This is a genomic window from Argonema antarcticum A004/B2 (genome assembly GCF_023333585.1).
Classification (GTDB): Bacteria; Cyanobacteriota; Cyanobacteriia; order Cyanobacteriales; family Aerosakkonemataceae; genus Argonema; species Argonema antarcticum.
Window position 1 is genome coordinate 1 of the sequence record NZ_JAIQZN010000037.1, and the last position, 57,671, is coordinate 57,671.

The window sequence follows — 57,671 nt, forward strand, 5'->3', positions numbered from 1 at the left end:
CCCCTTGTCCCCCTTGTCCTCCTTGTCCCCCTTGTCCCCCTTGTCCCCTACATCACCAACGGGTTTTGACCACACCCGCCGTGCTTCGGTTTTAGTACAAACACAGTCACGGTTTTGCCCCCTAGCCCCATATTTGGGGGCTGTAAGTCCTAGATTAGTGGAGCAGGTCAAGCTAAGATCGAAGCAAAATAGAAGCGTCCTATAACTTGTATGGCAGAAGTGAAAGACTCTCTAGCTCAGCATTACCACGAGCGAACTAAATATGACCCCCAGACTATAGCTAGCAAGAGTCAGGGGTTGGATTGGTCGCGTCAGCCGGTGCCATTCAAGGAATACAAAATTGGCACTTCCTTTGACCTCAAACCCTATCTGAAAGAAGATTCAGAAGGGTTTGCGGGAGAGGAAGCGGCGGCGTGGTGGCGGCGTCTGTCTCGGTTGCTGTTTTGCAGTTACGGTTTGACGGCGAAAATGCCGACGATGATGGGAGATGCGATGTATCTGAGGGCTGCGCCTTCTGCTGGTGGATTGTATCCGGCTGAGGTGTATTTGATTTCTCGCGGCACACCGCTACTGCCGCCGGGATTGTATAATTACCAGCCCAAGACTCATTCGCTGATTCATTTTTGGGAAAATGAGGTTTGGAAGGGTCTGCAAGATGCTTGTTTCTGGCACCCAGTTTTAGATAGCACTCAGATGGCGATCGTGACTACAGCGATTTTCTATCGATCGTACTGGCGCTATCAAGACCGAGCTTATCGGCGGATTTATCTCGATACGGGTCATCTACTGGGTAATATTGAGTTAGCCTGCGCTATGAATGACTATCGCTCTCATTTGATGGGGGGATTTGCGGATGAGGCTGTCGATCGCTTGCTTTACTTGGATTCTGAGCAAGAAGGGACTATTGCAGTGATTCCCTTGGCAGACTTGCTGGATCTGAAGCAAAATTTACCCCTAGCTTCAACGGTGTTGCCTTCTGAGACTCAGACAAATTATCCTTTCTTACGGGATGGGGAACTGCTGGGATATTTCCATCGCGCTACGCAGATCGAGTTGTCGAAGCCGCCAAAGAAGATCGACATTGCTGCGGAAACATCGCTGGAGGATAAGTACAATTTTCCCTTCTGTCTGAAAGTTTCTACTGCTACGGCGCCGATCCATTGGGGAGAAAACCTGGAAGGACTTGAGGACACGATTCTCAGGCGTCGTTCCACTCGTGCTTATAGCGGTGCAAATCTGAGTTTGGATGAACTGAAAGCTTTACTTGATTTTACATACCAACCTTTGCACTATATCGACCAGGATTTGGATGGTTCTCCAGATTATTTCGATTTGAGTTTAATCGAGACATTTATCGCTGTGTCTGGGGTGGATGGGTTGGAGGATGGCTGCTATTATTACGCACCAGTAGCCCAAGAATTACGACAGATTCGCTTTAAAAACTTCCGGCAGGAGTTGCATTACCTGTGCTTGGGACAGGAACTGGGGCGCGATGCGGGGGCGGTGCTGTTCCACACGGCTGATTTGAAAACGTCTGTGGCGAAGTATGGCGATCGCGTCTATCGTTATCTTCACATGGATGCCGGTCATTTGGGCCAAAGGCTGAATTTAGCTGCGATCGGCCTCAATTTGGGCGTTAGCGGCATTGGTGGTTTTTTTGATGAGCAAGTGAATGAAGTTTTGGGCATCCCCGCTGATGAAGCCGTTCTGTATATCACTACTTTGGGGCGTCCGCGATCGCAAAACTGATTTTCCCGCTCAAAGAATATGTATGAAGCAGCAGAGGGGAGGGGGTAAGAGGGGAAAAATAATCATAGATAATCTTCTGGCCCGAAAGGAGTAACTATAGCTAGCTAGCCAAGCCATCTGAGTATGTCAACAGCAATTTTGCGTAAATTTTGGAAAATGCGATAATAAAACCAGGGGAAGTGGGTAAGTTCTATTTAACCAAAGAGTTATTAGACTCTCGATAGACTACGCCTTGCTCTTTATGATTGGAACTGAGTAACCAAGTAGCGAATTATGAGCAAAGTTCTGGTTGTGGAAGACAGTCTAACGCAACGGGAGATGATCTCAACTCTCCTGAAAAAAATTGGGCTGAAAGTTACAGTGGCTTGTGATGGTGTCGAAGCAATGGAACAAATTCAGGCGAATTGTCCCGATCTAGTCGTTCTGGACATTATTATGCCGCGTATGAACGGCTACGAAGTTTGCCGCAAGATCAAGTCTGACTCCAAAACCCAGAATCTAGCTGTGGTAATGTGTTCGGCTAAGAAGGAAGAGTTCGATCGCTATTGGGGGATGAAACAAGGTGCAGATGCCTATATCGCTAAGCCTTTTCACCCTCAAGAGTTACTTGGGACGGTGAAACAACTCTTACGCGGGTAGAGGCAAGAAATAAACTTGAATGTAGAATCATGAGCAGCAAACATGATAGTTCAATCACCACCGAAACTTATAACTGTCGATGAGTTTATTACGCATTATGGCAATAACTCTCGCTATGAGTTAATTGATGGGGAGTTAATTGACATGGAACCGACTGGACCCCACGAACAAGTAGCAGCCTTTATTGGGCGAAAGCTAAATGTGGAGATTGACCGCGAGGATATGGCTTACTTTATCCCACACCGATGTCTCATCAAACTTTTAGGGGCGGAAACTGCTTTTCGTCCTGATGTGATTGTTTTAGATAAAACTCGATTAGTAAATGAACCGTTGTGGCAACAAGAACCCGTGATTACTTTGGGGGCTTCAATCAAACTTGTGGTAGAAGTTGTCAGCACAAACTGGCAAAACGATTATGCCCGAAAGGTCGAGGACTATGCCATGTTAGGTTTGCCTGAATATTGGATTGTGGATTATCTTGGTATTGGTGGGAGAGAATATATTGGCAAACCTAAACAGCCAACCATTACAATTTGTACTTTGGTCGAGGATGAGTATCAAAAACAATTATTCCGAAGTGGCGATTTGGTTGTTTCCTCAATCTTTCCAGACCTGCGACTGGCGGCAAAACAAGTCTTCGTGGCAGGACAGTAAGAGCTATAGCTAGGGGCTAGGGGCTAGGGGCTAGGGACTAGGGAAGAGGTAAGAGGTAAGAGGTAAGCTGCTACGCATTTAATTTGTATGTTTAGCGGGAGTGGGAGAGTGGGGGAGTGGGGGAGTGGGAGAGGAATTGAAGGTTTGATTGCCGGATTAGAAATATCCGAATTAGATGCGTGTTAGCTTAAGAGGGTTGCGGAGTAAGGGATGGAAGAACCAAAGGTAAGAGTTGGAGTTGTCCTAACCAACTTTCGTCGGTTGCTATATCCTTATTAGTACTGCTCTATTTCCCAATACAAAAACGGCTGAAAATTCGGTCAAGTACTGATTCTGTAACTTCTTCGCCAGTGATTTCTCCTAGTGCTTGAATAGCACCGCGAAGGTCAATTGTCCAGAAATCTAAGGGGAATTGGTCATCAATTGTTTTTTGCACTTGTTGTAATGATATTTTTGCTTGTGTCAGTGCTGCTGATTGACGTTGATTAATTGCTAAATCTAAATCTGCTGCTTGGAGGTTGCCTGCATGAACGGCTTCTAGGATAGCAGTTTCTAAATCTTCAATCCCCTGATTGCGGGCGGCTACTGTGAGGATTTGGGATTTGGGATTTGGGATTTGGGATTGAAGAAGTTTCAATTTATCTTGTTCTAATAAATCGATTTTGTTGATGACTAAAATAACAGGACGATGTTTGACTTGTGTATAGATTTCCTCATCATCTGGCGTCCAACCAGCTTGGGCGTCTATGGTAAGTAATACTAGATCGGCATTATGGGCGACATTGCGCGATCGCTCTACGCCGATCTTTTCCACTACATCCACGGTTTCCCGAATCCCTGCTGTATCAAGTACTTGCACGGGGATTCCGCCCACCACCAGGGTCGATTCTACAACGTCGCGGGTGGTGCCGGGAAGGTCGGTGACGATCGCGCGATCGCTCCTACTCCAAGCATTCAGCAAACTCGATTTTCCCACGTTCGGACGCCCGACGATTGCCACTTTCAACCCGGTACGCAGCAGTTCTCCCTTGTCGGCAGTTGCTAAAATGCGAGTTACTTCTGCCAAAACTTGCTCAATTTGCGCTTTCACCACTTTCTCATCCAGTGGCGGCAAATCTTCCTCAAAGTCAATTCTGGCTTCAATTTCTGCCAATATATCCAAACAGGTGACACGCAACTGCCGAATTGGTTGGCGCAATTTCCCCTGTAATCCAGCTAAGGCTAATTGTGCCGCTTGGGGCGATTTAGCACCCACCAAATCGGCTATACTTTCTGCCTGAGTTAAATCTAGACGCCCGTTTAAGAAGGCTCGCAGGGTAAATTCTCCCGGTTGTGCCAGTCTAGCACCCTGTTCTATACACAGTTGCAATACCTGCTGCACGGCCATGATGCCGCCGTGACAGTGGAACTCTATCACATCTTCGCGGGTGTAGGAACGCGGGGCTTTCATGATCAGCAACAGCGCTTCATCGACTAGCTGTTGCGTCTGGGGATGGCGGATATAGCCATAGAGTATGCGGTGAGTTTCCCAGGGTTGACGCCCTGGCGCGTGGAAGAGGGTTTTGGCAATGTCGATCGCTTCTGAACCTGACACGCGCACAATGCCCACGCTGCCCTGTTGGGGGACAATTGCTGTGGCTAGAGCTGCGATCGTTGTGCCTGTTGCCAATGTCTGAGACATTTTATCGGATTTTAGATTTTAGATTGCAGATTTCAAATTTAAAATTTTAGATTCTCAAAACCGTTTTGGCGCTAAGATGCCATGCAAGTATAGCAACCGATGAGTCAGTTAGGACGTTCTTAATTCCTGAAACCCTTGATTTTAGCCCCTAGCCCCTAGCTATATTTGCCAATTTTTATCTTTTGCCTTTGACCGAAAAACGAGCTTTAGCCCCCGGCTTTAGACGTGGGGATGCAAGCGATTCGCGGTTTTAACCGCAGTCAAATATTACATTTTGTTACTAAACTATTAATTTTACGCTGTTCATGTCAGATTAAGGATAGGCAACAAAGGTCGAAACATGATAGTCTACGAGTTCAAACTCAAAGGAAAAGAACAGCAATATCAAGCCGTTGATGATGCGATCCGCACATCGCAATTCATCAGAAACAAATGTTTGCGTTTCTGGATGGATAATAAAGGCATAAACAAATATGACAACCGTGCTTATACGGCGGTATTAGCTAAAGAATTTCCCTTTGCGAATGAACTTAATTCGACGGCTAGACAATCTTCTGCCGAACGTTGTTGGTCAGGGATTAATAGATTCTTTGAGAACTGCAAAAAGAAGATTGCAGGTAAAAAAGGATTCCCTAGATTCAAGAAGAATCAACGTTCTGTGGAATATAAAAAGTCAGGATGGAAGCTTTCTGAGGACAGGAAGAGGATAACTTTTACTGATAAAAAAGGGATTGGTAGTGTTAAACTCGTCGGCACTTACGACCTACACTTTTACCAAGTTGAACAAATTCAACGAGTAAGACTGGTTAAAAAAGCCGATGGCTATTATTGTCAATTCTGTATCCAAGTAGAAGTTAAACAGACTTTACAACCTACGGGTAGAGCAATTGGTATAGATGTGGGATTGAACCATTTCTATACTGATAGCCAAGGTGAGAAGGTTGACAACCCACGATTTCTAAGAAAGTCGGAGAAGAAATTAAAGAAAGCACAACGTCAAGTTTCTCAAAAGGTTAAAGGCTCAAATAATAGAAAGAAAGCTATTAACCATTTAGGTAGAACGCACTTAAAAGTATCACGCCAGCGTAAAGATTTTGCTGTGAAATTAGCTTTCCGGCGTAGTGATGTCTAATGACATCGTGGCGGTGGAGGACTTAAAGGTGCGAAACATGGTGAGAAATCATTGTTTAGCTAAATCAATTAGTGATGCCGCTTGGTCACAATTTAGGGAGTGGCTGCAGTATTTTGCGCTTAAGTTTGGCAAGATTGTTGTAGCCGTTCCGACTCATTTCACGAGCCAGAATTGTTCTGGTTGTGGAGAAGTTGTGAAAAAATCCCTATCTATTCGCACCCACGTTTGTAAATGTGGGGTCGTTTTAGATAGGGATGAAAATGCCGCAATTAATATTTTAATTAAGGCATTAAGATTGCTTGGTTATGTTTCAAATACGGTAGGGCATACCGAAATTAACGCTTGTGGAGAGATGATCCTCTACTTAAATCTGGAAACAGCGTTTAAGCAAGATTGCTCATTGAAGCAAGAATCCCCGTCCCTTTAGGGCTGGGGAGTGTCAAGCAGAATATCTCCCACACGCAGGACTCCCTGTGAGTTGAATCGATACCGACCTGAACTTTGCCTCACTTGACTCTTGGCCACAGTCTCTAACTAAATCAAAGTAGGGTTATTTAACTTATTTATTCATTTTAGATCAATGAGACATTTACGTTATACAGCATACTGTATACAAGATATTTTTAACGTGGCCAAGTGCGATCGCACTTGGCCATTTACCAGACAATACCAATTTTCTATCTTTTTCCTTTGACGGCGGTGATTATTTCTTCCTTAACCAGCATTAATTCATACAATTCCCCTAGTGTATAAGTTCTACCTGTGTGGGGATTTTGGGGTTGTAGGGCTACCCGCAAGGTTTCCAGCGTATCGGCGTGAATTTTTGTTACACACCCATTTTCAATGTCACTGGATGTGCTTGGTGGAAGTCCGCAATAATTCTGCAAGTCTTGGAGACTCCAGCGCTTGGTTTCTCTGGCATCGTGAAGAATATCTCCAACACGCAGGATTCCCTCACGGTTGAATCGATAACGACCTGAACCTTGTTCCACTCTTCGCCTGCTCCCAGTTTTAACTTTAATCAATATAGGGTCATCTAAAACTTAAGTCGATCCATTACATTCTATGTCACAAGTCTTGACTATTATTACGCTATAGCGTAGAATATAAATATTCGTACTAGCAGATAAAGATAAAGGCCAGAAGGAAAAGGGAGAGCATCATGTACCGCAAGAGTCAACGCCGTCTCAAAAGCCAAAGCCTGATTGCTACCGGGAAAATCAACCCGATCGAATGGTACATATCCAAAAGTGAGGCGGCTCTAGCACTCAAAGACTTCGGTATTCCCGTAAAGGAAGTGAAAAAGGTACGCTGTCTGAAGCATCAAGTCTGCGTGTCGTACTGGAACATAAACGGAAAAGTGTGCTGTTCCTTTTTCAGCTATCGGATTTTCGAGCGTTGGCAAAAGGCAGTCGAAAGGCTAATTCACAATTGCCAAATTTTCGGGGAATGGGAGAGGCTGAGAGATATTATACAGTACGATATGTTGAAATTCCCTTATCCAGTAGAGATGGCCGATCGAATTTGGGATACATTGAAAAACCGTTGGCATCAGTTGAGGACAGCTGTGCGAGTAGCGGAAGCATTAGCAGTTTGAGGCTATCAACGCATCAAAGGACTACCGTGGTGATGGATTAAATACCACTTTCCACCTATAAACTCAAAGATATTTGTCGCCATTGATTGTGCTTGGGCTTTTCTGCGATCGCTTACTTGTAAAATATTCTCGATCAGGATAACATAAGCAATATTGTTGCGAACCTCCGTTGTCACAATATCTGTTTCAATTTCTAGGTATTGAGTATTTCTAAATATTGCCTCCCAAGAGGAGCGAATGTCTTTCCATCCTTTGAGTGCTTTGCGTCCGGGATGAATGCAAATGCTAACAGTTCCCTGCGACCAAACGGAACTCATCGCTTCCAGATCTTTTTTTTCAAAAGCTCGATAAAAAGCTGCGTTTGCAGCTAATATTTCCGTAGCCTGGTCGGTCATTTTTTTTACCTCGATCTAGTACGATCTGGATAAACGCGCAGTTGCCAAGTTTTCCCGACTTTCTAATAATGTAGCGGTGGCGTTGGCTACAATAGTTGCAGAGCCGAGGAAAAATTTGCGATCGATAGTTTCAAGTGTATCGCTCGATCGATGATAGTGAGGCGATCGAAAATTGGCAGTATCGGTAACGAACACCGCACCTATGCCCCGATACCAGAAAGGCGCGTGGTCGCTACGCAGCACATCAAGCATCCCCAAACCTTTTAAAGGTATGGGTAACATTAGTACGGGTGGCAACTCCGGTTGGTTAGACTGGCGGAAACTGTTGAGTAGGGGTAAATGTTCCGCATCGCCAAGTACCGCCAGAAAGTCTCCTTTGTCGCTGGGTGGAGTTATCGGTAAACCTTGGGGGTAACGCTGACATCCAGGTGTGTGACAAGCAAAGCCTACCATATCGAGAACGATCGCACCCTGCAAGTCAGTTAAATTTGCTGCATTGTTGGTAAATGCCAAACTGCCGATCAGTCCCTTTTCTTCCAAGTCGAAAAATGCCACCTGCAACGTCCGTGGTGTCTGACGTTTCCCCAAAACGCGGGCAACCTCTAAAACGGTAGCTACACCGCTGGCATTGTCGTCAGCCCCAGGAGAGCCTTTAACCGTATCGTAGTGAGCTGCTAGTAGAATGGTTCCAGCTTCTGGGTTGCGGCCCGATCGCTGTGCCACTACGTTAACACCACCCTGGAAAGATTGCAGCGTTGGCGACCATCCCGAAGCTTTCAAAACTTGGGTAATGTAGTTTCTGGTGCGAGTGCGATCGGCTTCAGTATAACGCTCTCTAGCTAAAGCTTTGATGTGTGCCAATAGCCGTTTGGCGCTCAAAGGTGGCGCAACAACAGTTTGCGGCGTTTGTGCTACAACCTTGTTCTCAGTCTTGTTGTTAGCTGTTTTCTGGTTTACTGAAGTTCCCAGTCCCCAGTCACCAGTCCCTTGCGTGGGGTGAGTGCGATCGCCAGTATTGCTAAACTGGTTGTGCAGCTGAATCATTACAACTGCCACAATTATAATCGGCAATGCCACCCAAATCGATTTTTTTATGGGCATATCAGTTCAGGAATGTCTTAATGCAACGTCTGACATCCTAGCTAATTTTATAAGAAACCGATTGACTGCGATGCTGCGACAGTTGTAACGCAGATCTGGCTGGCGAGTAACCATACAAAGCCGACAAAACCCTGAGTTTATAACACCGATGAAATAGGAACTTTGTGGCAAATTTTGACAAGGGCAAAGCCGATATAAAATAGAGTGAAAACCGCTACTAATATAGCTCCACAGTCATTCTAAATAACGTTAAAATAGAGATAAGTCACCAGATAATTGCTAAATAAAATGAAAGTACAATCATCGGTTTTAGTACATTTAGGATACGGTAAATATGTGCGATCGGATCAAGTAACCGCTGTAGTTCCGATCGAGTCAGAACGCGGCCCAGGACGACGCACATTCGTTCATGTGGAAGGACAAACCAACCCCCTGGTTGCCTCGCGGGCTGAAGATAGTATTGTGCGCGACTTGGTGCAAGAACCGCGTGAAGTTACCCAGTCTCGTCAGCAGCAAGAAATCCTGCAAGATTTATTAGTAGATTTGGCTAACATTAATGCGACAGTGCGCCGCATTAATCGCGACGAAGGCGGTTTAGATCTCGATCGCCTAGAGCGACGCATCCGGCAAATTTTAGAGTAGAGGGGGAGAGTGGGAGAGGAGAAAAGAAATAAAAATGTTCTTAGGTGAACAAAAGCATAGGAACTCCGAAAGAGCCGAACGATCGGCCTTTTCGCCCCCGCTTCCCGTCCCTCCTCACCATTAGTCTTAGGGTAGTTATAGCCCCGCAATATCTACCCTAAGACAGTAGAAAATTGCAGACCCAATCAGTAATACTCGCACGAATAATGCACTTTCGCTCTCTTCGGACGAAAAATACCTTCTACAGCAAGATAAAGGAATCTTATGGTATCTACCCCTCCTTCCCAAGCTTCGTCATCTCAATATGAAGTGGCTGATAGTTACAAACAAGTTGAAACCCTGGTATCGGAACCTAAACCAGAAATTGATATAGATTTAGAGTTTCTTTATACCAGAGACATAGAATTTCGTCAAGAAACGATTTATTTCATCGTTGTCGATCGCTTCCATGACGGCGATCCCGACAACAGCGAAGGGCCAAACCCAGAACTTTACGACCCAGAGGGAAAAGATTGGGGTAAATATTGGGGTGGAGACTTACAGGGAATTATTGACAAACTCGACTACTTAAAGAACTTGGGAGTCACAGCAATTTGGCTCACTCCCCTATTCGAGCAAGTGGAAGCATTGTTTATTAACAGTGCCGCAATTCATGGCTACTGGATTAAAGACTTTAAGCGCATTAATCCTCGTTTTATTAAAGAGGGTGAAAACCCTTCTCTAAACAAAACCCAAGATACCAGAGACACCGTTTTTGACAGGCTGATTGCCGAGTTACACAAACGTAAAATGAAATTTATTCTGGATATAGTGTGTAACCACAGCAATCCAGATTTCAGCGGCAACAAAGGCGTACTTTATGACGACGGTGTAAAAATTGCCGATTTCAACAATGATAAAAATGGCTGGTATCACCACTATGGTGAAGTAAGTAACTGGGAAGACGAGTGGCAGGTACAAAACTGCGAATTGTCTGGTTTGGCAACCTTCAACGAAAATAATTCAGACTACCGAGACTACATCAAATCAGCGATTAAACAATGGCTAGACCGAGGCGTTGATGCTTTGCGGGTGGATACCGTTAAGCATATGCCTATTTGGTTTTGGCAGGAGTTTAATGCTGATATCCAAACCTACAAACCCGATATTTTTATCTTTGGGGAGTGGATTTATAGCGACCCCAGAAATGAGCAATCGCTTGAATTTGCCAATTGCTCTGGGATGACAATCCTAGACTTTGGTCTTTGCGTAGCGCTTCGAGCAGCTTTGGGTCAAGGAGCAGAAGGGGGATTTCAACTGATTCAAGATGTTCTGAGCATGGATTCTCGCTACAACGGGGCAAACGAGCTAATTACGTTTATTGATAACCACGATATGCCCCGGTTCCAGTCGTTGAATCCAGACCCAGAAATGCTGCGGTTGGCGATCGATTTGATTATGACAACTCGCGGTATTCCCTGCATTTATTACGGCACAGAACAGTATCTCCACGACGATACAAATGGCGGCAACGATCCTTACAACCGCCCGAAGATGGAAAATTGGGACACCGAGACACCTGTTTATCGAGATATTCGGTTGCTATCAGGTTTGCGCCGACTCAATCCAGCAGTTTCTCTAGGAAGCCACTGGCACAAATACCTGACTCCCAATGTTTATTGTTATGTGCGGCGTTACCGCGATAACCGCTGTTTTGTGGCGATGAATCGGGGCAATGCTGTTACGATTGAGGCGGTTCATACAGATTTACCCGATGGAGAGCATACCGATGTTTTATCGCGACGCAAGTTGGAAGTTAAAGATGGATATTTGCATAACTTGGAACTAGGCTCGCGGGAAGTGGTTATTATCAGTCACGTTGGAGAGAGAGTTAAAGGGCAAACTATAGTGCGGGCGCAACTCAATGGCGTCAATACTCAGCCTGGTGAAAGGATTATCATAATCGGAGATTGCCCGGAATTAGGCAACTGGGATATCTCTAAGGGTTACGAACTGGAATACATCAATGAAAACACCTGGTTTGCCGAAATTCCCTTTGAAGAAAGCGCCGGAAGGCTGGTTACTTATAAGTACGCGATGTTGCGCGAAGGGCAATCGCCGTTGCGAGAAAATGTCGTCGGTCGTCGCTGGTTTGTAGCCAGTGAAGGCATGGTTAAATGGCGCGATGTCTGGGCTTGGTAGAAGTAGGGTGGGCAATGCCCAGCTTCCTCAACACTAGGGTGGGCAATGCCCACCTTTTTTACTTAAAATAAATTAGTAAATACTATAACCTACATTCCGCACCCTCAACTGTCACACCACGAATTTTTGGGGACTGGTGACTGGTGACTGGGTAGAAGAATTTCGGTATTTAAATGTGCTAAAAATTACAAAATACGCGCTCTAAATTCCGAAAAAACCGAATGTGACAGTACAGGGTGCGGAATGTGGGTTATAATTTGGCTTTGCATCTATCTCAACGTGGAAAAAATACTTGATAAAAGTACATAAATTTTGTGTTTTGTGGATCGTATAGGCATTATTCGCGTAATAGGTTGAAATCCTGTAGTATGGTACTTATATTCGACCATAGCAAGGAGAAAACATTGTTAAGCGAGTACCATAGAAAAAAGTTACTGCATCACTTTCGCTGTCTGGATGCCGATAATTCAGGTTTTATTGGGAAGGAAGATGCTGAGATTTTTGCTGAGAGGTTCGCCAAGCTCCGTAGCGCAGAGCCTGGTTCCGAGATTCACAAAGATGTGTTGTCTAAGTGGCTCTATATTTGGGAGAATTTTTGGTCTAAAGCAGATTTGGATGGAGATGGCAAGGTAAGCCCGGAAGAGTTTTGTCAGGGCATAGAGAAAGCGATTTCAAACCCAGATTTCAACGACCCTTTAATAGAGATTTTGTTTGACATTGTTGATTTAGACAGTGATGGTCATATATCGCAACAAGAGCATCGTCTGTTCTTCAGCGTGTTTGACATGGATGCGGAGAAATCAGCTTTTGTCTTCTCGAAGCTTGATATCAATCAAGACGGCATCCTAACTAAACAAGAGTTTGTTTCTGCTAAGAGAGAATTTTTAACTGAAAAGGAACCCGGTGCTACAGGCAACTGGTTTTGGGGTTCTGTGGATTAATGTACGCTCAAACGCAATAGAGGCGTAATATTACCGGAAAATATATAGCTTGGTAGAATTACGGTGGGCATTGCCCACCCTACCTTAATCGAACTAGATGGTGCGTTACGCTGTCGCTAACGCACCCTACTATTGACTACAAACTGAATAGAGCGAAACTCTGTGACGCCATTGTCAATTCTTCCTCCCCTGTCAATTTTTCTGGCAATTTAGAACCAGAACCCATCCACTTGTCATCGGCAGAGTCGAGAACTTTGTTCCAACTACCGCTAGGAGTAGGAGGTTTAAAAGGAATATCTTTTTCGCTGAAATTAACGATCTTAGGTACGTTGTTGCGCTATAGCGCTCTTATACCAACTTGGATAAGAGCGCTATAGCGCAACAACGTACCTAGAGTGCAAGTAACTAGCAACTTTAGTTAATCAGCAAAGCGACAGGAAAATGTCTAAATGCTTCTCCAATTAGCACTTTGCCATTAGCTTGAATCGTTTGTGCAGCGATCGCATCTTTCCAGACAGACGGCATTCCCGGCGGCAGTTCGATTCGGGTATCATTCCATACCGCCTCTCCCAACGGATCTTCCCCTGGTTGGACAACGCTGGTTAAAAAGAGGGGAGTGAGCGCGATCGCAACCTTATCCCCATATTTTCTCGCAAAAGCAACAACATTATCCTTAAACTTCCCAGTCACCTCCAGCGGCAAGTAATCTCCTGCTTGGAAAAGTTCCCGATTCTCCTTTCTCGCCTCCAGAACTCTGTTGCTCAAAAACAGCTTAATTCGGGCATCTTCCCGCGTCGAAAGTAACTCACCAATCAGATTCGGAATATCCTTCTGAGCCTTCTCTTTAATATCCCGTAAAACCGATATCCGCAAATCGAAATCAACCGGACGGCGATTATCCGGATCGACATGACTCAGATCCCAGAATTCAGTTCCCTGATAAACATCGGGTACACCAGAAGCAGTAGCTTTAAGTAAAGTTTGGGATAGAGAGTTGAAAATTCCATACTGAGCAACCATCTTTTGGAAAGGAAGCATTTCCTTGATAAATTGCTCATCTTCCAGAACAGCATCGACAAAAGCCATGTAAGCGTCTTCGTAATCAGAATCCGGTCTTAACCATGCCGTATGAACCTTAGCTTCCCGAACAGCTTTAATGACAAAGTTCTTCATCCGCTCATTAAAGTCAGTGTCCTTAATATCCTCAAAAGGATAAGTTCCCACCAGCGTTTGATAGAAAAAGTATTCATCATTAACATCGGGAACCATCCGATTTTTCAGTTTCTTTTTCTTGGATTTATTGATTTCGCTCCATGCTTTCACCTGTTTTTCCCACTCTTCGGGAATTTCGGAAATCACATTAATTCTTGCTCGGACATCTTCGCCTCGTTTAGTATCGTGAGTTGCCGTCGCATTCATTTTATGAGGCCAAATTTCTTGCTGCTTTTGATTGAACTCGTGAAAGTCAGCAATTGAGATGCCAAATTCACCGGGATTGCCACCAACTTCATTCAGAGATATAAGTCGGTTATACACATAAAAAAGCGTATCTTCAATCCCTTTTGCCATCAATGGGCTAGTCATTTGTTGCAGCTTCATCACGAAGTGACGCCGCAGTTCCTTTTGTTCTGTTGTTAAGTTTTCCTCTTCTTCAAGCAGAAGTAACTTTTCGATAAAATTAAGTTCCTTCACAAGCGGAGGTACTTGCTGTTTGGCTTTTTCCATCACTTCCTTGATATAGAAGCGATCGGATTCCCTCAAACCCTCCTGATTGATATAAGTTCGATAAACCGGGAAGAGTGCCAACACTTCAGAAAGCGCTTTTTGCAAACCAAAGCGTGTAAAGTCATTTCCATGTCGGGATTGACCCGATACTGTTTTCAGAAGTTGAGCCAGATTGTCTACATCTCCCGCTAAATTTCTCTCGACAATTAGCCTTTTCTTATCATAAAACAGTTGTTCGTATGGAGCATTCAATCTTGTGAATCTGGAGTAGATTTCACTAAATTTTTCCTCATTCTCCCGTTGGCAGAATATGCCGTTTACATAGATCAAATAGTCATAACCGCTCGTTCCTTGAATCGGCCAGTATTCGGGCAGGTTTTCTTTCTGTTCTAGGATCTTTTCAACGGAAATGTAAGTATCTCCTGTTTTCTCTCTGAGTCGTGTCAGATATTCTGTAGGATCGTAAAGTCCATCAATATGGTCGATTCTCAATCCAGTAAATTTTCCCTCTTCAACCATCTGGAATATCAGAGCGTGGTTTTTGTGAAAAACCTTGATTTCTTCTACTTTTACAGAAATGAGTTCGTTGACGGTAAAAAATCTCCTGTAGTTAATTTCTTCCGCACCCACTTTCCAGAACGAGAGGCGATAGAACTGTTCTGACAGCAAACTATCTAGGGAATTAAAACTTTCTGGATTTCCCTTTTCTCCATTGAAGAATTCGATGTTTTTATCGATGAAATCTTTGACAGCCGGATTATTTATGTAAAGTTCCCACACAAGTCCTTTAACAAAGGCGATCTGGTCATAGCGTTCCTTGCCTTTTGTTTCTGAAGGAACGTTTTTGATCAGGTAAAGAATACCCAAAAATTTGACAAAATCTGGATGCTGTTTACCCCCCAGTTCCCTTGCTAGGTGTCCCAAGTTATGAGTAATAAACTTGGCATAAGATTCTATTCTGACGGGCAATTTAGAACTGTAGTAATTAACGCTCAGCCCACTTTCGTCATAGCTAAGTTGAATTTCGCCATTTTCCAGAGCCTCTCCATAAAAGCTTCCCATTAGCGGAGCAAGCACTCGCCCTTTGAGATTTTCATAATGGTGTTCCCAGTTAATATCGAAGTAGTCAAAATAGTCTGAATCTTGCCCATTTTCTAGCACGTCCATAAGCAGAAGATTTTCGCTATCGTAAGCCATGTGGTTGGGAACAATATCTTGCACCCATCCCATGTTTTTGGCTTGGAGTTCGCTTCTGAGTGCTGCAAATTCTTCGGGCGTTCCCAGTTCGGGATTCAGCACGTTCGAGTCTACAACGTCATAACCGTGAGTGCTTCCTTTTCTAGCTTTAAAGATAGGTGAAGCGTAAAGATCGGTAATTCCTAATTCAGAAAGATAAGCAACGATTTGCTTGGCTGCTTCAAACTTAAACCCGGCATGAAATTGAATCCGGTAAGTTGCTGTAGGAATCCGCATGATAAACGATCGCTCCTAAGTAATTTTTTGTGTTTAAAGGTGGGCAATTCCCATTAGTACACAGCAAAAGGTGGGCAATGCCCACCCCACAATCATTTGACTTCGTACACCACGAAACTTTGAGGTTTCACAGTCAATTCCTGTCCCGATTCCAAATTGTCAGGCAATTGAGAACCATGTCCCATCCACTTGCTATCGGAAGAGTCCAAAACCTTTTGCCAGTTGCCGGATGGAGGTGCAGCGGTAAAATTGACCTCTTTGTTGTTGAAGTTTAGAATGGCAAATATCTGGCTGTCATCACTCCAACGACGGATAAACAAAAGTTTTTCATCTTCGACACTGGACACTTCTAAACTCTTCTTATCGAGCTTTTTGAGGGCGGGTATTGTTTGACGCATCTTAATTAGTTTCTGATGCAGTTCCCACAGAATTTTGTGTTTGCCTTCTTTTCGATTTTCCCAGTTAAGTTTACACTTATTGAATGTATCAGGACTCTGGGGATCTTGCATTTCGCCTCGTCCTGCAAATGCTTTAAATTCTTCTTGTTTGCTTTTGCGTATGGCTTCAATCAATGGTTCGTCTGAATGACTGACGAAGTAGAAGAAAGGTACTTCTTCACCGTACTCTTCACCCATAAAAATGAAGGGAACAAAGGCGGAAAGGAAGATAGCACCTGCGGCCAATTTCAAACCTTCAAAAGAGACAAGTTTCGATAGTCTTTCTGCTAGGACGCGATTGCCTATTTGGTCGTGAGTTTGGGAGAAGACAACAAATTGATATCCAGGTTCTTCGACGGAAGAACTACCGTGACGACGTTTTCTGTGGGGGGCGTATTGCCCGGAATAAACAAAGCCTTCGCGGTATGATTTTTCTAGCTGTTCTATTTTGCCGAAATCTTGGTAATATCTGTCGTTTTCACCTGTGAGTAGGGTGTGTAGGGAGTGATGGAAATCGTCGTTCCATTGGGCATCTATTCCATAACCACCTATTTCTTTTGAGCGAATGGTGCGGACATCGTTTAAATCGCTTTCGGCTATTAGATAAAGTTTGCGACCTAGTTCTTTAGAAACTGTGGCAACTGCGTCTGCAAGTTCCCGCAAGAAGGGTCTGGCACCAAATTCCAAAATAGCTTGGATGGCATCCAATCGCAGGCCATCTATATGATAATCCTCAAACCAGTAGAGGGCATTTTCAATGAAATAATTACGCACGCCATCGCTGTATTGACTGTCAAAGTTCATGGCGTCGCCCCAATCACCGCTATATTTTTTCGTGAAGTAGGGGCCAAAGTCTGCGAAGTAATTTCCTTCGGGGCCAATGTGGTTGAAGACGACATCGAGAATTACTGAGATGCCGTGTTCGTGACACGCATCAACGAGTTTTTTGAATCCTTCGGGGCCACCGTAGGAGTCCTGTACGGCAAAGGGAAAGACGCCATCGTATCCCCAGTTGCGATCGCCTGGAAATTGGGCCACTGGCATAATTTCGATCGCATTTATCCCCAACTCCCGCAGATCTTTTAGCTGCGGAATCATTGACTCAAAGGTGCCTTCTGCTGTGAAAGTACCGACGTGCAATTCATATATAATCATCTCCTCCAAAGGAACGCCAGACCAATTATTATCGGTCCAGGTAAATGTGTTGCGATCGACAATTTCAGAAGGCCCATGTACGCCTGCGGGTTGAAACTGCGAAGCTGGATCGGCCCTGTCAATATTTCCTTCCAGTTTGTAATAGTATTGCGTTCCTGGAGCAACACCATCAACTGTTAATTTCCAGTAACCCTGTTCATCTTGTTGCATGGGCAGAAGTCTTCTATCTGAAGATAGAATTTGTACTGCTACCTCTTTGAGAGTGGGTGCCCAAACGGTAAATTCGCAACGATCGTTACCGAGATAACAAGATCCTATTTTCACTCTTTGGGCAGATTGATTTGGTGTCATAAATATTGTGAAAGTTTGGGGTTAAACTTTTGAAGTTGGGGAAGCGTAATGTAAAAATTATTCTCTATTTTAAAGAAGCTTGCAAACACAATTTTGCATTTTCTTGTAACTATATCGAGTTGGCACTGGATGGCACGCTTGATTTGAGTGCGTGTGCGATCGCATAATCAGCCGACAGGTTGCATCTGATTTGTTTAGACTGCCGGGTCGCCGGAGGTCAGATCTCACTGGGTGTGGTCATAAGTAGTTGGTTGAAACGGAAAGCTTTTCTTCTGGGCCTTTTCCTCCTTGTCTCCCTTGTTCTCCTTGTCCCATACATCACCAACTGGTGAGAGACCACACCTTATTTCACTCTGCCGATCCGATCGCAGTTTACTCTGCATTTTTAAGTATTTATACTTAGTATCTTGCTAACTGATATCTACCCGCTTAGCTGCTTTTGCTGACATCGGGCTTGAATTTAAAGATGATGTGAAGAGGCCAGAGAAATTTGTGAAACCTTAGTGAAATTTGCTACTTCCCTATACCCATATCCAGTAGTTACGACTAACCTATGTATTAATGCAGAGATAAATAGCTCGCCCTAGATACAGGTACAGATAGAGTATTTACGGAATGTATCCACCTTATAGTTATGAATAAACCTGTTTTAACAATATTCTACCAGTTCAATCCTTGGCACAGCAGCATCGGCGGTATCCAAACAATTATACGAAATTTTGTCAAGTACGCACCGAGTGAATTTGAGGTGCGGTTGGTAGGGACAGGCCACGAGGAGCAGCACCTGGGTCTGGGTAAGTGGCATGAAGCCGAACTGGGGGGCAGGGCAATAAGGTTTATGCCTCTGTTCAATATCAAAGATGACAATGTTAGAAGGTTAATACCCACTACCATTAAGTACACGGCTGCCTTGTTGGGTCGTAACCTTGCTTCCGACTTCATGCACTTTCACAGGTTGGAGCCGAGTGTAGCAGCGCTGAAGTGGCGTGGAGAAAAGGCTCTTTTTATTCACAACGATATTCATAAGCAGATGAGTTCTGGGGGAGGGAAAGATGCGATCGCTTGGCGGTATCTCCCAGCAGCATATTTCGCTATAGAACGCCTCCTCATTACCCAGTTTTCCCAAATCTTCTCCTGCAATACCGAATCGGCGCAATTTTACCAACAGCGCTACCCAGAACTAGCAGACCGCGTTTCCTACGTAAAAAACACAGTTGACAACGAGGTCTGTTACCCCTTGACCTGGGAAGAAAGGGAGGGGAGGAGACGCAAAGAAGCTATTCGGATGGGTAAGCCGGAAAATACGCAGTTCGTTCTATTTGCGGGCCGCCTTCATCCCCAGAAAGATCCTATCCTGCTGCTACGCTCTCTACCCGCGCTCAACGAGCCAAAAGTTCACCTACTGATCGCAGGCGATGGAGATTTAAAGGATGAGGTAAGTTCCGAGATCGATCGCCTTGGACTATGCGATCGAGTCACAATGCTTGGGCCAATAGACCAAGCCGAACTTGCACAGTTACAGCGCATAGCGAGTGTCTTCGTACTAACCAGCGCCTACGAGGGTTTACCCGTAGTCGTTCTCGAAGCACTTGCCTGCGGGACGCCAATCGTGACGACCCGATGCGGTGAAACCCCTAAGCTACTCACTCCTAACAGTGGAGTAGTCTGCGAGGATCGAACGCCAGTTGCAGTTGCTGACGCCTTGCGTAAAGTACTGCTAAAACCAGGCGATTTCCCAGTCGAAGCGTGCGTTAAAGCCGCCAAGCCTTACTCAGCAAGCGCTGTGGTGGGTGCAATCTACAACGAAATGCTAAACCGTTGGGAACAGCGGAACTCTCAGAGCCAAATTAACCAAAAAAATTTGACAGGGGTTTCATTATGAAAGTAGCTGTAATTGGTGCTAAAGGTTTGCCTGCTAAACAAGGTGGTATCGAGCATCACTGCGAAGAAATTTACTCGCGCATGGTTGAAAAGGGTCACGAAGTCGATTTGTTCGCTCGCTCCTCCTATACTGGCTTTACCTCAGTCCATACTGATAACGTTAAGGGTGTTCGCGTCGTCTCCTTACCTTGCTTGAATCCTGGAGGAATGGACGCGCTGCTGAGTTCAGCACTGGGAGCTGTAGCCACTCTGGGAACTCGCTATGACATCATCCACTTCCACGCTTTAGGCCCATCCCTCTTCACCTGGCTACCAAGATTTGCCTCCACTGCCAAAATTGTCGCCACCTGTCACGGTCTCGACTGGCAACGTGCCAAATGGAACAGAAATACTAAAAAACTACTACAATACGGCGAGCGATCTGCCGTGCGTTTTGCAGATGAAATGATCGTCGTCTCAAAAGATCTCCAATCCTACTTTAAGAAAACCTACGGCAGAGAGACAAAGTACATTCCCAACGCTGCCTCTTCCTTAGACGAGTCCGACCCCAGTTTTTCTTTCGGCACCGAACTTGGCTTGCAGAAGGAGCGTTACATTGTATTCCTGGGCAGACTCGTACCCGAAAAATGTCCCGATTTACTCATTAAAGCCTTCCAAAAACTCCGGCCCAAGGGATGGAAACTCGCCCTTGTCGGTGCCACCAGCGATACGCCTCATTTCACCACGCAGCTAGCTGAGATGGCAGGAAACGATCGAGATATTGTCTTCACCGGCGAACTCAAAGGAGCCCGTTTGGCAGAAATCATCCGAGGTGCAGGATTATTTGTACTTCCTTCTCAGTTAGAAGGATTGCCCCTGGCGATGCTGGAAGCAATGCAGGAAGGTGTCCCCGTACTGGCGAGCGATATTCCGGTACACCAGCAACTGATATCAAGCGATCGAGGTATGCTGTTCCGAGTTGGAGATTTAGACTCCTGCGTGCGCCGCTTGGATTGGGGAGTTCATCACCCCGATGAATTGGCTCTAATGGCTAGCAATGCCCAAAAGCACGTACAGGAACACTATAATTGGGATCAAATTACTACCAAAACCTTAGATTTGTACGAAACACCCCGCAAAGTCCTACCACCAGTCCCCTCACGTGCATGGTTGAAGTTTACAAACATACTCGCCAAGGCTTAACCTTAGTTGCGTCGAAAGTGTCCGTTAAACTAGGTGCGTATGACGGCTCAGCAATAACATAGTATAGTTTTATATCCGTATAAGCTATGTATTGCTAGTTTTTCAACCCTTCTTTAGCAGCACTATAGTCCTGTAACCAAAGCCTTAAGCGGGATTTACCCTTTAACGATATTGACCCCTGTTAACAATGGCGTACTGGAAAATACCAGTACGCTTTCGTATTTTCTCTTATTAATCAGCTTGCATTGAGATCCATAAGTTACCAAAACCCACTGATGCAATCCAAAATACTGTCTAATATCCTGGAGAAGTAAAGAGACTAAAGGCAGGAGACTGGGAGTCAACAACCCACCGTGTGTTTCGGAGTACCGACTATAACGGGGGCTTGAAAGATAGCCCTAGTTGACCAGACTCAGGTGGCAACACCTACGTTAGTGGTAAGAGTTAAAGACCTACCTGCGGATGCGACGCCAGTCCGTAGCTCTAGAACCGAGTGGTTAAACAGGTATAGAGGGTTAAGCCAGTGCTGCTTGGATAGTACCGACCACTAACATTGTCGAGGCGAACATTTACCCCTACCCCAGCAATGGGAGGGGGAGTAATCCCCACAATTAAACGCCCCACCGTTAGCGAAGCGGCTCCTCTGAGGAGCGGCGGGTCACAGTATCGGTAGCCTCAATCCTGTAATGCCAGCAGGGGATGCCAGAAAGAACTACCACTTTTGGGGCGCAAAGGTTTTCTACTCTCTACGAGAAATATGTTATGCAGCATAGACCATGCCCCCCGTTTCCTCCCACCACCAAGCTCTTTACAGCTATGGTGGGGGTCTCCACGGGGGAAGAAAGATGAAAGCAGGCGCAAATAAACTAACTTCTTTACCCCTAATGTTGCTTTTCACCGCTTCTGGCTTCGTCCTTTTGGCAGTTTCGGTAGTTTTGATGGCAGCAGAATCAATAGTTTCAGCACTATTGCCACAAGCAACAGCAGCAAAAAAAGTCGTTGGAGAAGGTGTTTCCCAAGCTAAGTACCGTCTGGAAAATCCCAAAACTGTTGAGGTTTTAGAACTTCCGTAAACCAGCCAGTGCCTTGGAATTGTCGGGAGTGCCGTAGAAAATTCCCCTACCATTAGTGCCAATAAAGACCAGCCCAAATTGCTGCCAACTCGCCTCCATCGCATTTGGCTCATTACCAATCGGATTTTGCGGCGAACCGATACTTGTCCAGGTTTCTCCTCTATCGAGAGAACGAAATATTCCCTCTCCCATACCAGCAACTTTTCCATACATATAAAGAGCTGGAGTAGTACTTCCCGTCGGGGGTTTCCCAAAGGCAAATAGATGCGCCTTCTCTACAGAAGAAAGTTTAGCAAAAGTCTTACCGCCATCTATTGAGCGAAACAAACCGCTGACACCATTACCGAACCACACTTCATTTTTGGCGACTGTTTTTAGTATTTTTAAGTCCCACTTGCTGCTAGGAAGCGAGGAGTTGGCAAGGCTGAAGGATGCGCCTCCATCAGTACTGCTGTAGAGTTTGCCCTCGCTGTAATAGTAAAAAGTGTTGCCATCTACTCTGTCTGCTGCTAGCGGCTGACTCCAATACCACGGCCCTCCCGGCCCATCTGGCAGTCCCGACACTGGCTTCCAGGACGCGCCGCCATCAGTACTACGCAGGGGTTGTGCTTTGCTGGTAATCGCAATGAATAAATTTGGATTAGTTGCGGATACAGCTACGCGCAGGGGCATCGTTTTCGCTGGAAATGAGGAAAATTTTTGCCACGTCAACCCGCCGTCTGTGGAAGTTGCGCCTGTATAAGTGGAACTCCATCTAGCACCACCGACGCGGACTAGGCGCAGCGGATTGGTTTGGGAGTAGGCAATGTCAAAGGTATCCCGCCATTCGGGAGTGCCTTCTAACCTTGTGGATGGATAAGCGTTAAGTCCATTGTTGTGGTGAAACCCGACGACATCGCCTAAAGCGCTTAACAACACAGCGCCTTTTGGCGGTGCAGCTAGGGAGAAAGAAACTACTTCCTCGTGTCCTTGTTCGTAGTTAGTCCAGGCAACTCGATTGGCGTTGATGTTGTCTGTTTGCCAAATGCCAAATCCGTCTGTCAGCCAAACTTTGCCCGGAACTTTTGGGTCAAATTCGATCGCAGCAGTCCACAATGAAAACATGGCATCATCCCACCAAGGAACGGTGTGCTTTATGGATGCGTTTTTCTCTGTCCAAGTGGTGCCGCCATCTGAGGTTCTGTAGATTTTAGTACGTACTGACTGACCAAGTGCTACTATGGCGTCGTTGGGATTGGTGGGGTTAACAGCCAAGGCATTGAAGGCAGCTTGCTTGCCATTGGGCGTAATATCGCTCCAAGTTCCGTTGGTATACTTGCTAACTCCAGACAGATGGGTTACATATAAAACTTTGTTGCTGGCGACAACCATTCGCTGCGCTTGATTTGGGCTTCCCTGTATTTTGCTCCAAGTAACGCCCGTGTCAGCAGATTTATAAATTCCGTCTCCAAAGACATTGGCGTAAACTAAACCGGGCTGTTGCTTGTCAAATACGATGCCCAGGATGCCAATCTTTGGGGTAAGATTTGCAGAAAAAGAAGTAACTTTAGCCCAGGTTGCGCCTGCATCTGACGACTTCCACAGCCCATCGTGGCGCGAACCGAAGAAGATAATGTTGGAATTAGAGGGATTGACTGCCAATCTCATTCCCGCCCAGCGATGCTCGTCGTTGCTATCCATCCCTAAGTCTATGTTAAGCTTTGTCCAAGTTGTCGCGCGATCGCTAGACTTAAAAATTGACCCTTTGGGCTGCCATGCAGAGTACTTGCCCGCCGCTATGTAAACAATATTCGGGTTATTTGGATCGACTGCTAGGGCTTCTCCACCATAGTAGGTTTGTTGAGACTGGGGAAAACGGTCATTTAATGGAATCCAAGTTTTATCTTTTGGATTCCAACGATAAAAGCCACCGATGTCAGTTCTGATGTAGACAAGATCTTTTTCTAGGGGATGAGGGTATACTCCCGTGACAAAGCTACCGCCTCCGATAGATACGTTAGCCCAGCGATACCCGCTTCCCCCGGCAGCATAGTAAGTTGGGGCTGTAGAGGCGACTACTTTACCTGTATCTGAGCTAGGCTGTTGGTTGCTAGCGGCACACCCAGTTATAATGCCAATAAATATAGGAGCCACACTCCAATGGATAATTTTCGATATATTCATGATTTCTTTGAAATTCCGGTAGGCTATACTTGATATTTTTTGATTTTGCCCGTTGATTGCTGTGTTTTGATAAAAGTGCGATCGAGAGATTTTGATTGTAATAAGGCAACACAAACAGATTATATCAAATCCAGTTAAATACTGATATTATCTAGCTTGGCTGAGAATTGCTAAAGTTAATGTTGCCATAAAATTTGCTAGTAACGCAAGTTCCTAGTTATATAGTTGACGCTGGTATTAGGTACGTAGTTGCGCTTTAGCGCTCTTATCCCAGTCGTAATAAGAGCGCTAAAACGCAACTACGTACCCAGAAAGCAAGTAACTGGCAACTTGAGTTAGTAATAAAGCCCCATGCTTAATAAATTGACCGCAGCAATTCAAAAGCTTAGCCCTGAGCTTCGCAAAATTATTGGCAATATCGGCTGGCTGTTTGCCGATCGCATTCTCCGCATGGGTGTGGGGCTGATTGTCGGCGCTTGGGTAGCCCGTTATTTGATGCCAGAGCAGTTTGGTCTTTTCAACTACGCAGGAGCCTTTGTGGGGCTGTTTGGTGCTATTGCCACCTTGGGGTTGGATCAGATTGTGGTGCGCGACATAGTTCGCGATCCAGCTTGTAAAAATGAAACTCTCGGTACTACCTTTGCCATGAAAATCATTGGTGGCATAGTTACAGTATTAGTTACGGTTGGAACTGTTTTTCTGCTAAACCCTAAAGAACAAATGACTCTGTGGTTGGCAGGTATTATGGCAGGAGGAACAATTTTTAATGCCTTTAATACCATCGAATTTTGGTTCCAGTCACAGGTTAAGTCAAAGTATACTGTTGTGGCTAGAAATACCGCTTTCCTACTCACCACTTTGCTCAGAATTGCTTTGATTCAAATGCAGGCTCCTCTGATTGCCTTTGCCTGGGCAGTATTGGTAGAGAGCCTTTTGGGTGCGGTGGGTTTAGCGATCGCTTATAAAGCAAAGGGACACACTCTTCTAGAATGGGGTGTAAGTTGGCAACGCGCAAAGAGTCTGCTAAAGGAAAGTTGGTCGCTGATAATTTCTAGTTTTGCTATTATGGTTTACGTGCGTATTGACCAAATTATAGTAGGACAATTAGCTGGAAATGAAGAAGTTGGACTTTATTCAGTAGCAGCACGGATATCGGAGCTTTGGTATTTTATTGCCAGCGCAATTGTCACTTCTGTGACTCCTTCGATCGTGCAAGCTAGGGAACAAAGCGAGACACTTTATTATAGCAAATTACAAAAGCTTTTTAATCTGATGGCGCTGATAACTTTCGCGCTAGCCATTCCCATGACCTTTTTGTCCAAACCTCTGATTGTGACGTTATTTGGTGAAAACTATGTACGGGCTAGCGAGATGCTGTCAATCTACATCTGGTCGGCAGTATTTGGTTTTTTTGGCTGGGCTAAAAGCATTTGGATAATTGCAGAAGGTTTGACAACTTATGCTTTAATCACTACTTGTTGTGGTGCTGTGATGAATATTGCACTGAATTTTTGGTTGATTCCTCTTTATGGAGGAAATGGCTCGGCCATAGCAACAGTCATTTCTTATGCCTTTACCGATTATGTTATGTGTTTCATATATCCCCCGGCTCGCAAACTTGCTTGGGTAATGACTAAAGCGCTGACTTTTAACTTTTTTACTTTCAAACATTTGTGGTAGCATTGAATAGCAAGATCTAGTTATAATCCAAATTCAAGGATGTATTCTTATGGAAGATTTTGGCATTATCATAGCCTGTTGCGACCAAGATTATCACTTAGCGAAAGGTTGCTGTGGCAGCATCAGACATTTTTTGGGTGATGTTCCGATTTGCCTGATTATTGACGGCACATTTTCAGCCAGCGCCCTGGAAAAAGCTTATGATGTTCGCGTCATTAATAAATCGAACGTCAAAAATCAGGTTCTCCGTGACAGGAGTTTTGGTTGGGGGTTGACTAAGATGATTGCCTTTTGGGAAAGCCCCTGGAGCAATTTTCTTGTCCTGGATGCCGATACTATGGTTTGGGGAAATTTACTTAAGTTGGCGAACTTTAAAGACTTCGATATAATTGTCGATCGGCCTCTTTACCAAGATTCATTTGAAGATTTTTCTTTATTTTTCTTTAAACCTCAAGAGATTGAAAAGCATTTTCCCAACTTTAATTGGCAAAAGCATCTGGGCGAGTATTTTTGCACGGGAACTTTCTTCGCGAAACGAGATATTTTTAGCTTGGATGAATATATTAATATGTTGGATTTTGTTGCTAAAAATCCCAACGTATTTTGGCTGGGAGAACAAGGCTTTTTGAATTTGATGATATTTCGCGACTCTGACGAAGGCAAACTGCGTTTGGGACAGTCTAGCTGGCAAGTTATTGTCCCGAAATTTAAGTGGGAAGAACTTCAACAGCGTTTTCCGGTCGAAAAAACTGGCCCAGTCGTGCAGGGAGACGACGCTTGCGTAATTCACTGGGCTGGGCCAAAGCCAACTTTGTACAGTTCTCAGGTTTACTCCGAACCGATGAATTTCAGTCGCCGAAAGTGCATAGCGGACACCCAGGGGTTGACTGGATTGACAGCGGATGTTTTACTCAAAAGAGAAGATATTCAGCGTTCTCTAAATATTTACCAGAAAAAATTGGTTCGCAAAGCTAGGAAGTTGCTCAAACTTTCCGTAAATCAGGGAGTGAATTACTAAATATTCCTTTCAAGTAAGTATTATGATACCAAATCAGCCTCGCGCCACTGCCGTAATGCCTGTTTACAACAGGGAACAGTATTTAAAAGAAACGATTGACAGCGTTTTAACCCAGACTTTCCAAGATTTTGAGTTTATTATTATCGATGATGGTTCTACCGATAAGAGTGTTGAAATTATCGAGTCTTACCACGATCCAAGAATTAAGTTATTTCTGAACGAAAAAAACCAAGGAACAAGTTACAGTCGAAATCGGGCGATCGATCTTTCCAGCGGCGAGTATATTATCACTATAGATTCTGACGATATTAATGTACCTGACAGGTTTACAAAACAAATTGCTTATATGGATTCCCATCCCGAAGTAGGTGTCTGCGGAAGTTGGGTAAAAACTATTGGTGAAGTATCGGGAGAGTTGTGGCGTTGCGCTGTTAATCCAGAGATTATTCACTGTCGAACTTTGTTTGAAGCGGTGATGTGCCATCCTACTACTATTCTGCGGCGACAATTTTTAGATCGATACTCTCTGAGATACACTCTTGAGCTAAGACGCGCTCAAGACTGGGATTTGTACTGTAGGGGTGCCAGACATTTTGCGATCGCAAATATTCCCGAAGTCCTTGTTTACTACAGATGGCGCAATTATCCCAAAAATTTATCCGACGAGGAACTTAAGTCAGAACGATATTATTTTTTCTATGAGATTGATAAAAGAAACTTCCAAGCTTTAAATTTACAGGCGACTGAGGATGAGATGTTAATTCATCGTCGCTTGGGAAATTTAGAGCTTAAAAGAGATAGCGATTTTGTCACAAAAGCAAACAAGTGGCTGCATAAACTGCATTCAGCCAACAAAGTCGCTCATGTATATCCTCAACCAACTTTCCTTCAAGTTTTAGCAGGTTATTGGTTGGAAGTATGTAGTAATGCTTCATCCTCTCCTCTCGAAACTTGGCATCGATTCTTTGATAGTCCTTACTTGGAGATCAGCAGTTTAACTGCGATCGATCGGGCCAAGATTTTAGGCAAGCGCTTTGTTAAAGAAAGCTACTTTAACCTAAAAAAAGCCTTAAAGAGTGGCAAACTCAACTAACTCAATTCTTCTTTTTGAGGAAGTTTTTCAGAAAAGGAAAGGTTTTGCTTAAGTTATATTTAAGCCGCTTTTTAACTCCCCTTAAACTTTTATTAGTTACGCTATGATAGACCCAGGCATCTAACTCTAAGCCAAAAGTAGTTGGCGCTTTGTTAACAAGAAAAGATGACGCAGCATCGGAAACTAAGACTTCCCAAGTATGTGGCTGCTGTTCGCCCCAATTAATAATATCTGTCAAACTCACTCTTTCTAAGAGTTTTTTCTTAATCAAGCAAGCGGCGGTGCCAAAATATTTGTTGGGATGAGCAAAATCGTCATTGTAATCTTGACCGGGAAACCAGTCCTGATGAAATTCTTTAGGCATAGTTAGCAGATTTATGCCAAGGATATTTTCATCTGTATCAAGTATCTCAATACTTCGCTCTAGTAAAGTGAGACAATCTTCATACGATCCAGTGACATTTATGTCATCGTCAAGATGGAGAATGTAGTCACCCCGGCAAAGGGTCATACTGCAAACAATTCCGAAATTACTATGGGGTGGATGAATTAGGCTATTATACCTGACATCATCAAATTTATTCAGAATATTGGTTTCTTTAAGCAATCTAATTCCATTAATATCTGGGCTACCGTCATCTAAAAATATCTTTTCGGCAAAAGGCAGTTCTAGGAATTTATCCCAACTTTGGATAGCATTGCGAACTAGGGAGGTGCGGCGGTTACCTAATGACTTGAGATAAGAGCAGGTGCAGAAGGATGTTTTACTGAACAATTCACTTGTGCGAGTTTCCATGATAGGTACGCTTCCAGGTATTACTACTGAGTCAATATTTTACAAGGTATTTTGTGTAAGCGATCGCAACTTTTTTCTCTCCTCTATAAAAACGCTATCTTTGTTACCAAAACATTCTCTTACACTCGGATAATAACTGGAGTGGGCATAAATAAAAATACCTCTTTAATAAGATGTTATATTTTACAACATTTCGAGAATGGACTGCTAGGTTTTAGGTTAAAATTTTTGTTAAATCAATGGCACTTAGCGAGAAAAACATGGAAGCTTTAAAGCGCTACATAATTGAGCGAATTGACAGGCGTGTTAAATGGGAAGACAAAGACATCTTAGCGATGCAGTATTTGGCTCCGCTGAGTAAAACGTACTTGCCGTGGACGATCGCATCTATGAGACCGAGTGGCTTGGTTAAGGTGCTAAACGACATTGTTGTTAATCGGCGATCTTGTATTGTCGAGTGTGGCGGTGGTCTATCGACGTATTATATAGCTAGCTTAATTAAGGAAAGGGGTGGGCATTTATACACGATCGAACACGATCGAGCATGGGTAAGCATCTTGAAAGAATTTTTAGCTACGCAAAATTTAGATAAATTCGTCTCAATCATTTGCGCTCCCCTTGCCAAGAGCCCGCTAGCCATCAATGATGGGTATTGGTATGACCAAGAGATAATTCGGGATGCGATCGCTGGGCTCAAGATCGATTTGCTGTTAGTAGATGGCCCTCCAGCGCATGACAAAAACATCATGTACGCGAGATACCCGGCTGCTCCTTACTTTAAGCCGTTTATGTCAGAAGATTACACCATTATCTTAGATGATATTAATAGAAAGGGAGAGCAGGAAATTTTGCGGAAATGGGAAAAAGAGCTTGCTATTACCTTCTATCAGTATCAGCTTGATGGCAGTATTGCCATTGCCCAGTCTAAAAACTCTTGGCTGATTGCTTAAAGTTTTAATCAATGCAGTGCTAGCCAACCTGCAACACTTGTAAATACTGGGTCACAGCTTTTTCTAGGGAGAACTCGGCAGCTTTGCCCTGCAACGCCGCCTTGTCTGGGGACTCATCTAGGGTGGTAGCGATCGCATCTGCTAAACTCTTGATATCCCCCACAGGCACCAGCTTTCCATAGCGCCCGTTTTCCAGAATTTCTGCGGGCCCGCTCTTGCAGTCCGTAGACACCACTGGAGTTCCTCCAGCCATAGCCTCAATCAGTACAGTAGGCAACCCCTCATATAAAGACGAAAGCACAAACACCGCCGCCTTAGCCATGTAAGCATAAGGATTATCCACAAACCCAGGTAAAGCGACATCTGCACCTAAACCCAATTCTCGCACTAAAGCCTCCAGAGAAGCGCGTTCCGTCCCTTCACCCAAAATCATCAATCTGACTGGGCGTTGCTGCTTGACTAGAGCAAAAGCGCGAATCAGAGTAGGGAAATCTTTTTGCTTTTCCAGGCGTCCCACAGCTAAAATCACCGGGGTCGCACCCGGCGCAAACCAAGGATGTTCAACAGGTTCAACAGCTTTTTTGGCAAGTTCTGGGGTGACTACCGGATTGTATATCACTTTCAGGCGTTCTGAAGATATACCTAACTGCGCCAAATCTTCAGCCGATCCTTTAGATACCGTCACAACTGCATCTGCCCAAGGGTAAAATAAACGTGCCAAATAGGGTGCCAGTCGCTTTTTTATGGCGATCGAATTTTGAGACTCCTGGGAAAGCGTGTTGTGTACCGTCACTACCACTCGCGTCGATACTCCAGCGATGCGCCGCGCCCAAAGCGCCGCTACGTTAATATCTTCCATCGCTGAAAGCAGGGCTGTTGGTTTATTTTGTTGCAGGTAGCGGATCAGGGCGGGGATGCTTAGCAGCAGTCGCGAAGCGCCCAAGTCCACTACTCGCACTCCGGGCGGGATCGATGACAGGTATGGCCCTTCTTTTTTAACTAAAACTAAGTCTACGTTTAGACCTTGTTCTACAAAACCACGCGCTAGGTAGAGCATTACTCTCTCAGCTCCACCGCCGCTGAGAGAAACCAGGAAAATTGCTAAACTAGACACTTTTAATTCTCCTTTTTCTGCTTCTTCAGGACAATAATAAAATCGGTGGAGTCTGGATCGACCTGCCCAAAAGTAAGTACTTTCGTCATCCCCTCAACCAACTTCCAGATCGGGCCAAATTTTTTTCTCATTCCTTCTTGACGAAAGTTTTCATACAAATCGAAGTATGCGATCGATAAATTATGTTCCTCTGCAAATTGTTTCAGAGCTACTGGGCTGATCGAATATCTCGAAAATGTTTTAAAAGGGCCGAAATCATCTGTTCCCGCTCGCTTTTCACCAAAAATATTTCTGTACACCCAAACGTGAAACCAGTGGGGAGTGAATTTTGTGGTTAGACCCCATATAGATAAAACGTTCGGTTGTGCCAGAATAATCAGTCCATCCTCTTTGGCGGCGCGGACAAAATTTTTTATAGCTAGTTCTGGTTTGTCCAGATGTTCTAAAACATAGAAACAAATTATCGCATCATACTCGTTTGACGGTAAGTTATAAGTTTGGATGTCACCCTGGATTTTTTCACTTATATAAGTATTTCTTGCCAGTTGCTTTTCGGAAATATCGATACCTATCAGGTATGGTTCCTCTCCTAGTTTTACGTGAGTAGCAGAACCGCAACCTGCTTCTAGAACTTTTAAGTTTTTGCGGTTGTTCAATAAATTGTCGATCGCTGATTGCAATTTAATGAACTCTGGATGCGCGATTTCTTGAGTCATAGTAGTTTCCTCTCATAAAGTTTGTTCAAAATTTTCGCTGTGTGGATGTCTTCCACCATCAATGCCAGCCAGGGCAGTTGTTATTGTATGCCTTTGTAAAGTTGTAACAATTCTTGGTCAGAAAGAACGCGATCGCTCTTTTTTCCCATGAAGTAATACCCCGATGCAGCATCAAACGCTCCCGGTTTATCAATTAAGTAGTAGTCGAAGTATTTCAACCAAAACGATGTTAACCGGGCAAAACCTTTCACCAGCGCTTTTCCAGTTTTGTTATTGACAAAACTCAAAAGAAAGTATTGATACGACCAAGCTAATGCCATTCCTGGCCCACACGCAGGGCCGCTATTAAGCTCTTCAAAGTGGCGGAACAAACGGCGATGCCCCAAGTAGGTGAAGCGAGTAAAGTCATATCTGCCCATGTGTACTTGCTGCATAAATGGAGTCTCTGCATAAACTATGCCATCTTTTTTTAGCACTCGATAAACTTCTGACACGCATCGGGTTGGATCTAGAACGTGTTCGAGGACAGCTTGTATAATTACCGCATCAAATGAGTTATCTTCAAAGGGGATATCGTGGGCATCGCATATTAATGCGGTATAGGGGCCAAAAGAAACATCGCTGCTGATGATTTCAATAGATGGAACTGATAAAATAGGTTCCATCCCTTTACCCAAGATACTCCCACCAAGGATCAAAATTTTGGGATTTTTGTTTAGTTTCAGAACAACTTCTGCAAAGTTTTGGTAATTCTCTTTAGTCTTAACATTAACATCTATTCCCGGTAGTAAATTTGTAATAAACTCTTTTATTTTAGATTTGTTTTTTAGATCGAAGGTAGTATTTTCATACTTTAAGAAATCGCCTATCGAAAAAATACTGTTAGATTCATTTACCAAAATAGGTATGCCATCAACAACAGGAAAATGAGTTTCGCACTGGGGATTTGTGCATTTAAATTTCTCCTTTTCCAATGTCAATTTTGACTGACAAACCGGACAGCAGAGCAATTCTTGCGTACTGTCAGTAAATTTTACTTTGCTATTCATCAACTTATACCTCTGCTATTGATTGGGAATATCCAGTAATGGGGCATATAAATTCTTTTTCTGACTTGTAACTGGGGTTGTCAAGAATGGGCGGTTTAAGTGCGCGACTGAGGTAAGTCTTTTAAATCTGTTTGACTTATCATCTCTTTTCCATAGTTTTCGCTTTCTTCTCCAGGCTTCACAATCCGAACACTCTTAATGGATAGGGTTACTGCTACATATAATATCCAAAGTAAGGAGTTAGTTTCTATATTTGTACTCTCGGTTTGGTTATACATCAGTATAAACGTCATGTAAGTGATCGGCCACAGCCCTTCTATTGTTTTAGCCGATCGGGCCAAATTTATTGCCCTTATGTAGGCTGTCACCATACTAAGCACAAAAAACAACAGTCCTAATAAACCCAGCTCGGCTACTATATTTATATAACCGTTGTGAGCCTGAGTTACGGGAAGGTAAAGTACCTTCCAAATAGCCCTTTCTCCCACTCCTCCATCTACCCAGAATCCAGCATATCCATAACCTAACCAAGGGCGTTCCTTGACTTTATCAATTACAGCTATCCAAATGTCTGTACGACCAGTGAGACTTGGGTCTTTGCCAAGGCTATATAGAAATGGCTCCCAATTACTGATTAACCATGTAGCTGCACTTCCACTCACTAATACCGCTATGATGAGTATGGGAATAACGATAGAACCACTCCATCGCAAAGCGCTGTATAAAGGCAACAGAATCATCAGGGTTATACAAATTAGCAGGGCACTTTTTGAATTTGAGAGTTGAACAAGAGCAAGCGTAATACCAAAAACAGTCAATAGAGCGTAACGATACTTGGGATTGTCCAAGGCAACCATTAATATCGGCGGTGCAAATATAACCATAAAGCGAGCGAACATATTTTTCTGGATCAAAGGCCCCCGCCATGCGCCCGCATGAAACCCTTGCTCTTTGCCGTATCCGGGAAGAGCTAGAGTATAAAACAAGCTAAATACTGCTGCTATGCCAGCTGCCCACGCTACTATTTGCAGTTGCTCTTTTAAGGTAAAACGCGAAGCCATGTACAGCCCAAATAAGCTGGCCACTAAGGTGAGTATGCCTTCTTTTTTCGATATAGCCGGGAAATCAGACCAAAGATATGAAAAGGTAACAAGTGCCATTAAAGCCCATAAGAAAGGATCTCTTAGAGCCGGACGAATCACAGTTTTAAACCGGGCCAGAATTAGCAATATGGTAACTAGATAAATCCCATACCTGCTCAACTGCACGAGTTTATCAGCTATGCCCAATCCATAGCTTGTTAAATTCAGAAACCCTGAATAAATGAGCAGGGCAAAAACGGCAAATTTGGGTTCAGCCCACTTTAGTAGTTTGTTCATAAAGTTAGGCAGTAGTAAATAGCTCTGGCGTTAATTTCAAGTTTCTCTAGCGGTGCAAGCAAGGCTAGATATTTTTGCACAAATTCTCCGTATTCTGGTTCAATACCTCCTCTCCGCCAAAAAAGTCCCATGCCTCCAGCGACTAATTTATTGGTAAATTTAGATAAGGAAGGATATTTAACTCGCACCCAATAGCCGGTAACGATCAGGATCTTGGCTTGCACCAACTTTTGCTTGGCTTTGCTAGTGGTATAGGCGTTAGCACCATGTATTCTATAAAGGGCTAATTCCCGATCTAAAATCATACCTTTACTCATTGCTATTGAGGTATAATCCAGGTAAGCATCATTAAGACTAATAGTTTTTGCTTCAGGCATTGGGAGAATTTGTTGCAGGAGCGATCGCTTAAAGCAAAGACCGGAAGTTGAGGGGAGAGAAGGCAATTTATCTTTGAGGTTGCCTTTTTTGATGTGGTCTCTCAAATCGTATTCGCCCGGTGAACTTTCGGGAAGATCTTTTTGAATAGATGTTTTGCCATCTGCTTCCACCCATTTGAGGGAATGGAAACACCAACCCAACTCTGTGCGATCGCAAAATGCAGCTACAATTTCTGCTATTTTTTCAGGCACAAACACATCGTCCGAGTCCAAAAAGCAAATAACATCCCCTTTACTTGCGGCAAAACCAGCATTGAAAGCCGAGGCTTGCCCGCCATTTTCCTTTAGTACTGGTATAATTTTATCCCCATAACTGGCGATAATCTCTCGTGAATTGTCAGTGGAACCGTCATCCACGACGATCGCTTCAGTGTGAGGATAAGTTTGGTTGAGGGCGCTATCGATAGCCTCTTGTAGGAAACGTCCGTAGTTGTAGTTGTTAATTACTACGCTAACTTGAGGATTATCCTTCATGCTTGGGCGTGGGGAAACGGGGATTGGGGATGGGGAAGCTTGCGATCGCAAGAGTCGAGAATTCTGGCTTCGATTCTTCAGATTTTCCAGTCAAGAGTCCCCACAAGTACCGGACAGCCGATCGTGGAAACTAGCAACTTTAGCCAGAATAGCACAAGATATCGGCTCTCCGGTACTTGTGGTGGAAAACCCAGTTTTTTGGGTATGGCGCATGGGAAATGGCCTACTCACTCTGTGGATTCTACCCACTTTTTAGAGCTACAACCACCGCCAAAATCTAAAACAGGTTATGCTGGAGTGCGATCGCAGCAGGTGTGCCTGTCAAACCCTGTGCCGATGCGATCGAGCCACAGACAGATATAATACAAATAGATACAATAAAAGCATTAAAATTTGCAAGCAGTTTGTGAGATTGGATTTTTATGGAATCTACACAATACGTTGAAGATATAGACTTTAAAAAGTACTGGCTGATTCTCAAACGGCGTTGGTTACCCGGTGGTATGGTTTTTGTGATAGTTGTTACACTAGCCACCGCAGCTGCCTTATTGAAAAAGCCTACGTATGAAGCACAAGGAAGACTTCTGTTTAAAAAAAGAAATACAACTTCTGGCCTTGTGACGGAAGCGGGTGGAAAAATAGGAGAATTGCAGACTCTGTATCAAATGAATACTCCTCTGGATACAGAAGCCGAGGTAGTTCGCTCCTTTCCAATTATAGAAAAAACTGTAGCGGCACTAAACCAAAAAGATCCCAAGGGTAACTTAACATCACCTGAAAGCTTTGCAATAGGGTTGAATGTAAAAGCTATTAAAGGAACAGACGTATTGCAGGTTTCCTATAAAGGCAAGAATGCTAAGCTAGCCGCTGAAGCAGTCAACCAGATCATGGATATCTATACAGAAAACAATATACTTGACAACCGGGCTGAGGCGGCTGCCGCTCGCGAATTTATTAGCAAGGAGCTACCTAAAGTTGAGGCTACTGTTCGTCAAGCCGAAGCCACTTTGCGTAGTTTCAAAGAAAAAAACCGCACTGTGGCTCTCCCACAGGAAGCCGCCTCGGCTGTGGATAATATTGCGTACCTAGACAGACAAATAAACGCAGCTCAGGCTCAGCTTGCGGATGCAACAGCGAGAGCCTCTTCACTCCAGCAAAAGATAAATCTAACTTCCCAGCAAGCCATAGCTTTTAGCTCTTTGACACAATCTTCGTCAGTCCAGCAAGCACTTGAGCAACTCCAACAAGTGGAAGCTCAGTTAACAATAGAGCGAACTCGCTTTCAAGATACACACCCCGTAATAATTGACTTAGAGAGTAAAAAAACGTCCCTAAAAGCCCTGCTAAAACAGCGGGTAGGACAGACTCTCGGCCAAGAAATGCAGGTGTCTAATAGCAATTTGCAAATGGGGGATATCAAAGCCAAACTGACCGCAGATCTTGTCACCACAGAAGCCGCACGCTTGGGTTTAGCTAATCAAGTTAGTTCTCTTTCTAGTGCCAAGTCTACCTATCAAGAACGAGTGAATGTCATACCCAGATTGCAACAGGGGCAGCACGATCTAGAAAGGCAAGTGGAAGCAGCGCAATCTACCTATCAAATCCTTTTAAAGAATCTCCAAGAAGTACAAATTGCCGAAAATCAAAATGTAGGTAATGCCCGCGTGATTGAGTACGCCCGCATTCCAGGAAAGCCTGTTGGCAGTAGCAAAGGCTTGATCGTAGTTGCAGGAGTTATCGTGGGCAGTCTGCTTTATGTGGTCACTACTTTCCTTGTAGACTTGGCAGATCCATCGCTGAAAACTGCTAAAGAGGTGCGGCAAATCTTTAAATATACCGTGCTGGGAATGATTCCTTCTTTTAAGAAAAAAATGAGGTTTCGCTTTGGGAAACAAGAAGGGATTGTGCCGCAGCTTCCTGTTAAAGATATTCCTCATTCGATTATCAGCGAAACCTACCGGATGCTTCAGGCTAACCTGAATTTTCTCAGCCCAGACCGAGAGTTGAAAGTTATTGTAGTAACAAGTTCTGTTTCTAAGGAGGGCAAGTCTACAGTTTCTGCCAATTTGGCGGTAGCTATGGCTCAATTGGGACGCCGGGTGTTGTTGATTGATGCGGATATGCACCATCCGATGCAGCATCATATTTGGGATTTAACTAATGCGGCGGGATTGAGCGATGTAATTGTCGGTCACGCCGATGTTAATATGGCTGTAAAAGAGGTGATGGATAACCTGGATGTGCTGCCATCGGGAGTAATACCTCCCAACCCATTGGCTCTGATTGATTCCAAGCGGATGGCATCATTAATTGAGGATTTTTCTAATAACTATAATTTTGTAATTATCGATGCGACTCCGCTGGTACTTGTGCCGGACGCTCTCAGTTTGGGTAAAATGAGCGATGGTGTTTTAGTGGTGGTTCGTCCGGGGGTTCTGGATGCTGTGAGTGCTAATGCTGCTAAAAGCTTTTTGGTGCAATCTGGTCAGAATATCTTGGGTTTGGTAGTCAATGGTGTGATTATTGAAAATGAACCTGATAGTTATTTCCATCATGCCAAGGCATATTATCAGGAGTCTATCACCTCGAAAGGAATCCCGTCTAAGACTGGGGAGATTTCTTTGCGATCGTAATAGTAGAGGAGTAGAGGAGTGGGGGAGTGGGGGAGTGGGTGAAAAATTATGCCTTACTCAGTCCAGTGTTTGGCTCTTTCGACGGCTTTTTGCCACATTTTGAAATTTGCTTGTGCTTGGGTGACTCCCTCGCCGGGATGGAAAGTTCGATCGACTTGACGACTTGCCGTTATTGTTGTATAATCTGGCCAGAAACCAACCGCTAAACCAGCAGCAAAGGCGGCACCTTGGGCGGAAGCATCGAGAATCGCGGGACGTTCTACTGGGATGCCTAAAACATCTGCTTGAAATTGCATTAAAAAGTTATTTTGACATTGTTGTTTGATGCGATCGCACAAATTTGCCGTCCGTCGATCTTGCCATACAATAGCATTATACAACGGTCTGCCCGTCGTTTTATCCCACAACAAACAAGTTTCTCGCTGTACCGTTAATCCTATGGCAGAGATCTCTTTGGCGCTGATTCCCGCTTTCTGCAAAACGGTTTGCATCGCCCAACAGGTATCTTGCCAAATTTCTCTGGGGTCGTGTTCTAACCAACCCGGTTGGGGATAATATTGTGTCAGTTCTTTGTAAGCAGAATTGACAATTTCGCCTTCCTTATTAAAAAGGATAGCACGATTTCCGGTAGTGCCAAGGTCGAGGGCGAGGATATAAGATTTTTGATTGTTCATTGGGGTTAAAAACGAATTGAGTATATTAACTTATTGACATTTGCTCCACTTTGTTAACCTGTCACGAATGCCACCGACCAGATTTTTTGATTCTAAAGGTATAAAAGCGTATTTGGCAAGTTCAGACTTGCAGTGTAATAGTTTGGGTGTGGTCATAAGTAGTTGGTTAAGTTTGGGAAAAGGGGAAAGGGGCAATTATACAACCCCTTTTCCCATCATTCGATTACACCAACGGGTTTTGACCACACCCTAATAGTTTCTACTCTAACCGGATATAATCCGAAAGTAGATAAATCTTTTTTTTAATCGATGTTTGCAGACAAGGGCTTTCAAAAGTATTTCAGCAAGAGATCTAGCGTTCGTTACTTTGCTACGCTGCTGGGTAAGCTAACCATAAGTTTGATAGTGGCAGCGATATTCTCGCTGTTAAGTTGCATTCAACCTGTTTTTGCACAATCATCCGAACAGCCTCAAACTTGTGGTGTCGGTGTTTATTTACTGTCGCTGGGAGACTTTGATGTGACAGAGGGGTCGTTCCGTGCAGAGTTTTGGATATGGGTTAATTGCCCTACAAAAATGCCTGAAGCTTTGCAACTCATGGATTTTACCAACTCGAAAGAGATTAATATCAGCCTGGATAGCGCAGAGGAAAAGCAGGGTGTTTTCTGGGCAAACCACAAAGTTCAGGGAGTCTTTAAACATGATTGGAACATTGCAAATTTCCCCTTCGATCGCCATGTCCTAGAAATCAAAATCGAACACGGTCAATTGGATGTGACTAAGTTAGTCTACAAGCCGCAGATCGAAATATCGAAATATCGAAAAAATGAACGCCTTAGTGGGTGGCAGATTACTAAGTTTAGCATACAAGAAGAAACCAAGGCATATGATACCACTTATGGCGATCCTAGCCTCGCTGAATCAGAGGAGAGTAAATTTTCCCGCATAGTGGTTGCGATTGAGATCGAACGCTCCTCTTTTATTGCCTTCTTAAAGCTCACTACAGCAGTCTACATTGCTGTTGCGATTGCCATTGCAATTTACCTCGTCAGCACAACGAGTGGATTTGAACTACGGATAAGTACTTTGGTTGGCGCTCTGTTCGCAATTGTCGTCAATCAGCAAGTGGTGGACTCCACTCTGGGACTGACAGAAGATTTGAAGTTGGTTGACAAGATTCACATCACAGCAATGGTCTATGTTTTGATAGAAGTTATAGTGACAATTATCTCATTTCTGCTGTCCCAAAAAGGCCAGGAAAACACAGCAGATCGTCTCGATAAGATCGGTTTTTACCTGTCTGCCATTTCCTTTGTTGTCATCAACATCATTCTAGTTATGAATGCGGCGCGAATCGGTTAGTTTGCTGCGTGCTATAAACTTGCGGGAGTTACAGGAGGAGGAGAGAGCAACCACACAAATAAAGGTGAACCTAATAATGCAGTGACAGCACCTATCATTTTCGGGGGAATGGCACCCCTTCTATAGATGACACTTGGGTCATAAAATGGCAACTAATGCCACTTTAGTTTCTACCATCGTGATTCAGCAAATTACAGAGCAGGAAACCGTTTTCTCGCAAGCGCAACAGGGAGACCCTCAAGCGATCGCCACCCTGATCAACGAGGTTATATGGAAAAAAGGCATCACAGCCACAGTCAGTCGAGAGGGCGACTCTCTGCAACTTACCTTGATATCGGAGCAAGCCTACTCCCAAGAAGGCTGCGTCAAGTTCGTTTATGAAGGCTTGAGTCGCCTGGGAACCACACCTATCAAAACTGTGCGGGTAATAGGACAGCGACTCCACTCCCAAGTCCCTGCTTGGAGTCGGACTATTGAGTTGCAACCCGCCAATTCCACACCAGTTGCGACGCCATCCCCAATTAGCCAGACTGTCGATCGGCCCAAGCCCCAACAAAAAGCGCCGAAAAAAAGGCACGGAATGCTTTGGTTTAGCGTTATTGTCTTGGCAATGGTTGCGACGGTGGCGGGTATAGCTACCAAAGAGTTACTAGAAAATCGCACGTTAACCCCGCCCAAAAAGTCAACACCCTTACAGCGTCCAGCTTCTAAAGGGACTGGTAAAACTGCGCCAAAACCTCGCACTACTCCTAAAAATACTCCAGCTAAATCCGCTCAGCCTAAAGTTCCCACCCGGATGAAGCTTGAAAAAACCATTGCGGGCAAGATTTCGCCTAAATCGGTAGTGCATTCGGGTCAGGGTCTATTTTTTGCCCAAAACATGATGTACAGCCACACGATAACGGTGTATAACCGGGAACATAAATTAGTAAAAACTATCCCGGATAATGTGGATTTAGCCAAATACGGTTATCTCAAATTCAAAGGCAATTACAGAGGGGCTCCTGTTGAAGCCAGTTTTTCCCATAATGGTAAGTATGCCTGGGTATCTAACTATCAGATGTACGGGCGTGGATTTAATAATCCAGGGACCGATCGTTGTTCTCCCTCTCAAAAGCACGACGAGAGTTTTTTGTATCGAATCAATACAAAAAGTCTTCAGCTTGAAAAGGTGATCCAAGTCGGTGCAGTCCCCAAATTTGTAGCCACTACACCAGATAACCGCCTCGTACTGGTGAGTAACTGGTGTAGCTGGGATTTGAGCGTTGTGGATACCAACAAAAATAAGGAAATCAAACGGATTAAACTGGGGGCATATCCGCGTGGAATTGTAGTAGATAAAACTTCGCAACAAGCCTATGTCGCAATCATGGGTTCTTCTGATCTCGCTCAAGTAGACCTGAAAAAATATTCGGTCAAGTGGCTGAAAAATATCGGTCGAGCGCCCCGTCATTTGAACATAGACCCGGCAGGAAAGTTCATCTACGCTACCTTGAATAATGAAGGGAAAATAGCGAAGATTGCTTTGCCAAAAGGTAATGTTGTAGCAAAAGTCTCTACGGGTTCGGCTCCGCGCAGTATGATTATATCCGATGATGGCGATCGGCTTTACGTTGTTAATTACAACAGCAATACTGTGAGTAAAGTTCGCACTCGCGATCTGAAGGTCGTGCAAACAGTTAATGTTGGCTCTAATCCGATTGGGATTACTTACGATCCAAAAGCTAGGGAAGTCTGGGTGGCTTGCTATTCTGGGCAAATTATGGTTTTTCAGGATTAAGTTTGCCTGGTGTTGGCATTTAATTAGTTGACCCAGAGGAGAATGTTTAACAATCTATCAAGTATTGTCAAGCACATACTTGATAGACTCCTTTCCCAGGGCTACCAGTGAGTAGGAGTCATAATTGAGTATTTTCTAATTTTATGGTATACTTATCTAAGTGTAATAGTGTCTTGGTCTTATGATTAAAGAAATTTGTATAGAAAATTATAAATCAATTCAAGAGTTGAAAATTGAATTGGGAAGAGTAACAGTTTTGATTGGTGAAAATGGCTGTGGTAAAACTAATATCTTAGAAGCTATAGCTTTAAGTTCAGCCGCCGCAAGTGATAAGCTGGACAATGAGTTTTTAGCTTCCAGGGGGATTAGAGTAACAGAATCTCAATTTATGCGATCGGCTTTTAATATCGACAATTTAAACAAAGAAATTAAAATATCTTTGCAGTTTCAGACAGATAAGATTATTACCTATAATTTACAGCACGATGGTAAACCATACTCTAGTTGGTTTAGTTCAATTTTGTCTAATCAAGAGATACTTGTACAAATGCCAAGTATGTCGTCTGGATATGCTAATTTAATGTATGAAGATGCGAGGCACCTAAAAGAAATATTTTCAGAGGAAATTTATCAGGGTGTTTTAAAAGTTTTACTTGAAACTGATAAAGATATTTTGAATTTGAAAAGCTTCTTAATTTTTTCTCCTCAAAACTCAACTTTACGCATTTTTAACGAAGAAGGTCAAATTCAACCTTTAGGGATCGAGGGAGAAGGATTATTCAAACTATTAACGGTGTTGAATTTAGAAGAAAATCAAGGTAAGCTGCAAGAAATAAAAGAAAAAATGCAGCTGATAGATTGGTTTGAAGATTTAGCAATTCCCCATAATTTATCTCCTGCTGAGAGAGTAATTCAAATCAAAGATAAATATTTAGCATCTGAACTAGATTATTTCAATCAGAATAGTTCTAATGAAGGATTTTTGTTTCTCCTGTTTTACTTCTGCCTTTTTATCAGCGATGATACACCTAAGTTTTTTGCTGTAGATAATATTGATGCTTCGCTTAACCCTAGATTAGGGCGTCGATTGATTAAAGAATTAGTAGAATTAGCCAAAAAATATGATAAACAAGTTATTTTTACAACTCATAACCCAGCAATTTTAGATGGATTAAATTTAGAGGATGATGAACAAAGACTTTTTGTGATTTACCGCAACAAATTAGGTTATACTAAAGCCAGAAGAATTTTTACACCAAAACCTCTGGAAGGACAAGAACCTGTAAGATTATCAGAAGCATTTTTGCGCGGTTATATCGGCGGATTACCTAAGAATTTTTAATTATGATTAGTTTTGGATTAATTACAGAGGGACTGACAGATCAAATAGTTATTGAAGATATTTTAAGTGGGTATTTTAATACTGACGATATTATTGTCAACCCTTTGCAACCAGAAAGAGACAAGGATAATGAAAATAAATCAGATTATGGTGGTTGGACGCTGGTTTTCAAATATTGTCAGTCAAATGATTTCCGAGAAGCATTTCAATTTAATGAATATGTGATTATTCAAATTGATACTGATGTTTCAGAAGAAAAAAATTATAATATTCACAAGCGAGACGAGAATGGTGAATTAACGCCAGAACAGTTGATAGAAAAAGTCAAAGAAAAATTCCAGCTTTTAATTGGTGAAGATTTTTATATAAAATATAATCATAAAATAATTTTTGCGATTACAGTATATTCTATTGAATGTTGGTTACTTCCTCTTTATTACCAAGATAAAAGAAAAGCAAAAATCACCAATTGTTTAAATACATTGAATCAAGAACTTGGCAAACGTGAAAGCTTTACAATTGATGCTAACAATAAAAATCCTCAATATTATCGAAAAGTTTCTCGCCAATATTGTGAACAGAAAGTTTTGATGAAGCTTTACCAAGAAAATCCCAGTTTTAAAGTTTTCATACAAGAGATTGAGAAAAGAAATATTGTGATAGAAGATGATGGTTAATATAAGATGAAAAAATCAAAACAGAATGCCTCTCGACCCACAAGTCCAGAAACTCTTGCAGCAACTAGGACAGCTAGAACTCCCACCTCTCACTACCCTCTCACCATCACAGGCGCGGGAACTAGCCGCCAAGCTGCGGGGCAAACCCCTCAGACCCCTAGCCATTGCTAATGTAGAAAATTGTACTATTACCGGTGATATTGCCATCCGTATCTACACGCCACATGGCAAAAAAGCCTTGCCAGTGCTGGTTTTCTTTCACGGCGGCGGTTGGGTTTTGGGCGACTTGGATGTAGCAGATAGTACCTGTCGTTCTCTCGCTAAGGATGCTGGGTGCGTCGTAGTGTCGGTAGACTATCGGTTGGCACCGGAACACAAGTTCCCAGCTGCGGTGGAAGATGCCTATGCTGCAACCGTTTGGGTAGCAAATAATGCTGGTGCTATTAATGCGGATGTAACTCGCATTGCTGTTGCGGGAGATAGCGCCGGAGGCAATTTGGCTGCGGCGGTGGCTTTGATGGCGCGGGATAGAGAAGAACCAGTACTGGCATATCAAGTTCTCATTTATCCTGTAACTCAATATGCTTTTGATACCGAGTCTTACCGTGAATATACTGAAGGTTGCGGTTTAACAAAGGAGGAGATGATTTGGTTCTGGCATCACTATCTGGCTAATACCGCCGATGGAGAAAATCCCTATGCTTCACCGCTATTAGCCGAAAATCTAAGCCAATTGCCACCAGCGCTGATTATTACTGCTGAATGTGATGTGCTGCGGGATGAGGCGCTAGCTTATGCCACTCGGTTGCGATCGGCTGGGGTGTCGGTATACTTAAAGCAATATGATGGGATGATTCACGGATTTGTGGGGATGGCGCAGGTGCTGGATGGGGGGAAAAATGCGATCGCAGATATTGCAGCTCAATTACGTTCAGTATTTCAGCAATGAGGATATTTTGAACACCCATAAATGAACACCCATAAACCCGGTTTCTTGGAGAAACCGGGTTTATATATAAACGGCAGCTTTGTAGGTTGGGTTGAGAAACCCAACGCATTTGCCCTAGTTTCGCTCTAGTTCAACCCAACCTAAGATGAAATGGCTTTAGCGCTGAAGCGCAACAACGTACCTAAAAACAGATGTTATCTTCTACGCAGACAAAGATTTTCGCCACTCATATCACCAAGACAATCGCCTTCTTTGGTCAGGATAATAACTGATTTGACTGTGGAAAATTGCTTCAGTGTCGCTTGAATAGAACTTGTGACGCGAGCATCATCTCCTATACCAGCTGAAGGAATTATTTTACAGAATTTTATTCGCGCTACTCCAGAAGAAATCGAGAGAGTAAAATCGCTGCCACAGTTAGAACTGCCTCTGAACTGAATCGGCTTCATAAAACCCATTCTGGTTTCATTACTGGTGGGGCCAACAATCAATTGCTCGATCGCAAATCGACTTAGATCCCGCCGTTGCGTTGTCCGCCAAACTGGCTCAACATGGCCGAGGTCTGTCGTGTTTCTGGAGTAGTTAGGAAAAAATACTTTAACCCGGTTTTGAGTTACCTTCACCGCATCAGATGTTTCTTGAAAAGCTGGTTTCGTTTTAGCGCTTTCTTTTAAGATCTCTGATTGCGCTTTTATTGTTGACTGATTTGAGGTTGCTGCTCCAGCCACAAATTTTGCATCAGCGCTGACACCAAAAAGTGTCATTAGTAGGCCAAAAGATAGTAAAGTTGAGTGACGAATAATAGACATTTTTACTCTCGTTCTTTTAAAATCAAATGACTTAGACGGTTTTGCTTTGCATCGCAGATATACCAATATGCGATCGCTCACAGTCTGGATCGGGAAAACTTAGTATGAATTGAGTCATTGCGATCGCTTTTTGTTCCCAACTCCAACTTCCTCTACTTAGTTTCTTTTTTTACAATGTCGCTCAAGAAATCCTTAGCTTAGTTTTGATTTTTTGCCGTTCTCAAACAAGATATTGACAATAAACTAGAGATATGTATGAACAAAAGTGAGGCGATCGCAAATGGATGAAGTCATAAAAAAAGTAGCAGCTTTAGGATTGCCTGGAGTTGTTCTAGTGATTGCGATGGCGACTACAGGCTTGACAGGTGCAGCCGCCATCACAGCAGCTTTAGCAATACTGGGTGGCCCAGCGGGAATGTTGGGTGGAATCGCCGTTTTGGGACTGACAGCATTGATTGCAGATGCACTGGCTAAACTGAGTCTGGAAGATTTCCTAACAGCGATTTATTGCGAAAGACGACAATCTGAACCACATGGAAAGCTGCTGAGCGAGATTGACTCTTTGTCGCTGTTTGATGGTGACATCAAAGATAGACTTAAAAGCACGATCGCTGACGGGTGTGGTTGTGGAACCGTGGTAAACTCTAATACAACGGATGACACCAGAGAAGTCATCGCCATTTTAGAGAAAGTGCCTGGAATGACTCGCGCTCACCACAGAGACTTTAAGCATTCTAATCCGACGCTGAGGCTGCGGGATGGGACATCTGTGAGAACCTGGAAAAACCCAGTTGGCGTTGACCACGTTTTTTTAGGCGATCGCAATGACAGAATAGTTTATGGGGGTTTTGTCGGCTGGATTCATAGTGACGGACTCAAATCTGCCATAGATCGGATTAGAAGAGACTTTACTTAAAGTACAACTAACCAATTTTAGATGGCAGAATTGGAAATTGGGAATTGAAAATTGTTGGCAATTTCAATTTTATCCTTCCCTCCCCGCTTCCGTAATTCCTAGTTCCCAGGAATGGCAAAATGAATAGAATCGAGTTAAACTGTTAAATAACTTCAATTCAAAAATCCTATCATGGCTGAGTATCGCAAGATTGAATATCGCATTGGCACTGACGGCAAGATAACTGAAACCGTACTCAACGCCTCTGGCTCCACCTGTACCGAAACCACTTCAGGAATTGAAAAAGCTCTGGGTAAAGTAGAATCTCAAAAGCTATTTCCAGAATACTATCAGGAGGATGAAGACCTCATCAACGAAGAAACGCAATCTCAGACTGAAATGTAGAGTAATTGATGATGGTTAACGACCCCAATCTATTTTGGTTTGGTTGCGTTCTGTGGTTAGTTATCATTTGGCTTATTGTGAGCCTGCGGCACTCTAATAAAGTCGATTCCCCCACAGAAAGTAATACGGCTGGTGCAAGAGAGATAGAAGAGTTGCGGCAAGAATGTTTGCGACTGCGAGAAGAATTGCAGATGCAATCAAAGCAGCTAAAAACTGATTTTCAGAATGCTACTTTCTCTCAATTGCAAACCCTGTTAAACAACTATCCTAGCGTCCGCAAAATGACGGAAGCGAAACCAGATTTACCAGCAAAAAATTTGGTTTCGCTATTTACTTCCTTGGATAATCTTTTGGCTAGTTGGGGATACGAACAAATTGGTTCTGCTTGGGAACAAGTTCCATATAATCCCCAACTGCATCAACCGGATACCAATGATATTGCAGAAGGGGAATTGGTTTATATCCGGTTTGTCGGTTATCGAGAGGGGTCGCGCATTCTTTCTCCCGCTAAAGTCAGCCGCACTTTGCCGATTTCTTCTCCATCTAAATAAAAGTGGGGGAGTGGGAGAGTGGGGGAGAAATTTTCTTGACAACTGACAACTGACAACTGACAACTGACAACTGACAACTGACAACTGACAACTGACAACTGACCACTGACCACTGACAACTGACCACTGACAACTGACAACTGACCACTGACAACTGACCACTGACCACTGACCACTGACAACTGACCACTGACAACTGACAACTGACAACTGACAACTGACAACTGACAACTGACAACTGACCAATGACAACTGACCAATGACTATTATTGCGATCGATTTTGGAACCAGCAACACCGTCGTCTGTACTGTCGATCCAGTTACGCAGACGCCACGGACGTTGAGATTTAATGCCATTTCGCGGGGGTTTGAAACACCTGGCGGTCAGGTATTTGTGGTGCCGACCCTAGTATACGTCCAAAAGGACAACAGTCTTGTGTTTGGGGAAAAAGTGCGATCGCAACGTCTCGGCTTTTCCCAACCAGAGCGATTTTTCCAAGCCTTCAAACGCGATTTGGCAGCAGATTTTCAGCCCCCACCCCGTCAAATTGATGGCAACAGCTACTCCGCAGAATCAGTTGCAAAACTGTTTATCCAGGAAATTTGGCAACAGCTAGCCCAAGAAAAATTGCAACCAACTCAGGTAATTTTTACCGTTCCTGTGGGGGCATTTGAGCGCTATTTGGACTGGTTTCGCGACATTGCCCAAAACCTGGGTGTCCCCGAAGTTCAGATTGTGGATGAGTCTACAGCCGCAGCCCTTGGCTATGCTGTGAAAAGACCCGGTTCTGTGATATTGGTAGTAGATTTTGGCGGCGGAACTCTGGATTTAAGCTTAGTTCGCACCGTAGCAGCCAAGGGGGGACAAAAGGTATTAAAAGCCGAAGTTATAGCCAAGTCGGATGCTTATGTTGGTGGTGTTGATATCGATGTTTGGATTGTCGATAATTACTTGCGGCAAATTAATTCTTCACGGGAAGAAGTAAAAGAGATTGGCTGGCAGAATTTATTAGAAGTAGCGGAACGGCTGAAGATTCAACTTTCAACGGCACCAGAGGCAAAAGAAAGTTGGTTTGATGATGAAAATTTTATCGCCCACGATTTGAATTTGAATCGAGAGGAATTAGAGGAGATTCTGGAAAATCAGCAGTTACTAGAACAACTGCGGCAAGCTTTAGATGAAGTGGTGGCAGTCGCCTACACTAAAGGTGTGGGCAAAACTGATATCGAACTGGTGGCGCTGGTGGGAGGTAGTTGTTTAATTCCAGCAGTCCAGCAGTTAATTATATCATATTTTGGAAAGTCGCGGGTGAAATTAGGTAGGCCATTTGAAGCGATCGCACACGGTGCTTTGATGCTTCCCGATCTAGTTGAAGTCGAAGATTATCTGCAACATGGCTATGCCATTCGTCTCTGGGAACCCCAAATGAAAACCTATTCTTATTTTCCATTGTTTGAAAAGGGAAGCAAATATCCCTGCCAACGGGATGAATTATTAACATTACAAGTAGCATTAGACGGACAGCGAGAAATTCGTCTGGATATTGGAGAAGTGGCAGACATATCGCAAGCAGAAGTTACCTTTGATTCCCAAGGGAGAATGACGAGTAGCCAGTTGGAACATCAATCGCAATATCGCTCTTTGGAAAGCCATCACGAACAAGTTTGCGTGGCGCATCTCGATCCGCCGGGACACACAGGGATAGACAGAGTTGAAGTATTTTTTGAAGTGAATCGAGGGCGGGTTTTGTTGGCGACGGTGAAAGATTTGGTGACGGGGCGAGTGTTGGTGGAAAAGGGTGCGATCGCGAAACTTCAGTAAATTAGTTAAAATTCAGGATAGCAAAATTAGGACAAAAAAAATGGCAACCACTTACGATGAAATTTTTGAAATAGCTTTATCTTTGCCGCCAGGATTTCGAGCTATGCTGGCAGAACATTTACTGAAAAGTTTAGATGCTGCCGAACAAGCCGAAATCGATACACTTTGGGCAGAAGAAGCAGAGAAAAGAGTACAAGCAGTTGAACAAGGTACTGTTAGTCTAATTCCAGGAGAAGAAGTTTTTCAAAAGTTGCGATCGAGGAATAAGTAATGGCGTATGACTTTCATCCTGATGCTCAGCGTGAGTTAGAACAAGCTGTTGCTTATTATGACAATATCGACAGCGAACTAGCTGATGCCTTTATTGACGAAGTTGAGCGTACTATTGAGCGAATTGAAAACTTTCCCGAAGCTTGGCCTAAAATATCAGAAAATACAAGACGCTGCCGGACAGTGGGTTTTCCCTACGGGATTGTTTACAAAGTTAAAGAGGAAAGAATTTTGCTAGTAGCTGTAATGCACTTGCAACGCCAACCAAACTATTGGGATGATAGGATTTGAGGATAGTTTCAATAAACAGAGCGATCGCACTCCAATAAAAAGCGATCGCATTCCTCCAGTAATTAGCAAAATTGATAATAGTGTAGCGGTAGTAACGACAAGACTATCAAAATATGGAATAGGCAAAAGGGAAGAATTTTTCGTAGCTTGGAAGGGCATTCTAAAGTAGTTCGTGCTGTTGCTATTAGTCCTGATGGAAAAACGATCGTCAGTGGCAGTTGGGACAACACTATCAAAGTGTGGGGAATGCAGTAGCAGTCCTCAAAAATATCTTTTCTCAGTCAAAAGCGCGATCGCATTCGTTTTATAAATTGGTATTATATCCATATTACCACCAGGAGAATTAGTTATGGCTACTTACAAAGTTCTGGTTATCGATGACAGCCTAGACAGTCGCAAACTACTTCGATGTATGTTACCTGCGGATAACGTGGAAATCATCGAAGCCAAAAATGGTCAAGAGGGACTAAATCTAATCCACAAAGAACGCCCATCCTTGATTCTCCTGGATTTTATCTTACCTAAAGTGAGCGGTTGGGAAGTTTTTCAGCATATACAGGCTGATAATGAACTCCAGAAAATTCCCTTGGTGGTAATGTCAGGGCGTATAGACGAAGTTACTCACAAGATTCCCCAACCGTTTGAGTATTTTGAATTTATGCTAAAACCCTTTGATAAGAACCATCTATTTGCTGTCATAAAATCAGCAATTGCTAAAGCAAAATTGCGTAAAAAATTAGCCACTACAAACGAAATTATCAATAATAATCTTCATCAACCAAGAGAATACGATGCCGTGCTTGGCGGTCAAAATACACCTCCGGTGAACGCCGTAGTATTGGGAGGACTGGAGGGTGTTCAGCGCCGCTTGGCGAGTCCGGTTGTCGATCAACGTGCGATCGCCCTAAAAGAAGCGCTGAATTATGGTGAAGCAGGATTAGATTTAGTGATTAAAGCTTTAAAGGATGCTGAATATTTGGTACAACGGACAGCCTACTCGCTACTGCGGACAAGGACAGAAACGACAGTCAAACAGGCTATGCAAAATTATAATTACAGGCTTTATGAATTTCTTGATTTCATTAACACGATAGAGGGTAATTCCGAAAAAGATTACTCGACTTCCCCAAGTTTGGCTAGTCAGAGTATTGTTAAAAGCAGTGATAATTATACCATCATTCCCAAGATTTTGATGATCCATCACAGTATGTTCGTTCCGACAAACACTCGAAATATGTTATTGACAAATAACTTACAATTTATAGAAGCTAAAGATGGAAAGCAGGGAATCGAGTTACTAAATCTGGAACGCGCCAAGCTAAGCCTGATACTATTACATTTCACACTAGCAAAAATTAGCGGTTTGGATATAATTCAATATATACAAGCAGATGCGGAACTTTGCAAAATTCCCTTGGTGGTAACAGTAGGATGTAGAAAAGTAGTAAGCGCAGAAATTCCAGAACCTTTTGAGAAGTTTGAATGTCTAACAGTACCCTGGGATAGAAAGAAGCTAATTGATGCCATAAAATCAGCCATAATCAAAGTTATGTAGGGCGATTGAAAGGATGAGGATGGAAGAAGTAGGGCAGACAATTGTCAGTTGCAGTAAGGATAAAACTATCAAAGTCTGGAATTTATAGGCAAAAAAAGCTCAACGCACGCTAGAAGTGCGATCGCATTCGTCAACTTGAAATTAAATTCCTCAAACCTTCCCAATCAGCAAATCTTTCAGCTTTCTTTAATAGCGCAGTCATGGCAAGGGTAGGAATAGGCGGACTAAAATAGTAGCCTTGAATTTCATGACAACCTTGTGCTTTGACGTATTCACACTGTTCTTGTGTTTCTACACCCTCAGCGGTGATATTTAAGTCTAGACTTTTTGCCAAAGTGATAATTGCGTTGGTAACTGCTCCGTTATGGGAGTTAGAAACAACGTCGCGCACAAAAGAGCGATCGATCTTCAGAGTATGGAGCGGAAAACGTCTCAAGTAGTTTAAAGATGAATAACCAGTGCCAAAATCATCCAGTGCTAACTTAACACCCAACTCACGCAATTCTTCTAGTACGCTAATTGACTGTTCGAGATTCTCCATCATCAGACTTTCCGTAACCTCAAGTTCTAAATAAGCGGGATTGAGTTGTGTCTCTTTTAGGATCGAGGCGATGCGTTCAACCAGATTCGGTTGTGCCAACTGGCGAGCTGACAAATTAACTGCTACACGCAACGATTGCGATACCGATTCCTGCCAAAGTCGGTTTTGAGTGCAAGCGGTACGTAGAACCCATTCCCCAATGGGAACGATCGAACCATTAGCCTCTGCAATGGGGATAAATTTGGTTGGAGAGATGAGTCCAAGTTCGGGGTTTTGCCAACGCAATAGCGCTTCTACGCTAACAATTCTGCCCGTATTGGTGTCAACTCGTGGCTGATAGTAAAGTTGCAGTTCGTTTCGCTGTAAAGCATAACGCAATTTACTTTCTAAAGCTAAGCGTTCCTGCAATTGTGCATTCATGTTAGCCGAGTAAAACTGGTAGTTGTTTGGCATCTGCCGATAAGCTTCATCGACTGCTGTATTGGCACTTTGCAAAAGTCGATCGACAGTATTGCCATCAAAGGGATAGATAGCAATGCCAATACTAGCGACAGTATTTACCCGATCGCCATATAAATTGATGGGTAAGGCGAGTGAATTGAGGACCGATCGACAAAACTCTACCACATCCTCTGATGCAGTTAGCTCGGTAAGTGCGATCGCAAATTCATCACTGCCAATCCGAGAAAGCATATCGAGAGTGGATATATTGGCACTCAGCCGTTCCGCAACTACTCTGAGTAGCCGATCGGCTGCATCGCTTCCCAAAGCATTGTTAATTTCTCTAAAGTTATTCAACTTCAAAGCCATCACAGCTAACAATTGATTTCTTTCCTGATTTCGTAACAAAGCTTGTTGGAGACGATCGCCAAATAAAACTCGATTTGGAAGACTTGTGATGGCATCGTAGTTAGTTAAATGGTCGATCGCTTCATCTAGTTTGTGAATTGTTTGTACTGTATCTGCCATCAAAATACCTACTTCATCAGTATATTTAGTTGGCAGGTTAGGTAGCTTTTTTTGATTTATATACGCTCTTTGTGCTAAATAGGTGAGGATGATAGGCGCTAGCAATTTGTGCAAAGCATATAGGGTGACGCCTGTGCCAATTAAAGTCGCAACTAGCGCAATTAATAGCACGCGCAGAGTTGTCTCCAACGAAAATGAGTTGATGACTAAAAAATAAACTAAAAGAGCTAAAAGCGGTACGTGGGTTCCTAAAAATGCCACGCACATAATTTTACCCTCGTAGCTTTTCGGACGGGGCAGTTTTGAAAGTAATACGTAAAGCCACAGTTCTCGATCTGTTATTTTCATAAAAAACACCAAATAACTTTATTTGTAATTTGCTAAAGTGAAATTGTTTTGCTTGAGCAAAGCCTTTCAGAAAATTAACTGAAGTCATTTTGGCAAAATTATAAAATTTGACCTATTTACTTATAAGGCGAGTTGATTGGATTGTAAATTTGCATAATAAAGCGATTCTTTTTTACTTACAGCGGTTCCCGCTGTAATGAGGTACACTAAATATTCTGTAGCGGTTTGTAATAAATTGGTCTACTAATTACTACTGTACCTCATAAGAGCGGGAACCGCTGTATCTTTTAGCTTAGCAACAAAGTGTGAAAAACTAGAGAAGACACAAATATAAGTAATATCATTTCCGGTTGCATCGGTAGCGTAAGCGTGATGCGAGAAATTGTCTGTGGTCATCGAGAGTTAAATTTTTACCACAGATGTAGGCGCTTCGCCTTCCCGTAGGGTAGACAGATGAACACAGATGAACACAGATAAGAGAGTTATTTTTTTTAGACAACCGATGCCACCGGACATGATATAAGGGAAATGTCGATCGCACTCCAAAAAAGAGCGATCTCCTGTTGGCAAGCGATCGCACTTCTTAATTTTTCAGATCGGATCTAACGAGCTAGAGCTAACATTGGTTCCTTAACCTGGACACATTTCCTTAGCGGTTCCCTGATGTGACTGAAATCGCGGGGTTGTGTTTTGGGTTCAAACAGTCCTTCTGACTCCCATTTTTTGGGGTCTAAACCCATAGCCCAAGCATTCACCCACATCGACTTTGGAAACTTGGATAGCATTTCGGGCATTGTATCCTCGACTGCTAACAAGAAGATTGAGATAGCCAATGCCTCGCAATCGTCTAAGTTTGGCATCCGATCGTCAATCAGCTCTTGCTCAGTTGTGGTGGATTTTAAATTACGCTGACGGATTTCCATCAAAAAGGGCAGCCCTTTCCAATAATCTAAAAACCCAAAGTCCAGCCGCCGCAAGGACTTTGCTCGCCACTCCAGAAGCAACCCCTCCATCCGTTTGTCTAGCTGTATTGCTGGATGATCGACACCTACGTAAGTTTTGGGTGTTTTTCCTGGATCGAGAAAGTCAGGATTAAATACCAGCGGCGAAACGAAAGACGATCCTACCGCAATATTCCAGATGTTTTTCATTCCCATCACGACGCCGTGGTCTGTATAGGAATAGTTATTGTGAATGCTCTCGCTCAAACCATCATTTTGGCCGATGTAAAAATTACTAGCCTCTTCTACCATTTCCTCAGTTAGCTTGCCCTCACGGTCAAGTCTAATCATGTGAGTTTGTAAGGTATTTGCGTAGGAAATTAAATCGGAACCAGGCGAATATAATGGATCGGCAAAAACGGCAGCTTCCCCTACACAACCCCAGCGATTTATCGAGAATACTTTCGTACTGGAGTAGCTGTATCTTGGCATTTTCTTAAAGTCGATCACCTCTCTTCCTTTGAGGTTTTCTGCCACTACAGGTTCGTTCCTTTCTAACCACTCGAATGCTAGTTCTTGTGTATGAAATTCACTAAAAGGCTGAAATTCTTCACTTGCCACAATCCCAAGGCTGGTGTGGTTTGTAGCTAGGGGAATTAGCCAGACCCAGTAGCCACGACCGCACAAATGATTTGTGGAGTAATAGCGGTTATTATTGGGAACGCGATCGTGCCATTCTTTTTCTGTGCTTGGCACAAAATCGCTGATATCAACACGACCTTTTACGCGGAACCACGCCGCATTAAATTTGGGATCGTTGGGTTTTGCTAAACCGAGTTTCCTTTGGATATAACGGCGACGCCCCATTGCGTCAACTACCCAACGAGCGCTAATCGTTTTATATTCTTTGCTATCTTGCTGGATGTAAACAATTTGGTGCGGTTCTTCGAGATTTTCGGAAATATCAATGTCTTTAACTAAACAATTTTCTAGGACTTCTATGCCCATCTCTTTGTTGAAGAGACGCAGATCGTTCTCAAGTTTACCGCGATCTATTTGATAACTTCCGGGCTTGGGAGGAAAATCGGAAATACCAAATTCGGGTCGCTTGTGAAGTTCGCCTTTTGTGTTTCCGTAGAAATACCGAAGTCCGAGTTTAGGTAAATGCTCTCTCTCGAAGTACTCTTCTAATTGGAGAATTTGACCGAAGTAGTAAGCGCCATCGTAAACTGATGATTCTCCAACTTTAAACGCTGCTTCTGGTAGGGGATAAGCATCTTTGTCTAGTACTACAACCGAAAGCTCAGGCATAGTTAGCTTTAGTTGTCGTGCCAGAGTCGATCCTGCTAGACCTCCGCCGCAAATTACAACGTCATATATCTTTTCGTTCATTTAAAAGTTTCTCCTTCTTTTAGCTTTCATTATGGTGTCACAAATCACTTAAAATTGCCATAGATACGAAGAGTAATTAAACCTATTCCTACTTTTCCTACTTTGAGGATGCAGCATAAGGAAGTTTGCTACTACTTTTACTACTCTGAGATAGAAAAGAAGGAAGCTTAATCTTTTTTTTACTTTCACTAGGTAGCGATCGCACTCCCATCCCATACCCATTTCTCTTTCCCCACGTCATAATACAAAAGGTACTACAACACCGAAAGTACAATGGCACACAACCAGCCCAGAGCCTATGATGTCGTCTTAGGCAGTCAAACCCCTACTCCTGTCGGTGCAGCCGTTTTGGGAGGAATAGCAGGCGTGAAGCGGCGCTTAAACAGTGCGATCGCAGCCCAAAGAGTGGCAGCCCTCCAAGAGACGAGCAAATATGGGGAAACTGGTTTAGAACTGGTGTTTTCCGCCTTGAGGGATGAATCGTGGCAAGTTCGGCAAACTGCTTACTTGCTACTACAAGATTGCGAGTATGATATTTTACAACAAGTTTTACAAGAACACAACCCTTATCAATTGTTTGGGTGTTTGCACAGATATCCTACAGCCAACTTCACTACTTATGCTCTGACTATCTCTCCCAACGGACAAACGCTCATCAGTGGTGGGAGTGACAAAATTATTACGGCCCGATCGCTCTACACTGGCAGAATCATCCGCACCCTCAAAGGACATACAGAAGGAGTAAAATCCCTTGCTATCAGTCCTTCTGGGCAAACTCTTGTTAGTAGCAGTTGGGATAACACCGTCAAAGTTTGGAACTTACAAAATGCTGGTAATTATATCCCAAGTATCCCACAAAGTAAAACGCTCGACAATGGATTGCTATACACTCTCGTTCCCCATTTCGAGGCAGTTAATTGTGTTGCGATCGCACCTGATGGCAAAACTCTGCTCACTGCCAGTGAAGATTATACCATAAAATTGTGGAATTTAGCAACTAAAAAAATACTTGCCACTTTATCTGGACATACAGATGGAGTAAAATCCATTGCTATTAGCCCAGATGGAAAGATTTTAGCCAGCGCCAGTGCTGACTCAACTATCAAATTGTGGAATTTATTCACAGGTGAATTATTGCATACCCTCACCGGACATTCAGAGTCGGTTAAATCTGTAGCAATTAGTCCAGATGGAAAAATTATCGTTAGTGGCGGACAGGATAAAACAATTAAGCTGTGGAACTTGCAAACGGGAGAATTATTACGCACTCTCACCGGACATTGGGACGAGGTGAACGCTGTTGCTATCAGTCGAAATGGATACAGTTTTCTTAGTTGCAGTCGCGATGAAACAATTAGATTGTGGCATCTGCGGACGGGAACGCAAATGCACATTTTAGAAGGACATAATAATGCCGTTGCTACAGTTGCAATCAATCCCGATGGCGACAAAATTGTTAGCAGCAGTTGGGATCGAACAATTAGAGTTTGGGGAGTGCGAGGAGTATGAAAAAGCGATCGATAAATTCCAGTAATAATGCGATCGATCCTAAATCTTTACAACCAGACCAAGATGTTGCTACCATAAAACTGGTTGACTACGCTCTTAGTCTCGTTAGAAACTCTTCCCGAAAAAACAGGATTAAGCACTATCTGTTTTACGGGACATCAATCCAACGGAATTATGCAGCACTTTACTTCAAGCGGATTAAAGATACAGAAGTCTTAACCGAAGCTGTAAAACACCGTAGGAGCGATCGAGTTCAGGCATTTTCTAAGTGAAACAAGGAGACGGTAACAATGATTGTAACCCAGAAAAAAACATACAGCTTTGAAGAATATCTTGCCTATCACGACGACACTGACCTCAAGTATGAACTGTTTAATGGAGAGTTAATACCCATGCCCCCAGCCAGCGGAATACACGCTCTGATTATGGTATTTCTGTACGATATTTTTAAGGCAGAAATCCAACGCTTAGGTTTAAATTGGCTCGCCATACCGAATAGCGTAGGCGTTCGCACTGCTGAAAGAAAATCCAGAATTCCAGATTTAGTAATTCTCTCAGAAATTCAACGAGAATCAATCAGAACGATGTCTTCTGCTGTCTTAGAATCTTCTCCTATACTAGCCGTGGAAATTGTGAGTGAAGGAAACCCCCAAGATGATTACCGCTACAAACGCTCTGAATATGCGGTGCGAGGAATTCCTGAATATTGGATTGTCGATCCGATTAAGTCCAAAATTTCTATATTGTTGCTAGTTGAAGGATTTTACGAGCGAACAGAGTTTACAGGAAATCAAACAATTTTGTCGGAGACTTTCCCAGAATTAACGTTAACTGTTGAGCAAATCTTGGCAGCATAAGAGTTAGGCTTGATGTTTGGCAATTAATTCCCGTACAGCAGGAACTAGCTCTGTGGGAATCTGCATCGTTGTTTTGGTATTATTCTCCACAGTTTTGTCGTAAATTTGTCGCTCGGAGTGTAATGCTTTGGGCGGCTTCCATTTATCCAGACTTTTTACTAAGTCTTTACGGAGAGCCTCTAAAAAATAATAATCATTGCCTATTTCAGAAGCCTCATCTTCATCCACATCTTCGATAACC

At 43.5% G+C, this 57,671-nt stretch carries 51 protein-coding genes and 1 pseudogene (1 of these 52 running past the window's edge); 33 read left to right on the forward strand and 19 right to left on the reverse strand.

The annotated features are described in order from the left end of the window. The first annotated feature begins 210 nt into the window (after nucleotides 1–210). The 3 genes from LAY57_RS16895 to LAY57_RS16905 all read left to right on the forward strand — a co-directional run bounded on the left by LAY57_RS16895 (nucleotide 211) and on the right by LAY57_RS16905 (nucleotide 3,042). Nucleotides 211–1,749 carry a SagB/ThcOx family dehydrogenase gene (locus LAY57_RS16895; protein WP_249067955.1) on the forward strand — a complete coding sequence of 513 codons (1,539 nt, stop codon included), beginning with the start codon at nucleotides 211–213 and terminating at the stop codon, nucleotides 1,747–1,749. A 273-nt stretch (nucleotides 1,750–2,022) separates the two neighbouring features. Continuing rightward, nucleotides 2,023–2,388, forward strand: a complete 366-nt coding sequence (locus LAY57_RS16900; protein ID WP_249067956.1) for a response regulator transcription factor — start codon at nucleotides 2,023–2,025, stop codon at nucleotides 2,386–2,388. A gap of 45 nt (nucleotides 2,389–2,433) precedes the next feature. Further along, nucleotides 2,434–3,042: a Uma2 family endonuclease gene (locus LAY57_RS16905; RefSeq protein WP_249068016.1), complete on the forward strand. Its 609-nt coding sequence runs from the start codon at nucleotides 2,434–2,436 to the stop codon at nucleotides 3,040–3,042. A 286-nt stretch (nucleotides 3,043–3,328) separates the two neighbouring features. Here LAY57_RS16905 and mnmE read toward each other — a convergent pair whose 3' ends face one another. After that, nucleotides 3,329–4,723 (reverse strand): tRNA uridine-5-carboxymethylaminomethyl(34) synthesis GTPase MnmE, encoded by a 1,395-nt coding sequence (gene mnmE, locus LAY57_RS16910; protein WP_249067957.1) that lies wholly within the window; start codon nucleotides 4,721–4,723, stop codon nucleotides 3,329–3,331. Between the two features lie 340 nt (nucleotides 4,724–5,063). On the opposite strand from mnmE, the pseudogene LAY57_RS16915 reads away from it, so the two are divergent. Further along, a pseudogene (locus tag LAY57_RS16915) lies at nucleotides 5,064–6,282 on the forward strand (RNA-guided endonuclease InsQ/TnpB family protein). 250 nt (nucleotides 6,283–6,532) lie between these two features. Here the strand turns inward: LAY57_RS16915 and LAY57_RS16920 are convergent. Next, nucleotides 6,533–6,847 (reverse strand): helix-turn-helix domain-containing protein, encoded by a 315-nt coding sequence (locus LAY57_RS16920; RefSeq protein ID WP_249067958.1) that lies wholly within the window; start codon nucleotides 6,845–6,847, stop codon nucleotides 6,533–6,535. A gap of 170 nt (nucleotides 6,848–7,017) precedes the next feature. Here LAY57_RS16920 and LAY57_RS16925 point away from each other — a divergent pair, with 170 nt between their 5' ends. Continuing rightward, nucleotides 7,018–7,452: a hypothetical protein gene (locus LAY57_RS16925; protein ID WP_249067959.1), complete on the forward strand. Its 435-nt coding sequence runs from the start codon at nucleotides 7,018–7,020 to the stop codon at nucleotides 7,450–7,452. A gap of 5 nt (nucleotides 7,453–7,457) precedes the next feature. On the opposite strand, the gene LAY57_RS16930 is transcribed toward LAY57_RS16925, so the two are convergent. Both LAY57_RS16930 and LAY57_RS16935 read right to left on the reverse strand, forming a co-directional pair. Further along, nucleotides 7,458–7,847, reverse strand: coding sequence for a nuclear transport factor 2 family protein (locus LAY57_RS16930; RefSeq protein ID WP_249067960.1), 390 nt, complete (start codon nucleotides 7,845–7,847; stop codon nucleotides 7,458–7,460). A gap of 15 nt (nucleotides 7,848–7,862) precedes the next feature. Beyond that, the gene (locus tag LAY57_RS16935; protein WP_249067961.1) at nucleotides 7,863–8,948 is read right to left on the reverse strand and encodes a M28 family peptidase; all 1,086 of its coding nucleotides are present in this window, start codon (nucleotides 8,946–8,948) and stop codon (nucleotides 7,863–7,865) included. A gap of 288 nt (nucleotides 8,949–9,236) precedes the next feature. On the opposite strand from LAY57_RS16935, the gene LAY57_RS16940 reads away from it, so the two are divergent. From LAY57_RS16940 to LAY57_RS16950, 3 genes are all read left to right on the forward strand, one after another. Next, a complete protein-coding gene (locus LAY57_RS16940; protein ID WP_249067962.1) occupies nucleotides 9,237–9,590 on the forward strand; it encodes a hypothetical protein in 354 nt (117 codons plus the stop codon). Between the two features lie 264 nt (nucleotides 9,591–9,854). Beyond that, nucleotides 9,855–11,771: an alpha-amylase family glycosyl hydrolase gene (locus LAY57_RS16945; RefSeq protein ID WP_249067963.1), complete on the forward strand. Its 1,917-nt coding sequence runs from the start codon at nucleotides 9,855–9,857 to the stop codon at nucleotides 11,769–11,771. A 368-nt stretch (nucleotides 11,772–12,139) separates the two neighbouring features. Next, nucleotides 12,140–12,712, forward strand: coding sequence for an EF-hand domain-containing protein (locus LAY57_RS16950; RefSeq protein ID WP_249067964.1), 573 nt, complete (start codon nucleotides 12,140–12,142; stop codon nucleotides 12,710–12,712). A gap of 414 nt (nucleotides 12,713–13,126) precedes the next feature. On the opposite strand, the gene treY is transcribed toward LAY57_RS16950, so the two are convergent. Both treY and treZ read right to left on the reverse strand, forming a co-directional pair. After that, nucleotides 13,127–15,910, reverse strand: coding sequence for a malto-oligosyltrehalose synthase (gene treY, locus LAY57_RS16955; protein WP_249067965.1), 2,784 nt, complete (start codon nucleotides 15,908–15,910; stop codon nucleotides 13,127–13,129). A 92-nt stretch (nucleotides 15,911–16,002) separates the two neighbouring features. Continuing rightward, nucleotides 16,003–17,826: a malto-oligosyltrehalose trehalohydrolase gene (treZ, locus tag LAY57_RS16960; RefSeq protein WP_249068017.1), complete on the reverse strand. Its 1,824-nt coding sequence runs from the start codon at nucleotides 17,824–17,826 to the stop codon at nucleotides 16,003–16,005. A 661-nt stretch (nucleotides 17,827–18,487) separates the two neighbouring features. Between treZ and LAY57_RS16965 the strand changes: the two genes are divergently transcribed. The 3 genes from LAY57_RS16965 (at nucleotide 18,488) to LAY57_RS16975 (ending at nucleotide 21,989) form a co-directional block, all read left to right on the forward strand. Further along, nucleotides 18,488–19,735 (forward strand): glycosyltransferase family 4 protein, encoded by a 1,248-nt coding sequence (locus LAY57_RS16965; protein WP_249067966.1) that lies wholly within the window; start codon nucleotides 18,488–18,490, stop codon nucleotides 19,733–19,735. After that, nucleotides 19,732–20,916: a glycosyltransferase family 4 protein gene (locus tag LAY57_RS16970; RefSeq protein WP_249067967.1), complete on the forward strand. Its 1,185-nt coding sequence runs from the start codon at nucleotides 19,732–19,734 to the stop codon at nucleotides 20,914–20,916. The genes LAY57_RS16965 and LAY57_RS16970 overlap by 4 nt, the downstream gene beginning before the upstream one ends. A gap of 845 nt (nucleotides 20,917–21,761) precedes the next feature. Next, complete coding sequence (locus LAY57_RS16975) at nucleotides 21,762–21,989, forward strand: hypothetical protein (RefSeq protein ID WP_249067968.1); 228 nt, start codon at nucleotides 21,762–21,764, stop codon at nucleotides 21,987–21,989. Here LAY57_RS16975 and LAY57_RS16980 read toward each other — a convergent pair. After that, complete coding sequence (locus LAY57_RS16980; RefSeq protein ID WP_249067969.1) at nucleotides 21,975–24,152, reverse strand: hypothetical protein; 2,178 nt, start codon at nucleotides 24,150–24,152, stop codon at nucleotides 21,975–21,977. The genes LAY57_RS16975 and LAY57_RS16980 overlap by 15 nt on opposite strands. A 351-nt stretch (nucleotides 24,153–24,503) precedes the next feature. Between LAY57_RS16980 and LAY57_RS16985 the strand changes: the two genes are divergently transcribed. Genes LAY57_RS16985 through LAY57_RS16995 form a run of 3 tightly spaced genes read left to right on the forward strand, consistent with a single transcriptional unit; the run spans nucleotide 24,504 to nucleotide 27,943 of the window. Beyond that, nucleotides 24,504–25,832 carry a flippase gene (locus LAY57_RS16985; RefSeq protein WP_249067970.1) on the forward strand — a complete coding sequence of 443 codons (1,329 nt, stop codon included), beginning with the start codon at nucleotides 24,504–24,506 and terminating at the stop codon, nucleotides 25,830–25,832. Nucleotides 25,833–25,881: 49 nt separating this feature from the next. After that, nucleotides 25,882–26,850, forward strand: a complete 969-nt coding sequence (locus tag LAY57_RS16990; RefSeq protein WP_249067971.1) for a glycosyltransferase family protein — start codon at nucleotides 25,882–25,884, stop codon at nucleotides 26,848–26,850. Nucleotides 26,851–26,872: 22 nt separating this feature from the next. Further along, nucleotides 26,873–27,943, forward strand: coding sequence for a glycosyltransferase family 2 protein (locus LAY57_RS16995; RefSeq protein WP_249067972.1), 1,071 nt, complete (start codon nucleotides 26,873–26,875; stop codon nucleotides 27,941–27,943). 1 nt (nucleotide 27,944) lies between these two features. Here LAY57_RS16995 and LAY57_RS17000 read toward each other — a convergent pair whose 3' ends face one another. After that, nucleotides 27,945–28,739 carry a glycosyltransferase family protein gene (locus LAY57_RS17000; RefSeq protein WP_249067973.1) on the reverse strand — a complete coding sequence of 265 codons (795 nt, stop codon included), beginning with the start codon at nucleotides 28,737–28,739 and terminating at the stop codon, nucleotides 27,945–27,947. A gap of 260 nt (nucleotides 28,740–28,999) precedes the next feature. On the opposite strand from LAY57_RS17000, the gene LAY57_RS17005 reads away from it, so the two are divergent. Further along, a complete protein-coding gene (locus LAY57_RS17005; protein ID WP_249067974.1) occupies nucleotides 29,000–29,689 on the forward strand; it encodes a class I SAM-dependent methyltransferase in 690 nt (229 codons plus the stop codon). A gap of 19 nt (nucleotides 29,690–29,708) precedes the next feature. On the opposite strand, the gene LAY57_RS17010 is transcribed toward LAY57_RS17005, so the two are convergent. The 5 genes from LAY57_RS17010 to LAY57_RS17030 form a co-directional block, all read right to left on the reverse strand. After that, nucleotides 29,709–30,803 (reverse strand): glycosyltransferase, encoded by a 1,095-nt coding sequence (locus tag LAY57_RS17010; RefSeq protein ID WP_249067975.1) that lies wholly within the window; start codon nucleotides 30,801–30,803, stop codon nucleotides 29,709–29,711. 2 nt (nucleotides 30,804–30,805) lie between these two features. Then, nucleotides 30,806–31,519, reverse strand: coding sequence for a class I SAM-dependent methyltransferase (locus LAY57_RS17015; protein ID WP_249067976.1), 714 nt, complete (start codon nucleotides 31,517–31,519; stop codon nucleotides 30,806–30,808). An 80-nt stretch (nucleotides 31,520–31,599) separates the two neighbouring features. Next, nucleotides 31,600–32,568, reverse strand: a complete 969-nt coding sequence (locus LAY57_RS17020; protein WP_249067977.1) for a methyltransferase domain-containing protein — start codon at nucleotides 32,566–32,568, stop codon at nucleotides 31,600–31,602. A gap of 95 nt (nucleotides 32,569–32,663) precedes the next feature. Further along, entirely contained in the window at nucleotides 32,664–33,947 is a 1,284-nt protein-coding gene (locus tag LAY57_RS17025; protein WP_249067978.1) for an O-antigen ligase family protein, read from the reverse strand. Beyond that, nucleotides 33,944–34,858 carry a glycosyltransferase family 2 protein gene (locus tag LAY57_RS17030; protein WP_249067979.1) on the reverse strand — a complete coding sequence of 305 codons (915 nt, stop codon included), beginning with the start codon at nucleotides 34,856–34,858 and terminating at the stop codon, nucleotides 33,944–33,946. The genes LAY57_RS17025 and LAY57_RS17030 overlap by 4 nt, the downstream gene beginning before the upstream one ends. Before the next feature lie 39 nt (nucleotides 34,859–34,897). Here LAY57_RS17030 and LAY57_RS17035 point away from each other — a divergent pair, with 39 nt between their 5' ends. Together LAY57_RS17035 and LAY57_RS17040 are read left to right on the forward strand one after the other, a co-directional pair. Continuing rightward, complete coding sequence (locus LAY57_RS17035; RefSeq protein ID WP_249067980.1) at nucleotides 34,898–35,221, forward strand: hypothetical protein; 324 nt, start codon at nucleotides 34,898–34,900, stop codon at nucleotides 35,219–35,221. Between the two features lie 59 nt (nucleotides 35,222–35,280). Next, a complete protein-coding gene (locus LAY57_RS17040) occupies nucleotides 35,281–37,491 on the forward strand; it encodes a GumC family protein (protein ID WP_249067981.1) in 2,211 nt (736 codons plus the stop codon). Nucleotides 37,492–37,544: 53 nt separating this feature from the next. Here the strand turns inward: LAY57_RS17040 and LAY57_RS17045 are convergent, their stop codons facing one another. Continuing rightward, nucleotides 37,545–38,165, reverse strand: coding sequence for an FGGY family carbohydrate kinase (locus LAY57_RS17045; RefSeq protein ID WP_249067982.1), 621 nt, complete (start codon nucleotides 38,163–38,165; stop codon nucleotides 37,545–37,547). Nucleotides 38,166–38,474: 309 nt separating this feature from the next. Between LAY57_RS17045 and LAY57_RS17050 the strand changes: the two genes are divergently transcribed. The 5 genes from LAY57_RS17050 (at nucleotide 38,475) to lipP1 (ending at nucleotide 44,275) form a co-directional block, all read left to right on the forward strand. Next, nucleotides 38,475–39,527 (forward strand): ligand-gated ion channel, encoded by a 1,053-nt coding sequence (locus LAY57_RS17050; RefSeq protein WP_249067983.1) that lies wholly within the window; start codon nucleotides 38,475–38,477, stop codon nucleotides 39,525–39,527. Between the two features lie 145 nt (nucleotides 39,528–39,672). Then, the gene (locus LAY57_RS17055) at nucleotides 39,673–41,307 is read left to right on the forward strand and encodes a YncE family protein (RefSeq protein WP_249067984.1); all 1,635 of its coding nucleotides are present in this window, start codon (nucleotides 39,673–39,675) and stop codon (nucleotides 41,305–41,307) included. A 181-nt stretch (nucleotides 41,308–41,488) separates the two neighbouring features. Next, a complete protein-coding gene (locus LAY57_RS17060) occupies nucleotides 41,489–42,649 on the forward strand; it encodes an AAA family ATPase (RefSeq protein ID WP_249067985.1) in 1,161 nt (386 codons plus the stop codon). Between the two features lie 2 nt (nucleotides 42,650–42,651). Further along, nucleotides 42,652–43,326: a phage tail protein gene (locus LAY57_RS17065; RefSeq protein WP_249067986.1), complete on the forward strand. Its 675-nt coding sequence runs from the start codon at nucleotides 42,652–42,654 to the stop codon at nucleotides 43,324–43,326. Nucleotides 43,327–43,351: 25 nt separating this feature from the next. Beyond that, the gene (gene lipP1 / locus LAY57_RS17070) at nucleotides 43,352–44,275 is read left to right on the forward strand and encodes a LipP1 family hormone-sensitive lipase (RefSeq protein ID WP_249067987.1); all 924 of its coding nucleotides are present in this window, start codon (nucleotides 43,352–43,354) and stop codon (nucleotides 44,273–44,275) included. A gap of 194 nt (nucleotides 44,276–44,469) precedes the next feature. Here lipP1 and LAY57_RS17075 read toward each other — a convergent pair whose 3' ends face one another. Beyond that, on the reverse strand, nucleotides 44,470–45,084 hold the full coding sequence (locus LAY57_RS17075) for a GerMN domain-containing protein (RefSeq protein ID WP_249067988.1): 615 nt from the start codon (nucleotides 45,082–45,084) through the stop codon (nucleotides 44,470–44,472). Nucleotides 45,085–45,364: 280 nt separating this feature from the next. On the opposite strand from LAY57_RS17075, the gene LAY57_RS17080 reads away from it, so the two are divergent. The 3 genes from LAY57_RS17080 to LAY57_RS17090 all read left to right on the forward strand — a co-directional run bounded on the left by LAY57_RS17080 (nucleotide 45,365) and on the right by LAY57_RS17090 (nucleotide 46,935). Beyond that, complete coding sequence (locus LAY57_RS17080) at nucleotides 45,365–46,000, forward strand: hypothetical protein (protein WP_249067989.1); 636 nt, start codon at nucleotides 45,365–45,367, stop codon at nucleotides 45,998–46,000. Nucleotides 46,001–46,171: 171 nt separating this feature from the next. Further along, nucleotides 46,172–46,384 (forward strand): DUF2997 domain-containing protein, encoded by a 213-nt coding sequence (locus LAY57_RS17085; protein WP_249067990.1) that lies wholly within the window; start codon nucleotides 46,172–46,174, stop codon nucleotides 46,382–46,384. A gap of 8 nt (nucleotides 46,385–46,392) precedes the next feature. Next, complete coding sequence (locus LAY57_RS17090) at nucleotides 46,393–46,935, forward strand: nucleotide exchange factor GrpE (RefSeq protein WP_249067991.1); 543 nt, start codon at nucleotides 46,393–46,395, stop codon at nucleotides 46,933–46,935. Here the strand turns inward: LAY57_RS17090 and LAY57_RS17095 are convergent. After that, on the reverse strand, nucleotides 46,860–47,111 hold the full coding sequence (locus tag LAY57_RS17095) for a hypothetical protein (RefSeq protein WP_420839094.1): 252 nt from the start codon (nucleotides 47,109–47,111) through the stop codon (nucleotides 46,860–46,862). The genes LAY57_RS17090 and LAY57_RS17095 overlap by 76 nt on opposite strands. A gap of 83 nt (nucleotides 47,112–47,194) precedes the next feature. On the opposite strand from LAY57_RS17095, the gene LAY57_RS17100 reads away from it, so the two are divergent. From LAY57_RS17100 to LAY57_RS36265, 5 genes are all read left to right on the forward strand, one after another. Continuing rightward, nucleotides 47,195–48,757 (forward strand): Hsp70 family protein, encoded by a 1,563-nt coding sequence (locus LAY57_RS17100; protein WP_249067993.1) that lies wholly within the window; start codon nucleotides 47,195–47,197, stop codon nucleotides 48,755–48,757. A 40-nt stretch (nucleotides 48,758–48,797) separates the two neighbouring features. Beyond that, complete coding sequence (locus LAY57_RS17105) at nucleotides 48,798–49,028, forward strand: addiction module protein (RefSeq protein ID WP_249067994.1); 231 nt, start codon at nucleotides 48,798–48,800, stop codon at nucleotides 49,026–49,028. After that, on the forward strand, nucleotides 49,028–49,318 hold the full coding sequence (locus LAY57_RS17110; protein ID WP_249067995.1) for a type II toxin-antitoxin system RelE/ParE family toxin: 291 nt from the start codon (nucleotides 49,028–49,030) through the stop codon (nucleotides 49,316–49,318). The genes LAY57_RS17105 and LAY57_RS17110 overlap by 1 nt, the downstream gene beginning before the upstream one ends. 147 nt (nucleotides 49,319–49,465) lie before the next feature. Further along, nucleotides 49,466–49,573 carry a WD40 repeat domain-containing protein gene (locus LAY57_RS17115; RefSeq protein WP_249067996.1) on the forward strand — a complete coding sequence of 36 codons (108 nt, stop codon included), beginning with the start codon at nucleotides 49,466–49,468 and terminating at the stop codon, nucleotides 49,571–49,573. Nucleotides 49,574–49,667: 94 nt separating this feature from the next. After that, nucleotides 49,668–50,873, forward strand: a complete 1,206-nt coding sequence (locus LAY57_RS36265; protein WP_338022428.1) for a response regulator — start codon at nucleotides 49,668–49,670, stop codon at nucleotides 50,871–50,873. 130 nt (nucleotides 50,874–51,003) lie between these two features. On the opposite strand, the gene LAY57_RS17125 is transcribed toward LAY57_RS36265, so the two are convergent. Then, a complete protein-coding gene (locus tag LAY57_RS17125) occupies nucleotides 51,004–52,731 on the reverse strand; it encodes a putative bifunctional diguanylate cyclase/phosphodiesterase (protein WP_249067997.1) in 1,728 nt (575 codons plus the stop codon). Between the two features lie 602 nt (nucleotides 52,732–53,333). Beyond that, nucleotides 53,334–55,064 carry an NAD(P)/FAD-dependent oxidoreductase gene (locus tag LAY57_RS17130; RefSeq protein ID WP_249067998.1) on the reverse strand — a complete coding sequence of 577 codons (1,731 nt, stop codon included), beginning with the start codon at nucleotides 55,062–55,064 and terminating at the stop codon, nucleotides 53,334–53,336. A 273-nt stretch (nucleotides 55,065–55,337) separates the two neighbouring features. On the opposite strand from LAY57_RS17130, the gene LAY57_RS17135 reads away from it, so the two are divergent. Genes LAY57_RS17135 through LAY57_RS17145 form a run of 3 tightly spaced genes read left to right on the forward strand, consistent with a single transcriptional unit; the run spans nucleotide 55,338 to nucleotide 57,430 of the window. After that, on the forward strand, nucleotides 55,338–56,573 hold the full coding sequence (locus LAY57_RS17135) for a WD40 repeat domain-containing protein (RefSeq protein WP_249067999.1): 1,236 nt from the start codon (nucleotides 55,338–55,340) through the stop codon (nucleotides 56,571–56,573). After that, nucleotides 56,570–56,845, forward strand: coding sequence for a hypothetical protein (locus LAY57_RS17140; protein WP_249068000.1), 276 nt, complete (start codon nucleotides 56,570–56,572; stop codon nucleotides 56,843–56,845). Before LAY57_RS17135 ends, LAY57_RS17140 begins: the two co-directional genes overlap by 4 nt. A gap of 18 nt (nucleotides 56,846–56,863) precedes the next feature. Then, nucleotides 56,864–57,430 carry a Uma2 family endonuclease gene (locus LAY57_RS17145; RefSeq protein ID WP_249068001.1) on the forward strand — a complete coding sequence of 189 codons (567 nt, stop codon included), beginning with the start codon at nucleotides 56,864–56,866 and terminating at the stop codon, nucleotides 57,428–57,430. Nucleotides 57,431–57,433: 3 nt separating this feature from the next. On the opposite strand, the gene LAY57_RS17150 is transcribed toward LAY57_RS17145, so the two are convergent. Further along, a protein-coding gene (locus tag LAY57_RS17150; protein WP_249068002.1) for a hypothetical protein crosses the window boundary here: on the reverse strand, nucleotides 57,434–57,671 show its 3' portion. It continues 56 nt past the right edge of the window; 238 of the gene's 294 nt are visible here — the last part of the coding sequence; its start codon lies off the right edge, out of view; its stop codon occupies nucleotides 57,434–57,436.

Coding starts and splice junctions, on each gene's coding strand:
- LAY57_RS16895 (WP_249067955.1), top strand. CDS start 211: ATGGCAGAAGTGAAAGACTCTCTAGCTCAGCATTACCACGAGCGAACT.
- LAY57_RS16900 (WP_249067956.1), top strand. CDS start 2,023: ATGAGCAAAGTTCTGGTTGTGGAAGACAGTCTAACGCAACGGGAGATG.
- mnmE (WP_249067957.1), bottom strand. CDS start 4,723: ATGTCTCAGACATTGGCAACAGGCACAACGATCGCAGCTCTAGCCACA.
- LAY57_RS16925 (WP_249067959.1), top strand. CDS start 7,018: ATGTACCGCAAGAGTCAACGCCGTCTCAAAAGCCAAAGCCTGATTGCT.
- LAY57_RS16930 (WP_249067960.1), bottom strand. CDS start 7,847: ATGACCGACCAGGCTACGGAAATATTAGCTGCAAACGCAGCTTTTTAT.
- LAY57_RS16935 (WP_249067961.1), bottom strand. CDS start 8,948: ATGCCCATAAAAAAATCGATTTGGGTGGCATTGCCGATTATAATTGTG.
- LAY57_RS16940 (WP_249067962.1), top strand. CDS start 9,237: ATGAAAGTACAATCATCGGTTTTAGTACATTTAGGATACGGTAAATAT.
- LAY57_RS16945 (WP_249067963.1), top strand. CDS start 9,855: ATGGTATCTACCCCTCCTTCCCAAGCTTCGTCATCTCAATATGAAGTG.
- LAY57_RS16950 (WP_249067964.1), top strand. CDS start 12,140: ATGGTACTTATATTCGACCATAGCAAGGAGAAAACATTGTTAAGCGAG.
- treY (WP_249067965.1), bottom strand. CDS start 15,910: ATGCGGATTCCTACAGCAACTTACCGGATTCAATTTCATGCCGGGTTT.
- LAY57_RS16965 (WP_249067966.1), top strand. CDS start 18,488: ATGAATAAACCTGTTTTAACAATATTCTACCAGTTCAATCCTTGGCAC.
- LAY57_RS16970 (WP_249067967.1), top strand. CDS start 19,732: ATGAAAGTAGCTGTAATTGGTGCTAAAGGTTTGCCTGCTAAACAAGGT.
- LAY57_RS16975 (WP_249067968.1), top strand. CDS start 21,762: ATGAAAGCAGGCGCAAATAAACTAACTTCTTTACCCCTAATGTTGCTT.
- LAY57_RS16980 (WP_249067969.1), bottom strand. CDS start 24,152: ATGAATATATCGAAAATTATCCATTGGAGTGTGGCTCCTATATTTATT.
- LAY57_RS16985 (WP_249067970.1), top strand. CDS start 24,504: ATGCTTAATAAATTGACCGCAGCAATTCAAAAGCTTAGCCCTGAGCTT.
- LAY57_RS16990 (WP_249067971.1), top strand. CDS start 25,882: ATGGAAGATTTTGGCATTATCATAGCCTGTTGCGACCAAGATTATCAC.
- LAY57_RS16995 (WP_249067972.1), top strand. CDS start 26,873: ATGATACCAAATCAGCCTCGCGCCACTGCCGTAATGCCTGTTTACAAC.
- LAY57_RS17000 (WP_249067973.1), bottom strand. CDS start 28,739: ATGGAAACTCGCACAAGTGAATTGTTCAGTAAAACATCCTTCTGCACC.
- LAY57_RS17005 (WP_249067974.1), top strand. CDS start 29,000: ATGGAAGCTTTAAAGCGCTACATAATTGAGCGAATTGACAGGCGTGTT.
- LAY57_RS17015 (WP_249067976.1), bottom strand. CDS start 31,519: ATGACTCAAGAAATCGCGCATCCAGAGTTCATTAAATTGCAATCAGCG.
- LAY57_RS17020 (WP_249067977.1), bottom strand. CDS start 32,568: ATGAATAGCAAAGTAAAATTTACTGACAGTACGCAAGAATTGCTCTGC.
- LAY57_RS17025 (WP_249067978.1), bottom strand. CDS start 33,947: ATGAACAAACTACTAAAGTGGGCTGAACCCAAATTTGCCGTTTTTGCC.
- LAY57_RS17030 (WP_249067979.1), bottom strand. CDS start 34,858: ATGAAGGATAATCCTCAAGTTAGCGTAGTAATTAACAACTACAACTAC.
- LAY57_RS17040 (WP_249067981.1), top strand. CDS start 35,281: ATGGAATCTACACAATACGTTGAAGATATAGACTTTAAAAAGTACTGG.
- LAY57_RS17045 (WP_249067982.1), bottom strand. CDS start 38,165: ATGAACAATCAAAAATCTTATATCCTCGCCCTCGACCTTGGCACTACC.
- LAY57_RS17050 (WP_249067983.1), top strand. CDS start 38,475: ATGTTTGCAGACAAGGGCTTTCAAAAGTATTTCAGCAAGAGATCTAGC.
- LAY57_RS17055 (WP_249067984.1), top strand. CDS start 39,673: ATGGCAACTAATGCCACTTTAGTTTCTACCATCGTGATTCAGCAAATT.
- LAY57_RS17060 (WP_249067985.1), top strand. CDS start 41,489: ATGATTAAAGAAATTTGTATAGAAAATTATAAATCAATTCAAGAGTTG.
- LAY57_RS17065 (WP_249067986.1), top strand. CDS start 42,652: ATGATTAGTTTTGGATTAATTACAGAGGGACTGACAGATCAAATAGTT.
- lipP1 (WP_249067987.1), top strand. CDS start 43,352: ATGCCTCTCGACCCACAAGTCCAGAAACTCTTGCAGCAACTAGGACAG.
- LAY57_RS17075 (WP_249067988.1), bottom strand. CDS start 45,084: ATGTCTATTATTCGTCACTCAACTTTACTATCTTTTGGCCTACTAATG.
- LAY57_RS17080 (WP_249067989.1), top strand. CDS start 45,365: ATGGATGAAGTCATAAAAAAAGTAGCAGCTTTAGGATTGCCTGGAGTT.
- LAY57_RS17085 (WP_249067990.1), top strand. CDS start 46,172: ATGGCTGAGTATCGCAAGATTGAATATCGCATTGGCACTGACGGCAAG.
- LAY57_RS17090 (WP_249067991.1), top strand. CDS start 46,393: ATGATGGTTAACGACCCCAATCTATTTTGGTTTGGTTGCGTTCTGTGG.
- LAY57_RS17100 (WP_249067993.1), top strand. CDS start 47,195: ATGACTATTATTGCGATCGATTTTGGAACCAGCAACACCGTCGTCTGT.
- LAY57_RS17105 (WP_249067994.1), top strand. CDS start 48,798: ATGGCAACCACTTACGATGAAATTTTTGAAATAGCTTTATCTTTGCCG.
- LAY57_RS17110 (WP_249067995.1), top strand. CDS start 49,028: ATGGCGTATGACTTTCATCCTGATGCTCAGCGTGAGTTAGAACAAGCT.
- LAY57_RS36265 (WP_338022428.1), top strand. CDS start 49,668: ATGGCTACTTACAAAGTTCTGGTTATCGATGACAGCCTAGACAGTCGC.
- LAY57_RS17125 (WP_249067997.1), bottom strand. CDS start 52,731: ATGAAAATAACAGATCGAGAACTGTGGCTTTACGTATTACTTTCAAAA.
- LAY57_RS17130 (WP_249067998.1), bottom strand. CDS start 55,064: ATGAACGAAAAGATATATGACGTTGTAATTTGCGGCGGAGGTCTAGCA.
- LAY57_RS17135 (WP_249067999.1), top strand. CDS start 55,338: ATGGCACACAACCAGCCCAGAGCCTATGATGTCGTCTTAGGCAGTCAA.
- LAY57_RS17140 (WP_249068000.1), top strand. CDS start 56,570: ATGAAAAAGCGATCGATAAATTCCAGTAATAATGCGATCGATCCTAAA.
- LAY57_RS17145 (WP_249068001.1), top strand. CDS start 56,864: ATGATTGTAACCCAGAAAAAAACATACAGCTTTGAAGAATATCTTGCC.